General features: G+C 72.7%; 50 protein-coding genes and 1 pseudogene (1 of these 51 running past the window's edge). 34 read left to right on the forward strand and 17 right to left on the reverse strand.

Annotation, left to right across the window (positions count from 1 at the left end; all coding sequences use genetic code 11):
• Positions 1–137 precede the first annotated feature (137 nt).
• Positions 138–2150, reverse strand: a complete 2013-nt coding sequence (locus ACFCZ1_RS01810) for an RICIN domain-containing protein (RefSeq protein ID WP_376676333.1) — start codon at positions 2148–2150, stop codon at positions 138–140.
• A 554-nt stretch (positions 2151–2704) separates the two neighbouring features.
• Here ACFCZ1_RS01810 and ACFCZ1_RS01815 point away from each other — a divergent pair.
• Entirely contained in the window at positions 2705–3829 is a 1125-nt protein-coding gene (locus tag ACFCZ1_RS01815) for a pentapeptide repeat-containing protein (protein ID WP_376676334.1), read from the forward strand.
• A gap of 89 nt (positions 3830–3918) precedes the next feature.
• On the opposite strand, the gene ACFCZ1_RS01820 is transcribed toward ACFCZ1_RS01815, so the two are convergent.
• On the reverse strand, positions 3919–4539 hold the full coding sequence (locus ACFCZ1_RS01820) for an MBL fold metallo-hydrolase (RefSeq protein WP_376676335.1): 621 nt from the start codon (positions 4537–4539) through the stop codon (positions 3919–3921).
• A gap of 129 nt (positions 4540–4668) precedes the next feature.
• Between ACFCZ1_RS01820 and ACFCZ1_RS01825 the strand changes: the two genes are divergently transcribed.
• The gene (locus ACFCZ1_RS01825) at positions 4669–5007 is read left to right on the forward strand and encodes a MazG-like family protein (protein WP_376676336.1); all 339 of its coding nucleotides are present in this window, start codon (positions 4669–4671) and stop codon (positions 5005–5007) included.
• On the opposite strand, the gene ACFCZ1_RS01830 is transcribed toward ACFCZ1_RS01825, so the two are convergent.
• The 3 genes from ACFCZ1_RS01830 to ACFCZ1_RS01840 form a co-directional block, all read right to left on the reverse strand.
• Positions 4895–5176 (reverse strand): sigma factor, encoded by a 282-nt coding sequence (locus ACFCZ1_RS01830; RefSeq protein WP_376676337.1) that lies wholly within the window; start codon positions 5174–5176, stop codon positions 4895–4897. The two genes, ACFCZ1_RS01825 and ACFCZ1_RS01830, sit on opposite strands and share 113 nt — an antisense overlap.
• Before the next feature lie 69 nt (positions 5177–5245).
• Positions 5246–6019, reverse strand: coding sequence for an SGNH/GDSL hydrolase family protein (locus ACFCZ1_RS01835; RefSeq protein WP_376676338.1), 774 nt, complete (start codon positions 6017–6019; stop codon positions 5246–5248).
• Positions 6006–6575 carry a PadR family transcriptional regulator gene (locus tag ACFCZ1_RS01840; protein WP_376676339.1) on the reverse strand — a complete coding sequence of 190 codons (570 nt, stop codon included), beginning with the start codon at positions 6573–6575 and terminating at the stop codon, positions 6006–6008. Before ACFCZ1_RS01840 ends, ACFCZ1_RS01835 begins: the two co-directional genes overlap by 14 nt.
• A gap of 86 nt (positions 6576–6661) precedes the next feature.
• On the opposite strand from ACFCZ1_RS01840, the gene ACFCZ1_RS01845 reads away from it, so the two are divergent.
• The gene (locus ACFCZ1_RS01845) at positions 6662–7087 is read left to right on the forward strand and encodes a nuclear transport factor 2 family protein (RefSeq protein ID WP_376676340.1); all 426 of its coding nucleotides are present in this window, start codon (positions 6662–6664) and stop codon (positions 7085–7087) included.
• A 114-nt stretch (positions 7088–7201) separates the two neighbouring features.
• On the opposite strand, the gene ACFCZ1_RS01850 is transcribed toward ACFCZ1_RS01845, so the two are convergent.
• From ACFCZ1_RS01850 to ACFCZ1_RS01860, 3 genes are all read right to left on the reverse strand, one after another.
• Positions 7202–7963 (reverse strand): hypothetical protein, encoded by a 762-nt coding sequence (locus tag ACFCZ1_RS01850; RefSeq protein ID WP_376676341.1) that lies wholly within the window; start codon positions 7961–7963, stop codon positions 7202–7204.
• 619 nt (positions 7964–8582) lie between these two features.
• On the reverse strand, positions 8583–8771 hold the full coding sequence (locus ACFCZ1_RS01855; protein ID WP_376676342.1) for a hypothetical protein: 189 nt from the start codon (positions 8769–8771) through the stop codon (positions 8583–8585).
• Positions 8772–10427: 1656 nt separating this feature from the next.
• Positions 10428–12014 carry an alpha/beta hydrolase gene (locus ACFCZ1_RS01860; RefSeq protein WP_376676343.1) on the reverse strand — a complete coding sequence of 529 codons (1587 nt, stop codon included), beginning with the start codon at positions 12012–12014 and terminating at the stop codon, positions 10428–10430.
• Positions 12015–12277: 263 nt separating this feature from the next.
• On the opposite strand from ACFCZ1_RS01860, the gene ACFCZ1_RS01865 reads away from it, so the two are divergent.
• A complete protein-coding gene (locus ACFCZ1_RS01865; protein WP_376676344.1) occupies positions 12278–12691 on the forward strand; it encodes a hypothetical protein in 414 nt (137 codons plus the stop codon).
• Positions 12692–12701: 10 nt separating this feature from the next.
• On the opposite strand, the gene ACFCZ1_RS01870 is transcribed toward ACFCZ1_RS01865, so the two are convergent.
• Positions 12702–13463, reverse strand: a complete 762-nt coding sequence (locus tag ACFCZ1_RS01870) for a class I SAM-dependent methyltransferase (protein ID WP_376676345.1) — start codon at positions 13461–13463, stop codon at positions 12702–12704.
• A 175-nt stretch (positions 13464–13638) separates the two neighbouring features.
• Here ACFCZ1_RS01870 and ACFCZ1_RS01875 point away from each other — a divergent pair, with 175 nt between their 5' ends.
• The 10 genes from ACFCZ1_RS01875 to ACFCZ1_RS01920 all read left to right on the forward strand — a co-directional run bounded on the left by ACFCZ1_RS01875 (position 13639) and on the right by ACFCZ1_RS01920 (position 23363).
• Complete coding sequence (locus ACFCZ1_RS01875) at positions 13639–14424, forward strand: 3-hydroxybutyrate dehydrogenase (protein ID WP_376676346.1); 786 nt, start codon at positions 13639–13641, stop codon at positions 14422–14424.
• A gap of 337 nt (positions 14425–14761) precedes the next feature.
• Entirely contained in the window at positions 14762–15607 is an 846-nt protein-coding gene (locus ACFCZ1_RS01880) for a CAP domain-containing protein (protein ID WP_376676347.1), read from the forward strand.
• A gap of 202 nt (positions 15608–15809) precedes the next feature.
• The gene (locus ACFCZ1_RS01885) at positions 15810–16373 is read left to right on the forward strand and encodes a hypothetical protein (protein WP_376676348.1); all 564 of its coding nucleotides are present in this window, start codon (positions 15810–15812) and stop codon (positions 16371–16373) included.
• A 434-nt stretch (positions 16374–16807) separates the two neighbouring features.
• Positions 16808–17449: a thioredoxin family protein gene (locus ACFCZ1_RS01890; protein WP_376676349.1), complete on the forward strand. Its 642-nt coding sequence runs from the start codon at positions 16808–16810 to the stop codon at positions 17447–17449.
• Complete coding sequence (locus ACFCZ1_RS01895; RefSeq protein ID WP_376676350.1) at positions 17446–17811, forward strand: TlpA disulfide reductase family protein; 366 nt, start codon at positions 17446–17448, stop codon at positions 17809–17811. Before ACFCZ1_RS01890 ends, ACFCZ1_RS01895 begins: the two co-directional genes overlap by 4 nt.
• 40 nt (positions 17812–17851) lie before the next feature.
• On the forward strand, positions 17852–18418 hold the full coding sequence (locus ACFCZ1_RS01900; protein WP_376676351.1) for a hypothetical protein: 567 nt from the start codon (positions 17852–17854) through the stop codon (positions 18416–18418).
• Positions 18419–18461: 43 nt separating this feature from the next.
• Complete coding sequence (locus ACFCZ1_RS01905; RefSeq protein ID WP_376676352.1) at positions 18462–19193, forward strand: response regulator transcription factor; 732 nt, start codon at positions 18462–18464, stop codon at positions 19191–19193.
• A complete protein-coding gene (locus ACFCZ1_RS01910) occupies positions 19190–20593 on the forward strand; it encodes an ATP-binding protein (protein ID WP_376676353.1) in 1404 nt (467 codons plus the stop codon). Before ACFCZ1_RS01905 ends, ACFCZ1_RS01910 begins: the two co-directional genes overlap by 4 nt.
• 944 nt (positions 20594–21537) lie before the next feature.
• Complete coding sequence (locus ACFCZ1_RS01915) at positions 21538–22398, forward strand: papain-like cysteine protease family protein (protein ID WP_376676354.1); 861 nt, start codon at positions 21538–21540, stop codon at positions 22396–22398.
• Between the two features lie 23 nt (positions 22399–22421).
• Positions 22422–23363: a hypothetical protein gene (locus ACFCZ1_RS01920; RefSeq protein ID WP_376676355.1), complete on the forward strand. Its 942-nt coding sequence runs from the start codon at positions 22422–22424 to the stop codon at positions 23361–23363.
• Between the two features lie 446 nt (positions 23364–23809).
• On the opposite strand, the gene ACFCZ1_RS01925 is transcribed toward ACFCZ1_RS01920, so the two are convergent.
• From ACFCZ1_RS01925 to ACFCZ1_RS01935, 3 genes are all read right to left on the reverse strand, one after another.
• The gene (locus tag ACFCZ1_RS01925; protein WP_376676356.1) at positions 23810–25288 is read right to left on the reverse strand and encodes a branched-chain amino acid ABC transporter substrate-binding protein; all 1479 of its coding nucleotides are present in this window, start codon (positions 25286–25288) and stop codon (positions 23810–23812) included.
• A gap of 4 nt (positions 25289–25292) precedes the next feature.
• On the reverse strand, positions 25293–27293 hold the full coding sequence (locus ACFCZ1_RS01930; RefSeq protein WP_376676357.1) for a hypothetical protein: 2001 nt from the start codon (positions 27291–27293) through the stop codon (positions 25293–25295).
• A 301-nt stretch (positions 27294–27594) separates the two neighbouring features.
• Complete coding sequence (locus ACFCZ1_RS01935) at positions 27595–28248, reverse strand: CBS domain-containing protein (protein ID WP_376676358.1); 654 nt, start codon at positions 28246–28248, stop codon at positions 27595–27597.
• Positions 28249–28871: 623 nt separating this feature from the next.
• On the opposite strand from ACFCZ1_RS01935, the pseudogene ACFCZ1_RS01940 reads away from it, so the two are divergent.
• The 3 genes and pseudogenes from ACFCZ1_RS01940 to ACFCZ1_RS01950 all read left to right on the forward strand — a co-directional run.
• Positions 28872–29235 (forward strand): annotated as a pseudogene (locus tag ACFCZ1_RS01940) (alcohol dehydrogenase catalytic domain-containing protein); the annotation flags it as partial.
• Between the two features lie 90 nt (positions 29236–29325).
• Positions 29326–30006, forward strand: a complete 681-nt coding sequence (locus ACFCZ1_RS01945) for a helix-turn-helix domain-containing protein (protein ID WP_376676762.1) — start codon at positions 29326–29328, stop codon at positions 30004–30006.
• Positions 30003–30761 carry an HAD family hydrolase gene (locus tag ACFCZ1_RS01950; RefSeq protein ID WP_376676359.1) on the forward strand — a complete coding sequence of 253 codons (759 nt, stop codon included), beginning with the start codon at positions 30003–30005 and terminating at the stop codon, positions 30759–30761. Before ACFCZ1_RS01945 ends, ACFCZ1_RS01950 begins: the two co-directional genes overlap by 4 nt.
• Before the next feature lie 408 nt (positions 30762–31169).
• Here the strand turns inward: ACFCZ1_RS01950 and ACFCZ1_RS01955 are convergent, their stop codons facing one another.
• Positions 31170–31853: a CBS domain-containing protein gene (locus ACFCZ1_RS01955; protein ID WP_376676360.1), complete on the reverse strand. Its 684-nt coding sequence runs from the start codon at positions 31851–31853 to the stop codon at positions 31170–31172.
• Between the two features lie 279 nt (positions 31854–32132).
• On the opposite strand from ACFCZ1_RS01955, the gene ACFCZ1_RS01960 reads away from it, so the two are divergent.
• The 3 genes from ACFCZ1_RS01960 to ACFCZ1_RS01970 all read left to right on the forward strand — a co-directional run bounded on the left by ACFCZ1_RS01960 (position 32133) and on the right by ACFCZ1_RS01970 (position 35798).
• On the forward strand, positions 32133–33038 hold the full coding sequence (locus tag ACFCZ1_RS01960) for a universal stress protein (protein ID WP_376676361.1): 906 nt from the start codon (positions 32133–32135) through the stop codon (positions 33036–33038).
• A complete protein-coding gene (locus ACFCZ1_RS01965) occupies positions 33035–33910 on the forward strand; it encodes a universal stress protein (protein ID WP_376676362.1) in 876 nt (291 codons plus the stop codon). Before ACFCZ1_RS01960 ends, ACFCZ1_RS01965 begins: the two co-directional genes overlap by 4 nt.
• Before the next feature lie 151 nt (positions 33911–34061).
• Positions 34062–35798, forward strand: coding sequence for a GAF domain-containing protein (locus tag ACFCZ1_RS01970; RefSeq protein ID WP_376676763.1), 1737 nt, complete (start codon positions 34062–34064; stop codon positions 35796–35798).
• On the opposite strand, the gene ACFCZ1_RS01975 is transcribed toward ACFCZ1_RS01970, so the two are convergent.
• Together ACFCZ1_RS01975 and ACFCZ1_RS01980 are read right to left on the reverse strand one after the other, a co-directional pair.
• A complete protein-coding gene (locus tag ACFCZ1_RS01975) occupies positions 35789–36499 on the reverse strand; it encodes a response regulator (protein ID WP_376676764.1) in 711 nt (236 codons plus the stop codon). The two genes, ACFCZ1_RS01970 and ACFCZ1_RS01975, sit on opposite strands and share 10 nt — an antisense overlap.
• 115 nt (positions 36500–36614) lie before the next feature.
• Positions 36615–37259 carry a CBS domain-containing protein gene (locus ACFCZ1_RS01980; protein WP_376676363.1) on the reverse strand — a complete coding sequence of 215 codons (645 nt, stop codon included), beginning with the start codon at positions 37257–37259 and terminating at the stop codon, positions 36615–36617.
• 437 nt (positions 37260–37696) lie between these two features.
• On the opposite strand from ACFCZ1_RS01980, the gene ACFCZ1_RS01985 reads away from it, so the two are divergent.
• The gene (locus tag ACFCZ1_RS01985; protein WP_376676364.1) at positions 37697–38605 is read left to right on the forward strand and encodes a potassium channel family protein; all 909 of its coding nucleotides are present in this window, start codon (positions 37697–37699) and stop codon (positions 38603–38605) included.
• Here ACFCZ1_RS01985 and ACFCZ1_RS01990 read toward each other — a convergent pair.
• Positions 38599–40959, reverse strand: a complete 2361-nt coding sequence (locus tag ACFCZ1_RS01990) for a phosphoketolase (protein ID WP_376676365.1) — start codon at positions 40957–40959, stop codon at positions 38599–38601. The genes ACFCZ1_RS01985 and ACFCZ1_RS01990 overlap by 7 nt on opposite strands.
• Positions 40960–41196: 237 nt before the next feature.
• Between ACFCZ1_RS01990 and ACFCZ1_RS01995 the strand changes: the two genes are divergently transcribed.
• From ACFCZ1_RS01995 to ACFCZ1_RS02040, 10 genes are all read left to right on the forward strand, one after another.
• The gene (locus ACFCZ1_RS01995) at positions 41197–42075 is read left to right on the forward strand and encodes a universal stress protein (RefSeq protein WP_376676366.1); all 879 of its coding nucleotides are present in this window, start codon (positions 41197–41199) and stop codon (positions 42073–42075) included.
• 265 nt (positions 42076–42340) lie between these two features.
• Positions 42341–42667, forward strand: coding sequence for an STAS domain-containing protein (locus ACFCZ1_RS02000; RefSeq protein WP_376676367.1), 327 nt, complete (start codon positions 42341–42343; stop codon positions 42665–42667).
• A 199-nt stretch (positions 42668–42866) separates the two neighbouring features.
• Positions 42867–43298 carry a pyridoxamine 5'-phosphate oxidase family protein gene (locus ACFCZ1_RS02005; RefSeq protein WP_376676765.1) on the forward strand — a complete coding sequence of 144 codons (432 nt, stop codon included), beginning with the start codon at positions 42867–42869 and terminating at the stop codon, positions 43296–43298.
• A gap of 123 nt (positions 43299–43421) precedes the next feature.
• Positions 43422–44216 (forward strand): polyphosphate kinase 2, encoded by a 795-nt coding sequence (gene ppk2 / locus ACFCZ1_RS02010; protein WP_376676766.1) that lies wholly within the window; start codon positions 43422–43424, stop codon positions 44214–44216.
• Between the two features lie 219 nt (positions 44217–44435).
• The gene (locus tag ACFCZ1_RS02015; protein WP_376676368.1) at positions 44436–45692 is read left to right on the forward strand and encodes an NAD(P)/FAD-dependent oxidoreductase; all 1257 of its coding nucleotides are present in this window, start codon (positions 44436–44438) and stop codon (positions 45690–45692) included.
• A 35-nt stretch (positions 45693–45727) separates the two neighbouring features.
• Complete coding sequence (locus tag ACFCZ1_RS02020) at positions 45728–46489, forward strand: DUF1365 domain-containing protein (protein ID WP_376676767.1); 762 nt, start codon at positions 45728–45730, stop codon at positions 46487–46489.
• Positions 46486–47877, forward strand: coding sequence for a class I SAM-dependent methyltransferase (locus ACFCZ1_RS02025; protein ID WP_376676369.1), 1392 nt, complete (start codon positions 46486–46488; stop codon positions 47875–47877). Before ACFCZ1_RS02020 ends, ACFCZ1_RS02025 begins: the two co-directional genes overlap by 4 nt.
• Positions 47874–48698 (forward strand): DUF1295 domain-containing protein, encoded by an 825-nt coding sequence (locus ACFCZ1_RS02030; protein WP_376676370.1) that lies wholly within the window; start codon positions 47874–47876, stop codon positions 48696–48698. Before ACFCZ1_RS02025 ends, ACFCZ1_RS02030 begins: the two co-directional genes overlap by 4 nt.
• Positions 48695–49399, forward strand: coding sequence for an alpha/beta hydrolase (locus tag ACFCZ1_RS02035; protein WP_376676371.1), 705 nt, complete (start codon positions 48695–48697; stop codon positions 49397–49399). The genes ACFCZ1_RS02030 and ACFCZ1_RS02035 overlap by 4 nt, the downstream gene beginning before the upstream one ends.
• A 123-nt stretch (positions 49400–49522) precedes the next feature.
• Positions 49523–50770: an NAD(P)/FAD-dependent oxidoreductase gene (locus ACFCZ1_RS02040; protein ID WP_376676372.1), complete on the forward strand. Its 1248-nt coding sequence runs from the start codon at positions 49523–49525 to the stop codon at positions 50768–50770.
• 86 nt (positions 50771–50856) lie between these two features.
• On the opposite strand, the gene ACFCZ1_RS02045 is transcribed toward ACFCZ1_RS02040, so the two are convergent.
• Positions 50857–53643: a tetratricopeptide repeat protein gene (locus ACFCZ1_RS02045; protein ID WP_376676373.1), complete on the reverse strand. Its 2787-nt coding sequence runs from the start codon at positions 53641–53643 to the stop codon at positions 50857–50859.
• Positions 53644–53826: 183 nt separating this feature from the next.
• On the opposite strand from ACFCZ1_RS02045, the gene ACFCZ1_RS02050 reads away from it, so the two are divergent.
• The 3 genes in view from ACFCZ1_RS02050 to ACFCZ1_RS02060 are tightly spaced (each overlapping or abutting the next) and all read left to right on the forward strand, a layout consistent with a single transcriptional unit that may run on beyond the window.
• Positions 53827–54825: a pyridoxal phosphate-dependent aminotransferase gene (locus tag ACFCZ1_RS02050; protein ID WP_376676374.1), complete on the forward strand. Its 999-nt coding sequence runs from the start codon at positions 53827–53829 to the stop codon at positions 54823–54825.
• Positions 54822–55823 (forward strand): class I SAM-dependent methyltransferase, encoded by a 1002-nt coding sequence (locus ACFCZ1_RS02055; protein WP_376676375.1) that lies wholly within the window; start codon positions 54822–54824, stop codon positions 55821–55823. The genes ACFCZ1_RS02050 and ACFCZ1_RS02055 overlap by 4 nt, the downstream gene beginning before the upstream one ends.
• A protein-coding gene (locus tag ACFCZ1_RS02060) for an acetyl-CoA carboxylase biotin carboxylase subunit family protein (RefSeq protein ID WP_376676376.1) crosses the window boundary here: on the forward strand, positions 55820–56650 show its 5' portion. 474 nt of this gene lie beyond the right edge of the window; the window shows 831 of its 1305 coding nt (coding positions 1–831); its start codon is at positions 55820–55822; the stop codon falls past the right edge of the window. The genes ACFCZ1_RS02055 and ACFCZ1_RS02060 overlap by 4 nt, the downstream gene beginning before the upstream one ends.

The following is a 56650-nucleotide window of genomic DNA, read 5'->3' on the forward strand; positions in this document are numbered from 1 at the left end:
CGTTCGGGGGGGGGGGGGGGGGGGGGGGGGGGGGGGGGGGGGGGGGGGGGGGGGGGGGGGGGGGGGGGGGCGCCCCCCCCCCCGGGGTGGGCTCAGGACGTCGGGGCTGCACGCCCGTCCGTCGTTCGACCGGTAGGTCAGCCGGACTTCTGGACCGTCCAGGCCTGCGTCGCGCGGCCGTCGGCCCGCTGCAGGTCGAGCAGCCAGTTCCCGTAGTAGGGGCGGTTGCTCACGGTCAGGGCGAAGCCGCCGCTGGGGTCCGTGACGGCCACCGCGCCACCGCGGGACGTCAGCTTCCAGGCCTGCGCACCGCCCGAGCCGCAGGGCTGCTGCGCGACCCACATGCCCGCGGCCGGGGTACCGCCCGGCTGCAGGCACTTGCCGGAGACGGCGGACCGGATGCGGACCTGACCGTTGCCCGCGTCGTCGAAGTACCACTGCTGCTGGGCGTACCCGTTGGCACGCGCACCGACGAGCACGGTGCCGTCGGCGCCGCGGCCGCCCCACACCTCTGCGTTCATGCCGGTGCTGCCGTTGCCGAGCAAGTAGCGCGCGCCGGGCGTGGTCGTACCGCCGCCCGCGCCGGTCGTACGGAAGGACGCGGCCTTGCCGGGTCCGGTGTCACGGCCGGAGCCGTCGCGGACCGAGACGGCGACCGTGTACGCCGTACCGGGCTGCAGGTTGTAGATGCGCAGCGCCTGGGACTGGACCCAGGCCAGGTGCTTGCCGTTCAGCAGGACCTGGTACCACGCGGCGCCCTCGACCTTGGGCCAGCTCACCACGACGGAGTTGGACTGGATCTGGGCCGCGGTCACGGCCGGTCCGCCGGTGGGCTTCTTCGTCGGCGTCGGCGTGGGCTTCTTGGTCGGCGTCGGGTTCGGGTTCGGGTTCGGACCGGGGTCGGTGCCGCCGCCCTTGGTCTTCATCAGGAACTGGTTGTCCGCGATGTTCCAGTGCGTGGCCAGGTAGCTGCCGGCCTTCGGGCTGGTGTGGAAGTAGTCGTCGTGGTTGCAGTCCAGGATGTTCTCGGACGCCTGGTTGGTGCAGACGTTGCGCATCTGCGGGTAGTACGGGGTGTCCGAGTAGCACATGACGTCCCACTCGTCCGTGCAGTGCGCGCCCCGGCTGGTGTTCGGGGCGCTGTTGTTGACCGCGCCCAGGTTGTGGCCGAGTTCGTGCGCGGCGGTGTGACCGCCCCAGCAGCCGGAGTCCGTACGTCCGTACGAGGGACCGAAGTTGCTCAGGTTGGCCTGGCCGGGCCGCTCGTCGCCGTTGAAGGTGCCGATGCCGCAGTAGACCTGGGTGTCCGCGAAGATCATGTACTTGCGGTCGCGCCGGTCGAGTCCCTTGCCGGCGAGCGCGGAGTTGGTCGCGCTGAACTCGGACAGCGCCGAGTCCGGGAGCTCGATGTTGAGCACGGTCGGGGTGCAGTCGGCGGCCGTCACGTACCGGATGTGGCGGATGCCGCCGGTCTCCTGGGCGCTCGTCGAGTAGATGAGGTCGGCGTCGGCCGCCCACTTGCGGAACGAGGCGACGTACTCGGAGTAGCGGTCACGGCCGGGACCGTGGACGTACACGACCTGGACGCGGTTGCCGGTGCTGCCGTCGCCGTCGCACTGGACGGTCTGGCCCGCGGGCCCGGCGGCGACGGTCTGACCGCCCGTCGTGGCGGCGGGCGGGGGCGCGTCGGCCTTGGCCTTGGCGGACCCGGCATCGGCCGCGGGCGCGTCCTGAGGACGCCCGCCGCCCTCGGTGGTCGCCGGGTCGTCGCTCGCGGGGCTGGCCGGATCGGCCGCGGGAGCCTTCGCCTGGACGGCCGGAGCGATGTCCTTCTTGATGTCCACGCCCTTGGGCGGGGCGTCGGGGCCGTGGCTGCACTGTCCGGCGCCGGTGCGGTACACGCCGACGCACCGGTCGCCCTTCGGCGCGACCTCAAGGCCGTCGTACACCATGCCGCGGTCGCCCTCGTTGGCGGGCGCGCTCGCGATCGGGTCCGGGTCCTGGTCGCGGGCGGGTGCGGCGGCCGGCGAGACCGGCTCTGCGGCGGCCTCCACCGGAGCCGCCGCCTGGGCTCCGTCGCCGAGTCCGGAGTAGGCGATGCCGGCGGCTATCACCGCCGCCGCGGCCGTGGCGGCGGTGAGGAGTATCAACCGCCGGGGTTTGCGTCGGTGTTCGCGCCGTCTGCGTTGTCCTGTCATGGGCACCTCAAATCGGATCGGGATCACTGGGTGCGCGGAAGCCTGCCAGACGAATGCGCCGGAGAATTCGGACAAACGGGAGGGGGCTTCGAGAAATCGTTCCGTTACCTGTAGGTCAGATTTGACGAACCATCAATAAGCAATAGATTCAAGGAAGTTACGCGCGTCGAGGGTGATTGGTCCAGGCCATTTCGGGGGAGTCGTTATCAAATCGAGATATGCGGCATTGGCTTGTTGACGGGAATTCAGTCAGGGATTCATCTAATTACTACGTGTCGAATTGCCTTCGTCACGACCCGTGAGGAACCATCCGCATCCCGCAGGTAGCCGCCGACATCGGGACAATCACCGCCTCTGCGGGCTGTCGGGGCACCGGCCGGGGGCCGGTGGCCGGTCCCGCAGTGCCGGGCGGTGCCGGCTCGCGCAGGCTCAGGGGCATCCGCCGATGCCGGTGCGCTGACCGGACGGGCACACCCGGTTCCGCCCCGCCTTGCGATCAGGTGCGCATGGATACAGGGGGATCTCCTCATCACCGCCGTACGCCCGTTGCCCCGCGGGGGCGTCGGGTCGGGGTCGTTCTCATCACGGCGGCGGCGGTACTGGCCGCGCTCGCCGCGCTGACCGTCGTGGTCGTCGTGCTGCCGGGGCCGGTGGTCGACCGCGATCTCGCGGGTGCCCGGATCGGGGCCGCCGAACGGCTCGCCGCTGTGAACAACGTGCGCACGACGCTCCTGCAGGCCGTCGGTGGCGCCGTCGTCCTCTTCGGGGCGTACGCCACCTGGCGGCAACTGAGGTTGAGCCAGGAGGGGTTGAACGCCACCCGGGAGGGACACATCACCGACCGCTTCAGCCGGGCGGTCGACCAGCTCGGCAGCGAGAAGCTGGACGTGCGGATCGGTGGTCTGTACGCGTTGTGGCGGATCGCGGACCATTCGGCGCACGACCGTGAGGCGGTCGTCTCGATCATGGCGGCGTTCCTGCGGACTCATCTGCCATGGCCCCCACAAGGGCCGGAGTCCCCGGCGGCGCAGACCTCCGTCAACTCCGTGCCTCCTCTGGAGACCCGTGCCGCGGATGCCCAGGTGGCGCTCACCGGCCTCGGCATGCTGTTCCAGGACCGTCGGCCCGACTGGCTCAACCTCAGCTACACCGACCTGCGGCGGGCCGACTGCGACGGACTGTGGCTGCACCACATGAACTTCGACGGAGAGGCATCGCTGACCGCGGCCAACATGCGGCACGTGGAGCTCGGGACGTCGATTCTCCACCGGAGCCGCTGCATCGAAGCCGACCTGCGCGGCGCCCGCATGGTCAGGGCCGACCTCCGTGACGCCGACTTCTGCGACGCCGACCTGCGGGAGGCGAACCTGCGCAAGGCTCGGTGCCGTGGCACCAAGTTCACCGGTGCGGATCTGAGCCTGGCCGACCTGCGGGGAGCCGACCTCACTGGTGCCGACCTGACAGGCGCCGCGTTGCAGGGCGCGTCGGCGAGCGACCTCACCCTCTGGCCCGCGGGCTTCGCCATTCAGGCGGCCGGCGTCGTGATGGCCGAGGACCCCGGCGGCGAGCCGAGCATTCTGCTGCCGGCCGCCGCGCTCACGAGGAACGTCCCGCCCCTGCAATCGGCCTGACGCCGCGACCGCGGTGGTCCGTCAGGCGACCGCCCCGAGGGGGCCGCCCGCCGCAGTGGATCCGGCGGGCGTCCGTACGCGACCACGGGCTAAGGCAGATCGACCGAACCGCCCAGCGGGACGCGGGAGTAGTCGGTCCCGCCCTTCCCGTCCAGCCACCGGTCGAAGTTGTCCCTGCCGAGTTCGTTCACGAGGGCGTCGTGGATGGGGAAGGCGCGGGCCGGTTTCACCGCACGCACGAACCCGATGGCCTCGCCCGTCTTCAGCCAGGGTCCGGACGCCGGCACCAGCAGCGTCTCGACCGTCTCGGAGGGCACGAACAGCGAATCGCCCGGGTGGTAGACGCCGTCGACGATGTAACCGAGGTTGGGGCAGCCGGGCAGGCCGTCGACGATCTCTGCGTGTGCGCCGCCGACGGCGCGCACGGCGAAGCCGGCCGCGGTGAAGGCGTCGCCCGCCTCGACCGCGGTCACGCCGTCGCCGAGCTCCGCGGCCAGCGCGGCGTGGGTGTGCACGGTCAGCGCGGGGTTGAGTTCGCGCGCCGCCTTGAGCGCGGCGACGTCGATGTGGTCCTCGTGCTCATGGGTGATGAGTACGGCGGTCGCTCCGAGGAGGCATTCCGCTTCGGACAGCGTTCCCGGGTCGATCACGAGGACGCGGTCCCCGACTTCGAGGCGGATACAGGCGTGGCCGTACTTCGTCAGACGCATACGATCAACCTACCGGCAGCTGTGGAGAGTTCTCCAGCGAGACGGGACGGCCGCCGCGCCGCCGGTAGGGTGCTGCCCCTGCCCGACGCCGCCGCGTGCGGGCACGGGAACAGGGAGGTACCGCACGCCGTGACCGCCACATGGGACACCATCACCGCCCTCGCCGACCGCTTCGACGCGTCCGACGCCGAGTTGGGGCTGAAGCCGGAGGAGAGCCACCTGCTCCAAGTGCTCAAGATCGGCGAGGAGTTCGGCGAGGCCGCACAGGCCGTGATCGGAGCCAAGGGCACCAACCCGCGCAAGGGGCACTCGCACAGCTGGGAGGACGTCCACGACGAGGTCTGCGACGTCGTCATCACGGGCATGGTCGCCCTGGCCCGCATGCGACCCGACGCGGCGGCCTACTTCGCCCGGCAGCTCGCTCTGAAAGCGGGCAAGTTCCTGCCCGTCCCCGAGGGCGGCCCTTAAGCACGCCCAGATTGTCCACGGCGTCGGCGTCGGAGCGGCTCGGCTTGAGCCAGACCTCCTGAGCGCCGTCCTCCGTTTCAGCCGGCGAGCCCAGCATGCGGTAGGCCACGGCCCGCAGGCGGGCGCGCTGCGCCTCGAAACGCTGCGCCGGAACGTCTTGCCCGGTCACCCGTCACATCCCCCGTGCCCGGCTCTTGCGGTGCGGTGCGGTGACGGACGATAGCCGACGGGACAGCCCTTAACCCAGGGGCCGGAGTTCGGGGCGCTTCGCGGTCCGGCCGTCGCCGGAGGAGCGGCCGCGCAGGCGGCGTCCGATCCAGGGACCGAGGAACCCGGCCACCCAGCGCAGTTCGGCCCCTGCGGCCTGTCGGCGGCCCGGGACCGGCCGGGGCGGCAGGGGGAGCGTCCAGCTGTCGTCGCTTCCGGGCAGCCGGATGGCCCGGGCGAGGGCGGCGGCGATCCGCTCGTGGCCGACGGGGCTCGCGTGGAGGCGGTCCGCGGTCCACAGCCGCGGGTCGGTGGCTACCGCGTGCCGCCCGACGTCGGCGACGGTGACCCCGTGGCGCGCGGCAGCCGCGCGGATGCGGGTGTTGAGGTCGCGGACGCGGGATCCGAGCGGACGCGCCAGTGGCACCATCGCCCCCACGTCGGGGAACGTCACGGTCACCACGTGGCTGCCGGCGGCCGTCAGCGCGGCGAACATCTCCTCCAGGTGCCCGGCCACTTCAGCGGCGTCGAACCGGGGCCGGAGCATGTCGTTGACCCCGGCGACGACGGTGGTCAGATCGGGGCGCAGGTCCAGGGCGGGCCCCAGCTGCTCGGCGCGGACCTGACCGGCCTTGCGTCCCCGTACGGCCAGGTTGGCGTAGCGGACCTCGGGGTTGACGGCCGCGAGGTGCTCGGCGAGCCGGTCGGCGAAGCCCCGCAGACCGACGGTGTCGTCCCCGTCGCCCATCCCTTCGGTCTGGCTGTCACCGAGGGCCACGTAGCGCAGGTACTCACCGTCCGGCACGGGTGACCTGCCTTTCCCTCAGGACGGCCGCGGCCCGCAGGCACCACTCCCGGTTGCCCTGCTCGAAGGCCACGCCGCGCAGGCATGTCAGGTACCCGCCGATCCGCTCGCCGCGCAGCAGGAACTCCGCCTCGTCCATGTCCCCCCGCATCTGCCGCAGCAGTTCGCCGAGCAGCTCGATCTTCGCCCCGGCGGCGGCGGCCCGTTCTTCGAGCTGTTCGATCACCGCCGCCGTACCGATGCGGTCCGCGCTCTGCACCTTGACGAGCAGGTCGTCGCGGATGACCGACGGCTTCGACGACGCCGCGGCGAACTCCTCCAGCGCGGCGCGGCCGGCGTCGGTGACCTTGAACAGTCGCTTGTTGGGCCGTGTCTCCTGGATCACCTGCCGACCCGCGACCAGGCCTTCCTTCTCCAGTTTGGCCAGCTCGGCGTACAGCTGCTGGGGGAGCGCGTGCCAGAAGTTCGCGACGCTGACGTCGAACACCTTCGCCAGCTGGTACCCGCTGTACTCACCGTCCAGCAGCGCCGCCAGCACGGCATGTCTCAAAGCCATCGCCGCAGCACCTTCCCCGTCTCGTCCGTCCGGTGCATGATACTCAAGAAAGCGACTAGTCATATCCTTGAGTATCAGGAGGGGTCATGGAGACTGCCGAACGCTTCCGCGCCGCCGTGGAGAAGCGCGATCTCGCCGCGATGGGCGACCTGTTCGCCGAGGACATCCGGCTCTACAGCCCGGTGAAGTTCACACCGTTCGAGGGCAAGCCGATGGTGCTGGGACTCTTCGGCGTCCTGCTCCGCGTGTTCGAGGACCTCCGCTACGTCGGACACCTGGAGGGCGTGGCCGAGACCAGCGCGGACGGCGCGGAGGCACCGTCGGCGATCCTGCCCTTCCGGGCCCTCGTGAACGGCAAGCAGATCCACGGAATCGACCTGCTCCAGCTCGACGAGACGGGCCGGGTCAGGGAGTTCACCGTGATGGTCCGTCCCCAGTCCGCCGTGCACGCCCTGGGCGAGGCGGTACTCGCCGGCCTGGTGGCCGACGGCCTCGCCCCCGGCCCGGCCTAGGCCGTTTCGACTCGACCGGCCACCGGGGCAGCGGCATCGCCGTCGGGATCGGCAGCCCGGCCCCCACCCCGTGCCCGGTGGCCGAGGGCCGCCCGAACGGCTCTGAGCGCCCGCTCACTGTTTCGTCAGAAGCAGCCCGGGAAGCGTGATGACCGGAGCCGCCCGGTTGCCGTCGACAATGTGTACCTGGGTCTGCGGTCCGCCCGGGATGCACGCGAGCGCGCCCTCACGGTGTAGCCACATCTGGACCGAAGTCGACATCTGCGGGTAGTGGAAGACCCAACTGCCCTGTTCCGTGCACGTCCCGACCCGCAGGGTGTACTGGCCACCCTGCCCGGAGTTCGTCTGCCCGGTCAGGGTCAGGGACGCAGCGTCCTCCGAGGCGGTCCAGACTCCCGGATAGTCCGTGTACGGCCCGGAGTAGGAGCCGCAGGCCGCCGCCGCCAGCGCGACGACGGCGATTGCGACTGCGGCGCGGGGCGGCTGGATCGACAGCCCCGTCGGGCTGCCGGCGCACAGGACGGTGGCCGCGCACGAGGCGGCCATCGCGACGGCGCACCAGACGACCCAGGGCCCCGTGCCCGCCCTGACCAGCATGACCAGGAGTGCGAGCGCGAGGATCCACGAGGCGGCTGCCCGCCAGACGGCAGTGGTGTTCCGGTCATCGCGCAGCGTCAGCACCACGACCACGATCGGCAGGACCGCCAGGGTCATGGCGAGGAGCATCGCGCACGCCAGGACGAGATTCCCGTGGAATTCCGGCACCAGCATGGTGGTGTCCGCCAACGCGAACGTCCCCACCAGTCCCGCGACCTCCACCGCGAGCGCCGACCACAGCACGACGGCGAGCCGGCGGCCCTTCGTTGCTTCCCCCACCAAAGCCCCCAGGATTTGAGCACGTTCAATTAGTGGGGTGCATGCTACTGGAACCGGCCACCCCGTCGAGCAGCCGGTACCGGGAGGGGAGCTGCCCACCGTGCGGAGCAGTGGCACCGCGCCGGAGCGGACAGCCGCCATCGCCGGGACTACCGTGGACGGAGGTGGCTCCACCGTTCCGTCGGCCGGAGGTGGGACACGAGCGCGGACGGCCGGCCCGCTTCCGGTGGCGCATCGACAAGCTCAAGCAGTGGCGCGGCCCGGCCACCCGATACGACTGACCGCCCTGACCGATCCAGCGATGGCCGCCCCACTTCCCGTAGCTGCATAGCTGCATAGCTGCAGGAGACGGGTGACCGTGACCAGGATGACCCGGCCCGCCCCGCTGGACCGGGGCAACCCCGACGTCGTGCTGGGTGTCGACACGCACAAGGACGTCCACGTTGCCGGCGTGGTCACGGCCGCTGGCGCCTTCGTCGAGAGCCGGAGCTTTCCGACGACCGCCGAGGGCGGGCTACGAACAGTTACCGGCCTGGGCCCGGACACTGGGCCACCTCCGCCTCGCGGTGTTCCGTATCCGACGCCGTGCGCCGACCCGCCGGGGACTGCGGGACGGCCCTCAGGTCTGCAGGTGTTCGCGGGCGGCGTCGGCGAGGATCAGGTCGGCGGCGTAGTGCGGGCAGGCCGCGGTGTGCCAGGTCACCGACAGCGCGCCCGCCACGGCCGACAGGGTCCGCGCGACGCCTTCCTTGTCGCTGGCCTGGCAATACGGGCAGACGACGTTTTTGGGGCGCAGGGAATCGAGCACGGTCACGTCCTTCCTGCGGACAGCGCGCACACCGGAGCTGTCCAGAAGTATCAAATCCCGGCCCCATCAGGTCGCGATACCCGCGAGTACGTACAAACCGTTCTCGGGCGACGTGTCTACGGGCGGCGCCGGACGGCCCGCCACCCGGTGGCGCTCGCGTCGTGCCCGGTGCCGATGCCGATGCCCGGTACCCGGTCGCCTGGGTCAAAGGTGGCGGAGGAGACGCTGGCCGGCACCGCAACCGGGCACCAGGCCCGTTGGCCGTACGCGCCCGCACCCCGCGCGACCTGGCGACCTCTGTCACCGGCTCGGCGACGCCGGGCGGCGGGCGGTGCTCGCGGCAGGGGTCCCCGAGGACCCGGCCGAACTGTGGGCGCAGGGCGGGATGACCGCGGCGGCGGAGCGGATGGCCGCCGTCTGGGCGGAGCTGCTCGGCACCACCCCGTACGTGGACGAGGGGCTGGCCGGGGCGCTCGAAGCCGACCTGGGGCTGGGTGACGGCTGGGCCCGCGCCCTCGCGGCCGGCCGGGCGCCCGCGGAGGCCGCCCTCCCCGGCTCCGGGTTCGTCCTCGTCGGCCACCGGGGCGGCGGGCTCAGCCTGCACCACGGGGAGGCGGACGGCAGCGCCGGCCGCTGGGTGATCACCGGCCGGTCCCTCCACCGCGAACCCGCGTCCGTCGTGGCCTGGGCGCTGACGGAGCGTCCGGTCGGTGATCCGGCCGCCGCGGGAGCCGTGCGCCTGTACGGCGCGCTGCGGGAGCTGCTGGACGACCCCGGGACGCTGATCCCGCTGGGCTGGTACTTCGAGCTGGGCCGCGCGGTGGCCGGTGACCCGGCCTTCACCCCGTACGCGGGAACCGTGCTGCCCTGCCCCGAGCCCCTGTACCGGGAGGACACGGAGGTGTCCACCGCCCATGACGACGGCCTGTTCGTGGTCTCCGTACCCGGTCGTGACGTGTTCCTGCGGCCGGCCGCACTGGCCGATCCGGAGCGCGTGGAGCGGGCCGTGCGGCTGTGCGGCGAACTGGGCCTGCCCGGCCTGCTGGAGGCCGTCCGGCGGATTCAGGCGGTGTGCGGCGAGGGGCTCGCCCGGATGGTCGACCGCGCGGCCTCGACCCCGGTGCCGCCGGGCGGTCACGAGCTGAACCCGGCCCTGAGCACTCCCGGTCTGGTCGCCGAGGTCACGGGCGTCCTCGGGGTCGGCGCGGACGCGGCCGCCCTGTACCTCCAGCTCCTGGCCCTGGCCCGGCCCACGGACCAGAACGTCCGCCGCTGGAATGGCTGGACTCCCGCTTGCCACAAGGCGGCTCAGGCCGACCTGGCGGCGGCATGCGCCGTCCAGACCGGCAGGCGTGCCCGGGCCCGGCCGGACGGCCTTCGTCCCCGGCGCGTGGACGGAGTTCAAGGCACCCCACCTGCCGGTGGAGACCGCCAAACTCCCGGCCCACCTGGTGTCCGCCGGGACGTCGGAGCCCCAGGGCCCGTTCATCCGCTTCCTGTGCCCGGTCCCGCCGCACGAACTGTTCGCCCGTGCCTGGGGGCGGGCGCGCGCGGCAGCGCAGGGGTAGCCGCCGGGCCCGCGACCACGGGTCCACCCGGAGCCGCGAGCGCTCTCGACGTCATGGAGGGAGCGGGGGAGCGCGACCCCGCCGTCGATCACGGGGTGCGGCGGTGGTCCGAGGTTCCTGCGCCCCCCGGACGGGGCCCCGCCGCAGGATCGGGCAGCGGTTTCCCCGCACAGGCGGAGTCCTGGGCCGGCAGCCGGCCTTCGAGGAGGAAGTCCTCGACGTAGGTGTCCACGCAGGCGTTGTGCGCCTGGTAGAGGCCGTGGTCGCCGCCGCTCACCGTGATCAGGCGTGATCCCGCGAGCCCTCGGTGGGCCCGCAGGGCGCCCTCGTAATGGGTCGCCGGGTCGTTGACCGAATTGAGCATCAGGACGGGCGGCAGCCCCTTGCCCGTGACCTCGACGTGCGGCGCCGTGGAGCGCGGCCAGGCCGCGCAGACCGACGCGAACGTCAACTCCCTCGCCCCGGCCAGGGGATGGCTGAGGGTGTCCGCTTCGCTCTTCCTCACCCAGTAGCCGGTGCTGCGGGTCCACGGCGTGTCCGAGCAGACGACGGAGAAGAAGTCGGCGGCGAACCCGGCCGCCAGCGGGTGTTCGAGTTTCCGGGCGAGGGCCTGCCGGGCGGCCGGCGGGGCGCTGTCCGGGTGTTCCAGCACACCGAGGGCGGCCGCGAGGTCCGGGAAGGTGCCACCGCTGTAGACGGAGCCGGTCGCCGCCGCGTCGAGGTGGTTGGACGTGATGACGGCCCCGTCGAGGTCCAGCGGGTGCTCGCGCAGCGCCGTCCGGAGCCCTTCGTAGCGTGCTTTCGCCTCCCCAGGGGTCCGGCCCAGGTGGTAGGTGGCGTCGTTCTTCGCCAGCCAGGGCAGGAAGTCCTCCTCGAAGCGGCGCTGGAAGCTGAGCGGCTGACCCGTCATGAAGGTCTGCCAGCTGCCGGTGAAGCCGATGTTGCTGTCGAGCACCACCCGGTCGACGCGGCGGGGGAACTCGGTCGCGTAGTAGGCGCCCAGCATGGTGGCGTAGGACGGGCCGTAGTAGGAGACCTTGTCGGCGCCGAGGAGCGCGCGGTAGAGGTCCATGTCGTGCACGGCCTGGTCGGTGGTGATGTACGGCAGCAGGTCCCCGGAGTTGCGCCGGCAGTCCCGTACGAAGGCGCGGGTGCGCTCCAGGGTGGCGCGGACGGCCTGCTCGCCGCGGTCGCGCAGATCGCCGCTGCCGAACAGGGCGTCGACGGTGTCCTGGTCCGAGCAGACCACGTTGGTACTGGCCCCGACACCGCGCTGGTCGAAGCCGACGATGTCGTAGGCGGCCGCCAGCTTCGGCGCGTACGAGGCCAGTCCGGCGGGCCGGCCCAGGCCCGAGGCGCCCGGCCCGCCGGCCGCCATCATCAGGACGCCCCGGCGCGCGGCGGGGTCCGCGGCCCGGTGCCGGGACACCGCCACCGTGAGGCTCGGTCCCGCGTCCGGGTGGTACCAGTCGCGCGGTACCGACATGGCCGCGCACTCCAGCGAACCGTCCTTGCACGGCTGCCAGTCGAGCCGCTGATGGGCGTACCGCTCCGGTACGGGAGGTGCGCCGGCCGGGTTCGCGCCGTGCGCGGTGGACAGGGGCAGGGCGGTCGCGGCGAGGATCCCGCAAACGGCGGCCAGGGCCCAGCGCGCCGGTTTCCTGGGCAAGTGCATGTGCTGTTCTTCCCGTTGAGGTCGATCGGTGGTACTCAGCCTCGTCGAACGGGCGGGCCCGGGGCGATATCGCTACTACCCGTACCCGTGGTGGTGCTAGTGCCATCCCGTCGGCGCCCTAGCAGAGGCGGAGCACAACCGTCCCCGGGCGCGGTGGAGTTCACCCCTTCGGGGGCGGGGGGTTCATGGGGTGCCGTCCGTGCCGCCGGATCCTGCTGTCATGGGCGCTATGGCAGGGGCGCACGGGAGGGGAGGAGGAAGCATTGGGGTATGCGGGGCTCGGCTTCTGGATCCTCACCGCTGTCATCGGCGCGTACCTGCTGACGGTCTGGCTCCGCGAGGGCGGCTGGCGGCAGCGCGCCGCGGCCGTCACCCGCCTTCCGGTGTCCGTCATCCTCGCGCACATCCTGCTCGCGGTCGCCGGGCTGTGCTGCTGGGCGCTGTTCACCTTCTCCCGGGTGGCCTCCGCGGGGCGGGCGGCTTCCGCGCTCGTCCTGATCGTCGCGTCCCTCGGAGCGGTCCTGCTCTTCCGCTGGCTGCCGAGCAGTGGCCGCCACTCCCGTGACGAGGACGCCGCGGCCGAGCGCAACTTCCCCGTCGCCGCGGTCGTCACCCACGGAGTCAGCGCCGTGTTCACCGTGATCGTCGTGGTGACCACCGTGATCTACGCGACCTGACCCCCGCAGGTCAGCGGGGTGCCGAGACCCGGCGGACCCCCCTGCGCACGCGCAGCACGTCCGCCGTCAGCTCGCCCTCCCAGGCGAGGCCGTACCGCGCGAGCTCCTCGCGCAGCGCCCGTACGGTCATCGGCCGGAGCAGGAAGGACTCCTGCGACCGCCGCAGGATCCGGCCCTGACGGCACACCAGGTAGGCGTAGTCACAGCGGATCAGGCCGTCCTCGGCGCGTGCGGTGACCTGACCGCGGTAGGTGTCGGTGCCCAGGCGGACCTCGCCGAGCGAGCGCCGGGTCGGACGGACCGGGAGCCGGGCCGGAGGGCGGTCCAGGAAGAGCAGGCCGCCCGGCACGAGCAGGTCGGCCACCGCCTGCCAGAGCATGCGCCGCTCCTCGGGCGGCAGGCACGGGACCAGCCGCAGGCAGACGGCCAGATCGGCCTGCCCCGTCAGTGACAGGTCGAGCGCGGAACAGGCGTGCACGGTGACCCGGTCGGCGGCCGACCGGCCGACCGGGGGGTGCAGGCGGGAGAGCAGCAACGACCGCATGGTGGCGGCGGGTTCGACCGCGTGCACCGGCACGATCGACGCGTCGATCAGCACCTCGGTGACCAGACCGGTCCCCGCGCCGATCTCGACGATGCCGATGCGGGCCGCCGCCGCCGGACCGGCGAGCGCCTGGGCGTGCCGGTGGTACGAGCGGGCGTGCAGCAGGTCGTAGAACTCCGCCGACACGGCATACGCCTCGGCCGGTCGTGTCTCCACCCCTATGTCCATCGGGCCATCATCGCCGGACCGGGCCCGGCCCACGAGCGCACGATCCGGCCACCGGCCCGGTCGGGGCCGGACGTTCCCCGTGCCGTCGCACTGGCGATGTCCGACACACGGCCCGGACCGACTATGGGGGCCACACCCATGGGAGCGGCACACGGAAGTCGCGATGATTCCGGCCATGACAAGCGCAACCACTTCCGCGTCCGGCCGGTCGGCAGGTGTCGGCCTGGCGGGCCGCAGCGCCCTGGTGACCGGCGCCGGCAGCGGCATCGGGCGCTCCTGCGCCACAGCCCTCGCCGCTGCCGGGGCCCTCGTCCACGTCGTGGACATCGACGCCCGGGCCGCCGCGTCCGTCGCCGAGGAGATCGGCGGCCGACCGCACGTGGTGGACCTGGCCCGCCGGGAGCTCGTCGAGGAACTGCCCGCCGACATCGACATCCTGGTCAACAATGCCGGCCTCCAGCACGTGGCCCCCCTGACCGAGTTCCCGCCGGAGCGGTTCGAACACCTCCAGAAGGTGATGGTCCACGCCCCGTTCCTCCTGCTCCGCCGGACCCTGCCCCACATGCGGGCGCGCGGCTGGGGCCGGATCGTCAACATCTCCAGCGTCCACGGTCTGCGGGCCAGCGCGTTCAAGGCGGGCTACGTGACCGCGAAGCACGCCCTCGAAGGGCTGAGCAAGGTCGCGGCCCTGGAAGGCGCCCCCCACGGCATCACCAGCAATTGCGTCAACCCCGGCTACGTGCGCACTCCCCTGGTGGAACAGCAGATCGCGGCCCAGGCCGCCGCCCACGGCATCGCCCCCGAGCAGGTCGTCGGCGAGGTGCTGCTCAGCCGCTCCGCGATCAAGCGGCTGATCGAACCGGAGGAGGTCGCCGCCGTCGCCGTCTGGCTCTGCGGACCGCACGCCGGCTACCTCACCGGCGCCTCGATCCCCTTGGACGGCGGCTGGACGGCCGCCTGAACGCCGCCCGCCCACCTCCCGGGGTCCTTCCGGGATCCCGGGGAGCGGCGGCGTACGGCTCGGGGGCGGGCTCGGGCGCGCGCCTCAGTGCGGCGCTCCGGCCGGTCGCCTTCCACAGCTCCGGACCCCGGGCCGGTGCGTGCCACACCTGGACCCCTCCATGCGGCCGCCTGCCCCGGCTCGTTCCTGCGCCGATCCTGCGGGCTTCCTTAAGGGACCTTGAAGAACGCCTCCCGGCAGCTCTTTTCGCTGGTCACGGCTCTAGGCTCGGTCGAACCCTCCCCGAGCTACCGCGGGGAGGCGCCCCGATCCCTTCTCTCTGTGAGGTGCTACAGGCATGAGCCGCAGCCGAACTCCCGCAACGCCGACCCGCGTCGAGGCGCGACGGAAGAAGACGGTGCGCACGCGCATCGTGCTGTCCCTCACCGCGGCGGCCGCGGCGGTGGCGGTCGGGGTCGCGGTGGCCGATTCCGGCGGCGGTGCGCGCGGGGAACAGCGGGCGGACGGCCCCACCGGAGCGAAGTCCGGGAAGGGTGCCCCCGGCGGCGAGCAGGCGACGGCAACCCCCTCTGCCCCGCTCCCGACGCTCACCGCGGACGCCGCGTCCGCGACGGGCGCGATGCCGTCCACCACGCCCGGCTCCGACGCCTCGGAATCCGCCGATCCCACGAAGTCCGCGGCGCAGGAGGCCGCTCCGGCCGCTTCGGAGCCGCCCCGGAGCAGCAAGCCCGCGCGTACGCGCGCCGCGACCACCGGCGGCGGCTCCGGGGGAGCGGGCGGCTCCTCCGGCGGTGGATCCAGCGAGTCCGAGTCCGCGGTCCTCGCCCTGGTCAACAAGGAGCGGGCGGCGGCGGGGTGCGGTCCCCTGACCGCGAACGCCAAGCTGAGCGCCGCGGCACGGTCGTACAGCGACACCATGGCCCGCAGCGGCGTCATGTCCCACACCGGACCCGACGGGTCCACCATGACCACCCGCGTGGAAGCCGCCGGATACGGCTGGTCCGGCCTGGGCGAGAACATAGCCCGCGGCCAGGCGGACGCCGACGCGGTCATGAACGCCTGGATGAACAGCCCCGGCCACAAGGCCAACATCCTCAACTGCGCCTTCCGGGAGATCGGCATAGGCGTCCACAAGGGCGACGGCGGTCCCTGGTGGACGCAGGACTTCGGCACGCCGAGGTAGCCCCCACCCACCGGCCGTAGCCCCCCACCGGCCGAAGCACCCCCCACCGGCCCTCCCGCCCCGGCCGCCGAGCCGCCCACATCCTCCGACCCGTACGCGGGCCAGGAGGATGTCGGCGTTCGCCCGCGGATCCGAGGCGGGCCGCGCCGCTGTCCGGGGGAGGCGGTGACGGGCGGCCCGCAGCGTCGGCCACTATGGGGCCGTGCCTCGAATTCCGCGCTACCTGCTCATATGGCTGTCGTGCACGGCCACCAGCGTGACCGCCGTGCTCGTCACGGTCCAGTTCGTGGTCGGCTCGACCCGGCATACGCCTCCGGTCGCCCGCTCCGCCCCGATGGTTTTCGACTCGCCGCCGGCCTGGCTGGCGGGGCAGGGCCAGTCCCCGAGCCCGCAGTCCCCGAGCGCGTCCGCCGGCGGCTCGCCCACCGCGACCGAGCGGCCGTCCCCCTCGGCTTCCACCCCCGTACCCGTGAAGGCCTCGGCGGCAACGCCCCGGACGACCGCGCCGAAACCCGCCGTCGACTGCGAGGAGGGCGGACCGGGCCTGCACACCGTTCCTTCGCAGGGCGGCAAGGTCACCGTGCGGTACGGGAGCCGCGGCGTGTGCCTGATCTCCGCGATACCCGGCCGCGGATTCAAGGCCACCACGTCACAGACCGCGGACGACACCCTGACGGTCACGTTCACCAGCGCGGACCACCGCTCGGAGGTCACGGCGACGATCGAACCGGTGGCGAAGGCCAGCGTCCGCGAGACGTCGTTCTGACAAGGGCCCGCCGGCGGGGCGATCCGCACCACTTGACCCCCTGATCCCTTTTGCTGGTTTCATCTCTTTATGTGCGCTCATCGCCCGGGTTCCGGCGAAGCGGAAGGTGAGCTGTTCCTTAGGGGAACCTCAAGATCACGCCCACGCGGTCCGGGCGGCCCGGAGCGGTCCTATGCTCGCGTCAGCCGAGCGGCCTTCGGCGTCCGGGCGTGATGTCCCGGCGACCGGTCCGGCCGTCGGCTTCACCGATCCGGGAGGCGTTCCGCCCGTCCCGTAGTCCGAACCGTGCCTTGGGGTGTCCTCGCCATGAGTCCTCGCATGCTCCGACCCGTCCGCGCCGGCCGCAGCACGTCCCGGCCCGGCTCCTTCGCGGCCCGTGGAGTGCGGCTGCCGCTGGTGGCCGCCGCCGTGGTCGCCGCGGGGCTGACCGCCGCGTGCGGGCCGTCCTCCCAGCCCGTCGGTGCCGCATCGCCGTCGGTGGCCGGACAGTCGTCGCAGGCCCTCCCACCGGGACGGAGTCCGCTGCCGCCGTCTCCTCCGCCGATGCGTCCCCGACCGCCTCGGCCTCGCCGTCGGCGACCGCCGGCAGCCCCTCCGCCTCCGCGCCGACCCCGTCGCGCACCCAGGCCGCCTCGGCCGCCCCCAAACCGTCCCGTACGTCCGCCGCTCCCGCGCCCGCACGGATACCCGGGCCCGGCTACGACGGTTCGGCCGATGCGCAGAAGCTGATCGACGCGGCTCTGAGAGCGGCCAAGGCAGACGGCAGGATGGTGCTGCTCGACTTCGGCGCCAACTGGTGCGGCAACTGCAAGGCGGCCGACAAGGTGTTCGCCCAGCCGGGGACCGCGGCGATCCTCGGGGCCTCGTACCACCTGGTCAAGGTCGACATCGGCGGCGACAGCTCCGCCAACTCCGCGCTCCTGCGCAAGTACAGCCCCTCGGGCGGCACCTACAAGATGCCCGTCCTGGTCGTCGTCACGCCGTCCGGCACGGTGCGCACCGATACCCACGCCACGGGCAACCCCGCCCTGACCGCGGAGGGGATCAACTCCTTCCTGCGTCAGTGGGCGTCATGAAACGACCCGTTCTGCGGCCCGCAGCCCTGGCCGGAATCGGCCTCGTGGTGGCGGCCGCCACGGTCGTGGAGTCCGCCGCCCGGCCGACCGCGCCCGTGCTGGCGGGCGAGGACCTGGACGGAAAGCCGGTCGGCCTCACCGGGTTCCGTGGCCAGGTCGTCGTGCTCAACGTCTGGGGCTCGTGGTGCGGACCCTGTCGGGCGGAGGCCGACGACCTCGAAAGGCTCAGCGAGCAGACCCGGGCCGAAGGGGTCCGGTTCCTCGGGATCAACGTCCGCGACCGGGACCGCGCGGCGGCGCAGGCCTTCGTACGCGCGCACGGCCTCGGGTTGTGGAGCGCGGACTTCACCGCAGCCGTCTAGTTCTCCGTCCCCCCACCCGTCCCCTGACGCAGAGGCACAGATGAAGGTCTCCCCGTACGTCCGGCATTCCCGCAAGGCCCGCATCGCGGCCGCCCTCCTCTCCCTGGCCGCGCTCGCGGCATGCGGCGAGCAGCCCGCCGGGGCCGACGGCGCCGCGCCCACGATGCGTTTCACCGAGAACGGCGTCACCGTCACGCTCTCGGTTTCCGACTGGCATGCCGAGAAGGGCACCCTGACGGCGGTCTTCACCCCCGAGGAGAAGGGGTTCCACCTCTACAGCACCGATCTGCCACCCACCGGAATCGAGGGCGTGGGCAGACCCACCGCGGTGGACGTCACCGGGGTCCTGCGGGCGGACGGCAAACTGACGGCCGCCGCGGACGTGCGCACGATCAGCGTGCCCGGCGTCGACGCCCCGGTCCCCGTCTACCCCGACGGCCCCGTCACCACCACGCTGCCCGTCCGCGCGGACGGCAACGGAGACGCGACGGTCCTGCTCGGCTACGCGAGCTGCAGCTCGCAGGAGGGCTGCACCATCCCGGTCTCCGACCGCCCCGTGCGCCTCCGCATCACCGACGACGGCCCGGCCTTCGGTGTCCACCAGTAATGAGCATGTCCACGAGGAATGAGCGTTCACCTAAGGTGTGCCCATGCCCAGCGTCCTGGTCGTGGAAGACGACCCCAGCATCCGCCAGTCACTGATCGAGGTCCTGACGGAGCACGGGTATGCCGTACGCAGCGTGGGCGACGGGTTCGGCGCCCTGCGCGAGGTCACCCAGATGCCCGTCGACGCCGTGGTCCTCGACCTGGGGCTGCCCGATCTGGACGGAGGAGACGCACTGCGCATGATCCGCGGCATCTCCTCCGTGCCCGTACTCGTGGCCACCGCCCGCGACGACGAGACGGAGATCATCAAGCTCCTCAACGCGGGCGCCGACGACTACCTGGTCAAGCCCTTCTCCGGGGGACAGCTCATCGCCCGCCTCTCCGCGGTCCTGAGGCGCACCAGCCACCTTCCCCCCGCCCACGCCGCGCACGCCGCTCAGGCGTCGGGGCCGGCACCGGCAGCCGAACCGCTGCGCGCCACCACCGTGGGCGAGCTGGCGGTGGACCCTGGCGCGCGCACCGCGTACCTGGCCGGCCGGGAGCTCCGGCTCACCCGCCGGGAGTTCGACCTCCTGGCCTTCCTCGCCCACCACACCGGCCAGGTCGTCTCCAAACGGCGGCTGCTGACCGAGGTCTGGCGCGAGCCGTACGTGGACGACCAGACCGTCGACGTGCACCTGTCGTCCCTGCGCCGCAAGCTCGGCGAACGGGCAGCGGCGCCGCGCTACCTGCTGACCGTCCGAGGCGTCGGCATCAAGCTGGTGGCGCCGCGGTGAGACGCTCACTGGCAGGAGTGGCGCTCGCCGTGACCTCCATGGTCGCCCTCTCCTTCCTCATACCCCTGGCCGCACTGGTGATGTCGCTGGTCAAGGAGCAGAGCGTCACCGCGGCCGAGCAGCGGGCGGCTGCCCTGGCCCCCGTACTGACGCTGACCACGGACCCGTCCGCCCTGCGGGAGTCCGCCGCCAGCCTGGACGTGGCCGAGTACCTGGTCGTCCACCTGCCGGACGCCCCCGCCCTCGGCAGTTCACGGGCCCCCGCGTCGCTCCTCGAACGGTCACAGCACGGGCGCGAGTCCATCTCCCAGCGGATTCCCAGCGGCTGGATATGCCTGCAGCCGGTGGTGCTGCCCGGCGACCGGGTCGCCGTCATCGAGAACTTCGTCCCCGAGCAGGAGCTGACCCGTGGGGTCCGGGCCTCCTGGGCCGTCATGCTCCTCCTCGCCGTGGGGCTGATCGGCGGTTCCGTGCTGGTCGCCGACCGCCTCGGCGCGAAGGTCGTCAGATCCTCCAAGCGGCTCGCACACGCTTCCCAGGCGCTGGGCGAAGGCAATCTGGACGCCCGGGTGGAGCCCATGGGGCCCAAGGAACTCCGCGACGCGGGGCTGGCCTTCAACGCCATGGCCCACCGGATGACCGAGCTGCTCGCCGTCGAACGCGAACTGGTCGCCGACCTGTCCCACCGGCTGCGCACCCCGCTGACCGCCCTGCACCTGGCATCGGAGCGGATGGCGGGCTCACCGGAGTCGGCCAGGGTCGAGGCGGCGGTGGGCGCACTGGAGGCGGAACTCCAGGCCATCATCACCGCGGCGCGCACCCCGCTCGCCGTGGGCCCGATGGGCCAGGGAATGCTCGGCACGGACGGGGGCACGGGCCACCACGCCACGAGCACGGGACCGTCCGGACCCCGCTGCGAGGCGGCCGACGTCGTCCGCCGCCGGACCGCCTTCTGGGCGGTCCTGGCGGAGCAGCAGAACAGGCCCTGCTCCCTGGAACTCACCCAGGAGCCCGCACCCGTCAGCCTTTCCGACGACGACATCGCCGCCGTGGTGGACGCGCTCATCGGCAACGTCTTCCGGCACACTCCACCCGGAACTCCGTTCGCCGTCCGCGTCCTGCGCACCGCGCAGGCCGTGGAACTGGTCGTGGAGGACGCGGGTCCGGGCATCCCGGAACCGGACCGGGCCCTCTCCCGCGGGAGCAGCACCGGCTCCTCGGGACTCGGCCTCGACATCGCCCGCAGGGCCGCGTCCGTCACCGGCGGCTCGATGGACATCGCGCGGGGTCCTCTCGGAGGCGCCCACATCACCGTGGTGTTCGCACTCGCCCCGTCCCTGCTGTCCGGGCGCAGGCAACGCACCTCCCGACGGCGTACGGGATGGCCGCGCGGCCGCTGAGACGGTGGCAGGCCACCGGGAGGGCAGTGGCGACCCGAGGGCCTGCGCGATCCCGGGCCCCCGCGGCGGCCGAGTGCACCGGGGGCCGCACGTCCCCGCTGCCCCGTGAACCGGTCCTCGTCTGCGCTCCGGGCCGAACACGTCATGGTGTGAATCCGCCGAGTCATCGGCTTGCCGGGGTCCGGTGTGACGTCATCATCCTTTCCACGCAAAACCCGGGGTCGATTCTTCCTTTTGGAATGATGGAGAGTCACGCGGCGTGCACTCTGGGCGATTTCGCTATTTGACGGGTCGTCCAACAAAGACATGCGATGTACCAAGTTTACGTAAAGACGCACGCCATTGAGGCGGTTGGGAATGGCCTGGACCAAAGGTGGCGCGTCGGTCAACTGGCCATATCTGCCGCCTAGTTGACGTCATGTCATATCGCTCCTTTCGGGTGATTGAACAGGGGACATCTTCGCGCATAGAGCAACGTCGTTCAGAACCCTCCTTCTCTCTGGCAGGATTCCCGGCACCCAAAGCACTCAAGGAAAGAGGTGTGGTCGTGCCTGGTTGTGGAGGACCTGAACCTCAGCTTCACCGGCGGCGCAAGGCCCGCGGTCTCACCGGATATGACGCTGGGTCATCCGGCATCGCCCGGCTGTAGCAGCCTCTGCGGAGAACACGGCTGACGGAGCCGTACTCTCCGGCCAGGCCGACCTTCGGCGGTATTCCGAAGGCAACAGACAACAGCCGCGTGCGGATTCGGTCCGCACGTCCGGCTCGGCGGCCCCCGCGGCGGGGTGGTGGGTCGCCCGGCATTCCGGTAAGGCCTCGCGTCCTCGACGGCCGGCCCCTGCACCGTTCGGTCCGGGTCCTGACGGGCGAGCCGACCCGCTGACCTTTCACCACACACCGGAGTGCCGCCGGCAGGCAAGTCCCCGCATCTCAGATCAAGGAGCATGATGCACAAACGTCGCGCGTCCCGCCGCAAGAAGGCGCTGATAGCCGCGCTCACCGCCGCGCTCTCCGGCGGTCTGCTGTTCGGCTTCGGCGCCCTCGCCCAGGCCGATGTGGTCAGCGGCACGGTCATCGGCGGGCAGGGCAACTACCGGACCGTCAACCACCGGGCCAAGCCGTCCCTCTCGGCCCAGGTGAACGGCTCCTCGAAGGTGGGCGAGAGGATCCAGATGTCCTGCCGGACCACCGGGGACACCGTGGAGAACAACCCGCGGTGGATCTACACCGGCTCGTACTACATCGCAGACGCCTTCATCAAGGAGAACACCACCCCCCTGCCGGTCTGCGGTTCCAACCCCAACCCGAAACCCCCCACCCCCACGACCGCGAAGACGCTCAAGATCGACATGCAGAAGCAGGTCAGGACCCAGTGGTGCTGGGACGCCTCCGGCGTGACCATCGCCAAACACTGGGGCCGCTCGGTCAGCCAGGAGCAGTTCTGCCAACTCGCCGCCCAGGGAACCTGGGTGGACTGCAACAACCAGCCCGCGACGCTGGAAGACATGGCCAACGGCCTGGCCAGGCTGGGCCTGCGCGACAGCGGCCGCAGCCTGTACCGCAACGCCTCGTTCAGCGAGTCCGTCACCGAGATCGCCGCAGGTCGGCCGTTCGCCGTCCGGTTCGGCTGGCGCACCGGCGGCGGTCACATGAACGTCATCTACGGCTACGACAGCACCACCAACATGATCGCGGTCGGCGACCCGTGGCAGACCACCCAGACCTACACCTGGTGGAACCACGCCACGTACGTGAACAACAACTCGTTCCAGTGGACCCACTCCCGCATCGGGATCCAGGGCTGAGGGGAAGACCGACCATGCAGACCATGCAGACCATGCGACACACCAAGCGCGCGGCGATCCGGGCCGCCGTTCTCGCCACGGCCGCGCTCGCCTCGGCCCTGAGCGCAATCGTTCCCGCACAGGCCGCGGAGGGCGACGGCATCGCGGGCTACCCGTCCGCCCAGCAGGCTCTGCGGAGCGACCAACTCCGCGACACCGTCTCCCGCTTCCTGGTGTCGGCCCGCCAGCACGGTGCCGCCGCCCCCGCCGCGGACGGCGGCACCGTCGGCGCCCCGGGGAACGCACCCGCCGCGGTCGCCGCACCGCCCGGGTTCGACCTCAAGGACCCGGTGCCGATGTTCGAGATCAGCCCCGAGTTCGTGAGCGGCAAGACCCAGGCGGACCCGCAGACCGCGATCCGTCTCTCCTACCTGGCCTCCCGGGTGACCGCCTCCGACGGCAAGAACGCCGCCGTGCTGCTCGCGCCCAAGGTGAACGCCCCCGCGACGGGAAGCGGCCCGCAGAACGTCGGCGCCGAGGGCTGGCAGCTGGCCGGCATCCGGGACGGGGACGCCGAGGTCGGCTTCGCCGAGCGCGGCACTCCGCAGGCCCGTACCTTCACCGAGCCGCAGATCCACGCCTGGTACCGGCTCACCGCCGAAGGCACGGTCGAGCCGCTCAACGAGGAGGCGACCACCGGCCTCGGCGGCAAGCGGGGCGTCACCCTCGCCGCCTACCAGAAGCTGGTCACCGCCCGCTACGGCGACAAGATGCCCGGCTCGGAGTACGACCGCAAGGGCCTGGCCGGAGGGTACGCGGGGCTCGGGGAGGACCAGCCGGAACAGGTCGCGGCCGCGTCCGCGATACCGGAGGCCGAGACGTCCTGGCAGGCGGCCTCCGTCACCGCCACCGGGGCCGCGGCCCTGGCGGCGGTCGGCGGTGCGGTGGTGTACACGCGTCGCCGGAGGACCGCCACCACCGGCTGATCCGGCCCGCGAGACCGGGCCCCTTCCCCGCGTCCGGCCCGGCAACGTCCATCGCCGGACAGGCGCGAGCGCGGGGAAGGAGTCGCCCGGGAGCGTATGCCCTGGCGGTTCTGCCACGGTCCCGCTCCAGACCGACACCCCCATCGGTTCCGCGTCCGGGCGCCGGCCACCGCCACTCACGCCCGCCGGCCCGGACGTGTTCCCGGACGGCGGGCCGGCCCGTCTGCGGCTGTGCGGAGCCCTGACCGGGCGGGCGGGCGGGCCGGGACTCGCGGATCGCGCCCGCTCGCTCGCCCGACCCGGGCCCGACCCCGGCCGGGGCGCCCGGGGCCCGCGCCGTCACGTGCCGCCCCGGCGACGGGAAGGGCGCAACAGACGTGCGGGCAGGTCCCCTTGCGCCCCGCCCCGCCGCGTCCCCCGGCGGCCGCACCCCCGGGCCGGCCGCTTCACTGTTCCTGGGGTGGTTTGCCCTCCGCCGCGGACACCTCGACGAACTCGACCTGGCCCTTGCCGTTGAGGCGCAGGATCGGGACGGCCTTGTTGCGCGGATTGCCGTTGTTCTGGAAGGAGATGAACCCGCTGGCTCCGGCCACCTGCTGGGTGCCGTCCATCTGGTGGAACATCCGGGCCACCGCGTCGCCGACGACCTGCCCCTGCCAGCGGGCGGCCATCTGGATGCCGTGGGCCGCGGCCAGGACCGCGTCGTGGCCCATCAGGGCCCCGCCGTCCTCACGGGGGTCGTGCGGGAACCACCGGTCCAGCAGCCCGCCCGGCTGGAAGTTCTTCGCCGACGGTGCGGACACCGACTGCGGCGCCGCGCGGTACATGTCGGGGTGGGAGAGGCCGGTGTAGAGCACCTCGATGCCCGTCTCGGCGGCGTGGGCGAGCTGTTCGGGACTCAGGTTCGTCGTGTCGTCCCCGGCGAACACGGTGAACTGCTGGTCGGTGCAGCTGCGGTTGGAGAGTGCGTCGAGGAAGTGGGTGAGGTGCCGCCCGCGGCCCGCGAAGTACACGAGCTGAGGGCGCTGCTGGCACAACTGGCCGGGCATGTAGCGCAGTTCGTTCTGCCAGGCACTGCTGACGGACGAGTCGTAGGTCATGCGCTCGGCGACGAGCCGGTGCTTGTCGCCGTCCTGGAACGCCTTGGTGAAGGCGGTGCCGAGGGTGGCGGCGTAGAGATTCCCCTCCGCCACGTCCTGGATGACGACGCCGGTCGCGACGCCGCGCCGTTTGAGGTATCCGGCGGCCGCGTAGGCCTCGTCCTCATTGGTCGGGGCGATCCGGACGAAACCGTTGATGCCCTGGATGTTCGTGGCGGTCATGGTGGCGCCCACCATGGCGATGCCGTGTTCGGAGAGGAGCTTTATGGCGGCGAGGTTCTCGTTCGTGCTGGGGCCGAGGCCCGTCACCGCGACGAGCCGGTCCGGGGAGTCCTTGCGGGCGATCAGCTCGTCGACGGTGTGCTTCCACTGCGTGGACCTGCTGCCCGGGTTGGCGATCAGCAGACGGATCTTGGGGGTGGCGGCGAGGTCGCCCTGATTGTGCCGGTACTGGGCGAGGTAGGCGCCCTGGAGTTCGTGGCGGACGCCCTCTGCGGAGTTGCTGTCCTCGGCGGTGGTGGTGAAGGAGGTGAAGTAGGCGACGCTGACGTACGGTTCCTTGTCCGCGTTGGCGAGGACCCGGCGGTTCTCCTCCTCGATCTTCTTGCTGACGGCGTCGAGGTTCGGCGCGAACACGTATGAGCCGTCGGTCACTCCGACGCACTCGTCGTCCGGGCCCTGCTCGACGACCCCCTCGGCGCATCTGGCCTGACGTTCCTGTAACCAGCCGACACCCATCCACAGCGCCGCGGCCAGGGCGACGGCGGCAGCGGTGGCGAGGGCGACGCGGCGCACGACGTGCAGGGGCCATTCGAGTCTGGGCATGCGCTCAGCCCTCCCAGCCGGCGGTCTGGGGATCGCGCCAATGACGGTACCGCTCCGACTCGTTGAACAGGGCCACGATGTCGTTCCTCCGCAGTTGGGACAGCTGGGTGTAGCCGTCGGCGATGATGTCGCCCAGCCGCATGGCGGGGTCGGCGAGCGGATCGCTCCACACCCAGCGGGTGGTCACCAGGGCGTGGATCACGGACTCGGTGTCCCTCACGTGCCCGGATTGGCGCGGGACGAGCCCGGCGAGCAGTTCCAGCGGTCCGCTGTCGGCGGGGAGGCGGTTCGGCGCGGCGGTGATCGCGTCGAACTCGGAGATCCACTGCGCGGCCGGTACGGCGGTGAAGCGTCGCGTCAGGTGGGCGGTGACCTCCTCGGCCCGCCCGCGGGCCAGCTGGTGGTACATCTCCTGCACCGGCTTGCCCTCCCCGCGGTAGTACTCCGCGAGGAGTTCGTGCACGGCGTCCCACCCGTCGGGGCGTGCGGCCAGCCGCCACAGGAGGAGCCGGCGCAGCCACGGGTGGAGTACGGGCACGACGGCGACGGGTCCGGTCAGCAGCCAGCGGGAGCGGATCTCGCCGAACAGGGAATCGGTGGGGCTGAGCAGCCGGGTGGCGACCGAGAAGTCCCGGGCGGCGGCGCATTCGGCCAGGGTGGCGCGCTGGGCGTCGTCGAAGTCGCGCAGGAGGTGGCCGAGGGCGGTGTCGGCGAGCGTGGCGGAGAATTCCCCGGCGCGCAGCGGCCGGTCGGGCAGGGTACGCAGCCAGCGGTCCTGCTGGGGACCCGAGTCCGGGGGCGGCCCGGCCTGGCGCAGGACGTCGAGCACCTGGTGGACGGCGCGCGGCAGCCCTCCGGTGAGCCGGTGCACGAACGGGGTGAGGCGGGTCAGCGGGGCCAGGTCGCTGTTGCCGCCCAGCTGGAGCTCGATCCGGATCCGCACCTCGTCCAGGTTGAGGTCGCGCAGGCGTAACGGGTACCACCAGGTGTCCTCGCTGTCACGGGTCGGGCGATGGGCGTTCCAGTCGGCCAGGGAAGCCCGGTCGGGGCCGCGCAGCTGCCAGGGCCAGGAGTCCCCGGTGGCCGGGCCCCAGCGGGGCAGCCAGCGGTTGGAGCTGGCGACGGCGGTCAGCGGGTCGCTGGCGTGCCCGGCCACGACCGTCTCGTCGTGCCGGGAGCGCAGCAGCAGGTCGAGGAAGCGGCGTCCGTACTCGGTGTGGGCGTTGTCGAGGAGCAACAGGTAGGAGCGGGGCATGAAGTTCCGGGCGGTGTTGCGTCTGAGGTCCTCGAGGAAGGCCGAGAAGAGGACGAGGTCGAGCCGCTCCTGCTGGTTCTCGTCGCCCTCGTGGCGCCAGAGGTTGAGCTCCACCAGGGCTTCCATGGGGTCCGCGCTGCGGGTCATGGGGTGGCGTCCGTACCAGTGGGCCCCCGCGGTGAGCCGGTTGCCCAGCCGGCCGCCGAACATGCCGGGCACGGTGCGGCGGCCGCGCCGCAGGGCGTCCTGGAAGAGGGCGAGTGCGGCGGTGGAGGCGCCTTCGGGCATGCCGACCGCGCCCATGCCCACTTCGAAGAACGCGGCCAGGTAGTCGCCGTGCCGGGCCTCGTTCTCCTCCTGGAACCGGTCGAGCTGCCGCTGCACCGCGCGCCGGCCCTCGGCGAGGCTCCGCATCCGCAGCTCCTGGTCGGAGGCGAGCAGGCCGAGGCTGAGCAGCGGGAAGTGGGAGCGGCCGTAGCGGGGCAGTTTGCGTTCGAGCTGGCGGGCCAGGAGCCCGAGGGCGTAGCGCGGCAGCAGGGACTGGGCGCCGCCGAAGTTGACGAAGGCGAAGGGGTAGTCGGGCCCGAAGTGCTCCATGAGCGCGCTGTGCGCCTCGCTGGCACCGCTGCCCGCCGGGCCGAGGAGCATGGTCACGGGCCGCTCCGCCGCCGGGGGCTCCTTCAGGCACGCGTCGACCAGCGACAGGATGCCGCTGCGGCCCCGCAGGCCCATGCCCGTACCCGTCTCCATCACGTGTGATCCCCCCCCAGGACGACGCTTCCGAGGAGTAGAGACTGCCATCCGCAGCCGCAGTCAGACAGGGGTTTCCGCTCCTTGATTCGTTTCGGTCTGCTCCGCGGGAGTGCCGCTTGCGCCGTCCGCGGCCGACCGGGCGGCTCCCCCGCAACCGGGCCGACGGGAGTGCGGGGGCGCGCCGCCCGGCCGGGCGCCGGGCCCGGCCACCTCGGCCCGGAGGCGCCGGCGCGGCTGCACGGTCGTTGCGACGAGCGCGATCGGTGCGGTCGGCTTCGCGGCGAACTGCCGTCGGAGGTCAGCCGGTCGCGGGGCCTTCGAGCCGGCAGTGCACGCCGACCACGCCTTCGACGGCCCGGGCGAGGCGGGCGGCCACGGGGATGAGGTGCGGATCGCGGACCGGGCCCGTCAGGGTGACGACTCCCTGGGCGACGTCGACCGTGACGTCGCCGTGCGAGAGCGGGAAGACGCGCTCGACGACCTCGCACCGGACTTCTGCGGCCAGGTCGTCGTCGGTGCGCAGGAAGACCTTGAGGAGGTCGGCGCGGCTGACGATGCCCTTCAGCGCGCCGTCGGCGTCGACGACCGGGAGGCGCTTGATGCGGCGGTCGGCCATCATGCGGGCGGCCTGGGGGAGCGTGGCGTCGGCGCGGATGGTGACGGCGGGGGTCGTCATCAGCTCCTCGGCGCGGACCGATCCGGCCTTCGCGGTGTCGCCCAGTCGGCGCATCTGCTCGATGAGCCCCGGGCGGTGGGCGTGGAACTCCTCCTTGGTGAGGAGGTCGGCTTCGGAGACGACGCCGACGACGCGGCCCTCCCCTTCGACGACGGGGACCGCGGTGACCTTCCAGCGCTCCATCGCGGTGGCGATCTCCTTGAACCCGGCAGCGGGGGTGACGGCGACGACGGTCGTCGTCATGACGTCGCCGACGGTGTACGGGGTGGAGGTCATGGCTGCTCCTCAGCGGGCGTGGGCGGGGTGACGGCGTCCCGGTGCCGGGAGGTCCTCATGGCGGTCATGGTGTGTGCCTCCAGCCCTCCCCCCTCACCCTCGCGCCGGGTCCAGGGCCTGCGGGAGGGCCGCGCGGTGCATACGCGGGGGCCGTCCGGCCCCCGTCGGCGGACCAGGACGGCCTTCCCGGCTCGGGTACGAAGGCCATCCCGGCTCGGGTACGACGGCCGACCCGGTCGCGGGCCCGGGCGACGGCGGCACCGACGACGGCTCCGTTGCGGGGGTCGGTCAGACGCCACTGACGGCCGTGGCGCGGCCGTTTTCCGGGTCACGCGGGGCCCCGGCCGGAGCCGAGGCCCGGCTCCTTCCGGTTGCGGCGGCGCAGGTCCGCGAAACCCTGGAAGAGTCCGCAGCCGGCCAGGGCGCGGGGTGGCCCCGGCGAGCTGTCCGTCGGCGCGGGTCCACCGGGCTCCCGCTCACACCCCGGACGGGTCCGAGAGGGGGCCGACAGGCCCTCCCCGGACCCGACCGGCCCATGCGCGGGAGGTCGCCGCCGGGGCAGGCTGGCGGTGAACCCCACCGGCCGCGAGCACGCCGCGAGCACGAGGAAGAAGGGCGATGTCATGAAGGCACTCGTCTTCCGGGGCCCCGGGCGGACCGCCTGGCAGGACGTGCCGGACCTGATCATCCCGGACCTGATCATCAAGGACGCCGCCGACATGGTCGTCCGCGTCGACGGGGTGACCGTCTGCGGTACCGACCCGCACGTCATCAAGGGCGACGTGCCCGAGGTGACCCCGGGACGGATCCCCGGCCACGGGGCCGTGGGCACCGTGGTGGAGACCGGCCGCGACGTCCGGGTCCGCCCCGGTGACCGCGTGCTGATCCGCCGCATCCCGCGGGGGCGGGTGGGTACCGGTGCACACCGTCGACAGCGCCCGGGCCGAGTACGTCCGGGTCCCCTCCGCCGGCCCCTCCGCCCACCCCGGCGCCTCGAGGTGGCGCCCGGAGGGCCCCAGCACGACGTCGTCCCGGTCGCGGCCGCGCAGCCGTGACGCCGAGAGGAGATGGGAAGCCATGAACAAGGGCAGCTCCGGACCGGCCGCCGCGCAAGCGCCGACCGGACGCACAGACCTCGGCCGGCGCCTCGCCGGCCGACGCGAGGAACTCGGCCTCAGCCGGGAGGAAGTGGGCGAGCGCTGCGGGGCCGACGCCACGTACGTCGCCTACCTGGAGGAACGCGCCGCCGCGCCGGCGATCGGCTCCCTCGTACGCATCGCCGCCGCCCTCGACACGACCGTCGCGGAACTGACCGGCGCCATGACCGACCGTCCGCCCGGCAGGGGCAAGGCGGTGCTGGACGCCGAGCTGGTCGAGCTGCCCGTCGGCGAGTGCCGGCGGCTGCTCTCCACGCACGGCGTCGGCAGGATCGCCGTCTCCGCCCCGCACGGTCCGGGGATCTTCCCGGTCAACTATGTCGTGGCGGGCCGGGACATCGCCTTCCGGACCTCCGCGGACGCCGTGCTCGCGCGGGCCGCCGGCACGGAGGTGGCCTTCGAGGTCGACCACATCGACGACGTCACCAGGCTCGGCTGGAGCGTCCTGGCCGTGGGCGGGATGGACGGCGTCACCGATGCCGCGGAGCTCGTCCGGCTCGATGCCGTCGCGTACTCCCTGCCGTGGGCCGGCGGCGGGCGCACGCACTGGATGAAGATCACCCTGAGCCGGATCAGCGGCCGGCGGGTGGTGCGGCGGTGAATCCGCTGCACGCCGTCGTCCTGGACACCGACGGTGTCCTGCTCGACTCCGCCGTGCTGCACGCCGCCGCGTGGAAGACCGCTTTCGACGGCTGCCTCGACGCCTGGGCGGCCGACGCACGCACGGACCGGCAGCTCCCCTTCGACGTGGCGGGGGAGTACCGGGAACTGGTCGACGGCAAACCCCGCCTCGACGGCGCGCTCGCCTTCCTGACCGCCCGGGGCATCGAGCTGCCGCCGGGCACCGCGGCGGATCCACCGGGCTGCGACACGGTGTGGGCGGTCGCCGCCCGCAAGGAGCAGGCGTTCACGGCCGCGCTCCAAGGGGGAGGCGTACCGGCGTTCCCCGAGGTCCGGCCGGTCCTGGAGGCGCTGCGGGCCATGGGGGTGCGGTGCGCCGCCGCATCGGCGTCCCGGCACGCCGGCCTTTTGCTGGAAGCCACCGGATTGGCCGGGCTGGTCGAGGTACTGGTGGACGGCACGGACGCCGCACGGCTCGCCCTGGCGGGCAAGCCGGACCCCTCCCTGTTCCTGGAAGCGGCGCGGCGGCTGCGTGCCGACCCCGCGGAGGCGGCGCTGGTCGAAGACGCCCTGGCCGGGGTGGAAGCAGGCCGGCGCGGCCGTTTCGGCCTCGTGGTCGGCCTCGACCGGACGCGCGACAGCGCTGCCGCGGCGGCCCTGCGGGTCCACGGCGCGGATGTCGTACTGCCGGACCTGACCGCCCTCGTCGGCGCCGTCACCGGCGGGCGGCCGTGACCGGGGCCCGCTGGAGCTCGGCACGGGTACGAGCAGTACGAGCTGGAACGCACCACGGGTACGGGCAAGTCGACCGGCCACGGCGCGGCACGCTGCGCACCTCGAACACCGGACGCCGACGTCCCGGAGATCGGTGAGCGCATCGTCGGCCCACCGGTCGCCCGGCTCACGGGTGGGCCCCGGAACGGCGCGGCCCGTGGGCCGGGCGTGGTCCGTGGGCTGGCCGGCGTGGTCCGTGGTCCGTGGGCCGGGCGACGGCACGGACGAGCCGCAGCGGCACCGGCGGCAAGACCGCTTCCCGGGCGGCCGGCGGGCAGCGCCCGCCCTCGGGGGAGCCGTCGGCGCGGACGGCTCCCCGGGTGCCTCACCGAGGTTCCTCTCCGCAGCGGTCACCAGGGCGGGCAGCGGTCACCAGGGCATGCCGTGCGCGGTGCGCTCGGGCGGCGTGAGCAGGGTGTCGTCGAAGCGGGCGGTCAGACGGGCCGCGACCGCGACGACTCCGTCGAGCTGTTCGGTGAGGCGGATCAGCACCGGGACCTGACTCTGCCGCTCGAGCGTCCCTTGCAGCGTGACGATGCCGTCCACGACGTGCAGCTCCACCGCCTCCGGGCTCAGCCCCATCGTGTCCACGAGTACGTCCTCGACCAGGCGGCGGCGTATTTCGGCGTCGGGCCGCAGGAAGAGCCTCAGCAGATCGCGGCGTGTCACGATGCCGACGAGCCGGTCCTCCTCGTCCACGACGGGGAGCCGTTCCACGCCGCGTCGGGTCATCAGCCGGGCCGCCTCCGCGGCGGTCTCGTCGGCACGGGCGGTCACCGCCGGCGCCGACATGATGCCGCCGGCGGTGGTGGCCGCCGCTCCGGGCACGGCGGCTCCCTCCCCGGCGTCACTCGCTGCCGGGACCGGCGCGGCCTGTCTGCTCAGCAGGTCGCTCTCGGAGATGACGCCGAGCACCCGGTCCTCGTCGTCGAGGACGGGCAGTCCGCTGATGTCGTGCTGTGCGAGCAGTTTCGCGACGTCCTTGAACGGGGTGGCCGAGACGACGGAGACGACCTCGCCGGTCATCAGGTCTCCCACCTTGATGTGCTTCATCGGGGTACCTCCTGCCGCCCTGTGCGATGCATGTGATGCACACGGGTGGTCCGTTGAAAGCCGTTCCTGGTCATCCATGATCCGTCGGCCGGGGTGGGCCGAGCAGGGCCGAACGGGTCCCGGCGGGGGCCGGTCGGACCCTCTCCGGCGTGCGTGTCCTGCCCCGGTGCCCGCGACCGGGACCTTTGGCCCCCGTGCGGTCCTGAGCGGCCCTCTTCGCGCAGGGCCCGCGGTGCCAGCGTGGGAGGTGACCCGAGCGGCACCGGGCGAGGAGGCATCATGAACGACACCGTCGGCAGCCCCGAACTCGGCACCGTCGTCGTCGGCGTCGACGGCTCACAGACCGCGCGTCGGGCGGCTCTGTGGGCAGCGGCCGAGGCCGCGTGCCGCGAGCGCCCCCTGCACATCGTCCACGCGGCCGGCACCGACGGCCGGGCCCCGTACGTGACGGCGGAGACCGTCGAACACGTCCGCGGCACCGGGCGCGCACTGCTCGACGACACGGCCGCCGCGGTCACGCGGCTGCATCCCGGCCTGAGGGTCATCACGGACCTCAGCCGCGGCGCACCCGTTCCCAGCCTGTACCGGTCCGCCGCCGAGCACGGCACGATCGTGGTCGGCAACCGGGGTCTGGGCGGGTTCACGTCCCTCATGCTCGGCTCCGTCGGACTGAAGGTCGTGGCGGGAGCGAAGAACCCCGTCATCGTGGTCAGGGGAACCGACGACGAGGCCGAGACCGGTGTGGTGCTCGCCGCCGTACGCGACGAGCACGACCTGGGCTGCGCTCGGTACGCGGCGCGCGAAGCCGTGATCCACAAGGCCCAGCTGCGCCTGCTGCACGTGTGGAACGTCCTGGAGTCTGCCGGCAGTGTCGTGACCATGCTCGACGACGTCGGCGCGATCGCCGGGGAGCACGTCCGGCAGCTGACCGCCGTGACCCGGCAGATCCGCGACGAGTACCCGGACCTCACCGTGGAGGCCGAGGCCGACAAGAGCGTCTCCGTGTCCGGAGCCCTGGTCGACGCGTCGCACCACGCCGACCTGCTGGTCATGGGCGGCCGGCGCTCGCCCGGCACGATGGGGCCCACCCTCGGATGGCACACCCACAGCCTCCTGCACCACGCCCACTGCCCCGTCCAGCTCATCCCCCGCCACGCCGACCTGCCCGGGAGCGGGTCCGGATGACCGCCGCCGCGGCCCGGGAGGTCGTCGTCGGGATCGACCCGGCGACGGACTGGCACCTGCCCCTGGCCTGGGCCGCCGACGAAGCCCACCGTCGCAGGCTCGGGCTCCGGCTGGTGGTGGCCGTACCCCCGCCGCACGACACGCACGACACGCACGACACGCTGCGCGCCGGCGGCGGGACCCGCACCGCGGCCCTGCGCCAGGCCGCCGACGCGGCCCTGCGGGCCGGTGCCGCCTGGGCCCGGCAGCGGCATCCGGACGTCGACGTGACCGCCGCGCCGACCGACGGGCCGCCCGTCCGGGCGATCGGTCGGCTGGCCCGGAGCGCGCACATGATCGTGCTCGGATCCCGCCGCCTGGGCCGGACCGCGCAATACCCCGGCGCCGGCTCCACGGTGGTCCCGGTCACGGCGCAGGCGCCCTGTCCGGTCGTGGTGGTCGGGGACGCCGAGCACGTCCCCCGGCAGCCGCCCTACCTCGTCGTCGGCGTCGACGGCAGCGAATCCTCCAGGGCGGCCCTCGCCCTCGCGTTCGAGGAGGCGGACCTGCGAGGGGCCGAGCTCCGCGCCCTCGCGGTGTGGCAGCCGCCGTACTTCCCCCGCCACGACGAGGAGGCCGCCCTGCAGGCCCACGGACGGATGCTCTCCGAGATCACCGCCGGCCGGTCGCAGAGGTATCCGGACGTCGCGCTCACCCGCGAGGTGCCGACCGGGCACCCCGTGGAGGAGCTGGCGACGGCGGCCGAGCACGCCCTCGCCGTGGTGGTGGGCCGCCGTGGCCGCGGCGGCTACTCCGGGATGCGCCTGGGGTCCGTCGTCCAGGGACTGCTGCACCGGGCGCACTGCCCCGTGATCACGGTTCCCGCGGTCTGAGCCCGCAGTGCCCCGGCCGCGCCGCGCAGCTCCTCGGGGCGACCGCGGCCGTGCCGAGGCCTCCCGCCCATCCTGAGCGGGTACGGCGGCCCGGGGCTACGGTGGTACCCGAGGCATGGTGCACTCCCCCTGGGCGCCGCTGGAGGTACGCATGGGCGGGGAAGACCAGGCCGCCGCAGGTCCGAGGGCTCCGCGGCTGAGGCTGGACGAACTGCTCGACGAGCTCCAGGTCCGCATCGACGAGGTGCGCGGCACCCGGGACCGGCTCAACGGGCTCCTCGAAGCCGTGATGTCCGTCGGCCGGGAGCTCGACCTCCCGCAGGTGCTGCGGGGCATCGTCGAAGCGGCCGTGGTCCTGGTCGACGCGGAGTACGGGGCCCTGGGCGTCATCGGCGACGACCAGAAGCTCGCCCAGTTCCTCCCCGTCGGCATCAGCGACGAGCTGCGTGCCCGGATCGGCGACCTGCCCTCCGGCCACGGCATCCTCGGCGAACTCATCCGGCACCCCGAACCGCTCCGGCTCCCGGAACTGTGCCAGCACCCCGCCTCCTACGGCTTCCCGGCCCACCACCCCCCGATGCACTCGTTCCTCGGCGTCCCCATCCGGGTCCGCGAGGAGGTGTTCGGCAACCTGTACATGACCGAGAAGCGGGGCGGCGCGCACTTCGACGAGGAGGACGAGTCGGTCCTGTCCACGCTCGCGGTCGCGGCCGGCATCGCCATCGAGAACGCACGTCTCTTCGAAGAGGTGCGCCTCCGGGAGCGCTGGCTCGCCGCCAGTTCCGAAATCACCCGCGCGCTGCTCTCCGGCTCGTCCGAGAGGCAGGTGCTCGAAGGCATGCTGGAGCGGGCCAGGGACATCACCGGCGCCGACATCGGGGTGTTCCACCTCGTGGGCCGCGGCGGGGAGCTGCGCGGCTCGCTGGCGCTGGGGGAGGGCGCCGAGACACATCGCGACCTCGTGCTGCCGAGCAGCGACGGCACCCTGGCCGCCGCCGCCCTCGGCGAGGAGGACGGCCTGATCGTCGTCGCCGACGTCGGGACCGACGAGCGGATCACCGTGCGACCGGAGCGGTGGAAGGGCTTCGGCCCTGCCGTGGCCGTCACCGTCGGCACCAAGGAGAAGCTGAGCGGCGTCCTCATCCTGGCCCGCAGACGCGGCCGCGCGGCCTTCGTGGGCATCGAGGTCGCAGCCCTGCCCGGCTTCGCCGGCCAGGCCGCCCTGGCGCTGGAACTCGCCGACCGGCGCCGCGACGCTGAGCAGACGAGCCTGTCGGAGGACCACGACCGCATCGCCCGCGACCTGCACGACCTCGCGATCCAGCGGCTCTTCGCCACCGGCATGACCCTGCAGAGCGCCCAGCGCTTCGTCGAGCACCCGGAGGCCTCCGAACGGCTGGGCCGGGCCATCGACGACCTGGACGAGACCATCAAGATCATCCGATCCACGATCTTCGGTCTCCGCGAACGCGAGGTGTCCGCGCCGGCCCCGAAGCTCAGGCTCCGCCTGGTCCGGACGCTGGACGAGGCCGCCACGGCGCTGGGCTTCGCCCCGGCCCTGCGCATGGAGGGCCTGATCGACACCGACGTACCGCCGCATGTCGCGGACGAGGTGCTCGCCGTGATCCGGGAGGCACTGACCAACGTGGCCCGGCATGCCCGGGCCACGCGGGCAGAGGTCTCCATCGCGGTCGGCGAAGGCGTCCTGACGGTGGTGGTCGGCGACAACGGGGCCGGCATCCCGGAAGGCGGCCGGCGCAGCGGCCTGCGCAACCTCGCCGAGCGTGCCGGGCTACTGGGCGGAGAACTGACCGTGGCCCGCGGACCGGCCGGCCGGGGGACGGAACTGAAGTGGCGGGTCCCGCTGCCGCAGGCCCCTCAGCGCTGACCCTTCCCGCGCTCGCCCTCGTGCTCGTGCTCGTGGACCTGGGCGGCGATGACGGCGGCTTGCACGCGGCGCTCCACACCCAGCTTGCCGAGCAGCCGGGAGATGTGGTTCTTGACCGTCTTCTCGGACAGGTACAGCCGCTTGGCGATCTGGGCGTTCGTGAGGCCTTCGCCGATCAGTTCGAGCACGGAACGCTCCCGCTCCGAGAGGGCGGCCAGCCGGGCGTCCTCCGGGGCCTTCGCGGTCTCCGGGTCCCTCAGGGAGTGCATCAGGCGGGCGGTCGTCGCCGGGTCCAGCATCGACTGCCCCGTCGCGACCGTCCGTACGGCGGACACCAGATCGGACCCCTTGATCTGCTTCAGGACGTAGCCGGCCGCACCGGCCATGATCGCGTCGAGCAGCGCGTCCTCGTCGTCGAACGAGGTCAGCATCAGGCAGGCCAGTTCCGGCATGCGCGAGCGCAGCTCACGGCACACGGTGATGCCGTCGCCGTCGGGCAGCCGGACGTCCAGCACGGCGACGTCCGGGCGCACCGCCGGCCCGCGGGCCAGCGCCTGCCCGGCGGTGGCCGCCTCTCCGACGACCACGATGCCGGGCTCCGCGTCCAGCAGGTCGTGCAGGCCGCGGCGTACGACCTCGTGGTCGTCCAGGAGGAAGACCTTGATGGGCCCCTCGGCCGCAGCCGCCGGTGCGTCGGACATGTACGCCCCCTGGTCGATCGGCTCTGCGTACGTCTCACGTGTCGTACGCATTGTCGCAGGCAGTGGGCGGACGCACCGTGCGGCGCACCTGGGATCCGGGGCCTGAAAGACGGGCTCAGGCCGCCTCGGCCGTGCCCGCCCCCAGTTCCATCCGTACGTCCACGACACCCTCGACGGCGCGGATGGCGCGGGCCATCAGCGGCACCAGGGCGCGGTCACGCAGCGATCCGCGCAGGGTGACGACGCCGTCGTGCACCGATGCCTCCAGGCGTGCCGGGGGAGCGAGTTCGGCGAGGACCGCGTCGCGGATCTCCTCTTCGATCTCCTGGTCCGGACGCAGGAACACCTTGAGCAGGTCGCTCCTGCTCACGACCCCTTCCAGCATTCCCACACCGTTCACGACGGGAAGGCGCTTCACGTGCCTGCGGGCCATGATCCGCGCCGCCTCGGCGAGGGTGGCGTCGGGGTGCACGGTCACGGCCGGGCTCGACATCAGCTCCTCGGCCAGCACGCCCCCCGCCTTGGAGGCCTCCTCCAACTGGTCGGGAAGCCGGGGGTCGTCCCGCCGGAACTCCTCCTTCGGCAGCAGGTCGGCCTCGGAGACCACCCCGACGACGCGGCCCTCGCCCTCCAGGACGGGGACGGCGCTGACCTTCCACTGGTGCATGAGCTCGACGATCTCCTTGTAGGAGGCCTCGCGGCCGATGGCCACGGCCGTATGGGTCATGACGTCGCTGACGGTGTACCGGGAGGCGGGCATCGCGTGCTCCTCATACTCTTCGGGGTGTCGTGGACCTGCGGGGCGAGGCACCCACAGGTGGGTGCCGCTGTCGTACGGGGCGTACAGGTCGAGCGGTCGGACACGGGCGGCTCGGAGCCGACGGCCGAGCACCTCGGCGGCTCAGGGCCCGATCGCCGCGCCGGAAGCGGGGTCGGCTCCCCCTCATCGCCGGGACGGTGCGCCGGCGATCCGCGAGGGGGATCGCGTGGTCATGGTGGCCTCCTCGTGCGAGTCCGGTTTCAGTATCGGAGGCCGCAGCGCGTCCCGGGATGGGCCGACCGGCCCTCAACGCGCCGCCACGGGGCCCCATCGGTCCCGTGCCCGCCCCGCCGACGGCGACGTACGGCGCGGGCTCCGGCGGACGGAAGGGGTCCTACGGGAGCCTGAGAGGGGTACGACGGGACGAGGGGTGCCTGATGGAGTGGCTGGTGTCGGTCGCGGGCGCGGCCTTGGTGCTGTTCATCCTGCGGGATGTGTTCCACACCCTGTGGCATCCGACGCGCCACGGGGGGCTGAGCCGCCTGGTCATGACCGCGCTGTGGCGGCTCTCCCCCGTCTTCACCTCCCGGGGGGCGGCTTCCGGTCTCGCCGGCCCGCTCGCCATGGTGACGGTCGTCGCGCTGTGGGCCGTGACGGTGGTCGCGGGCTGGGCGCTGGTCTACTGGCCCCACGTGCCCGACGCGTTCGTGTACGCGGGCGGGATGCGCCCCGCCGAGTACGGGAGGCTGCTGGACGCGGTGTACGTCTCCCTGGTCACCGCCTCGACGCTGGGCCTCGGGGACGTCGCACCGGCCGCGGGGTGGCTGCGCATCCTCGCCCCCCTGGAAGCCCTGGTCGGCTTCGTCCTGCTGACCGCGACGGTTTCCTGGATCCTCGGCATCTATCCGGCGCTGGCACGGCGCCGGGCCCTGGCGCTGCGGCTCTCCCACCTCAGCCGTACCCATCCGTCGCGGGAGCAGGTGGACTCACCGGCCGGGGCGACCATGCTGGACAGCCTCGCCGCGCAGTTCTCGGTCGTCGCGGTCGATTTCCTCCAGTACGCGGAGTCCTACTACTTCCACGACGTCGACGACCGGACCTCCCTCGCCCAGCAGATCGGCTACGCGCTGGACATCGCCGATGAGGCGGCGGGCGCCCGCCACCCGGATGCCCGGCTCGCCGCCGCCGTGCTGCACACCGCGCTCGAAGACCTCGCCGGCATCCTGGACCAGCGTTTCCTGAAGACCCACGCCCCGTTCCGGCAGACGCTCGAAGCCTTCGCACGCGATCACGGGCGTCGGTCCGGCGCGGCCGGACCGGACGCCGGACCGCACGCCGGTCAGTAGGGCCAGGACCAGTCGGCGACCTCCGGGAGGTCGGTGCCGTGGGCGCGGATCCAGTCGTGGTGGCGACCGCGCTGATCGGCCATGGCCCGGCGCAGCCCCTCCGCGCGGCCCGGGAGGCCGGGGACGCGGTCGATGACGTCCATGACGAGCCGGTACCGGTCGAGGTCGTTGCGGACGACCATGTCGAAGGGGGTGGTCGTGGTCCCCGACTCCTTGTAGCCGCGCACGTGCAGGTGCGGGTGGCCGGTGCGGCGGTAGGCGAGCCGGTGGATCAGCCAGGGATAGCCGTGGTAGGCGAAGATCACCGGCTTGTCCGTTGTGAACAGGGCGTCGTACTCGGCGTCCGTCATCCCGTGCGGATGCTCCTCCCGGGGCATCAGCCGTGCGATGTCGACGACGTTCACCACCCGGACCGCGAGCGCGGGCAGGTGCTCGCGGAGCAGGGCCGCGGCGGCGAGGACCTCCATGGTGGGGACGTCACCGGCGCAGGCGAGCACCACGTCCGGATCGTGGGAGCCGTGGTCCGTGCCCGCCCACTCCCAGACGCCGGCACCCCGCGCGACGTGGACGCGGGCCTCTTCGACGGACAGCCAGTCGAAGGAGGGCTGCTTCCCGGCGACGATCACATTGACCTGGTCACGGCTGCGCAGGGCGTGATCGGCCACGGCGAGCAGGGTGTTGGCGTCCGGCGGCAGATAGACCCGCACGACCTCCGGACTCTTGTTGAGGACGTGGTCCACGAAACCGGGGTCCTGATGGGAGAAGCCGTTGTTGTCCTGGCGCCAGACGTGTGAGGTGAGCAGGTAGTTCAAGGAGGCGATCGGGGCCCGCCAGGGCAGGGCGCGGGCGGCCTTCAGCCACTTGATGTGCTGGCCGACCATGGAGTCGACGATGTGGGCGAAGGCCTCGTACGTGGAGAAGAGCCCGTGGCGGCCGGTCAGGAGGTAGCCCTCCAGCCAGCCCTGGCAGACGTGTTCGGAGAGGATCTCCATGACCCGTCCGTCCCGCGCCAGGTTCCGGTCCGTGGCTTCCGTGATGCCCTGCCAGGCCTTGCCGGTGACGTCGTAGAGGCCGTCCAGCCGGTTGGAGGCGGTCTCGTCCGGTCCGACGACCCTGAAGTCCCGCCGCTCGGCGGTGTCGCGCATGATCCCGGCGAGGAAGTTCCCCAGGACGCGCGTCGGTTCGTGGAGGGAGCCGCCCGGCTTGTCGACGGGGACGGCGTACGCGTCGAGCGGCGGCAGCGGCAGCGGGCGCAGGAGCCGGCCCCCGTTCGCGTACGGGACGGCGCCCAGACGGCGCTCGCCCTGCGGAACACAGGCCAGGACCCGAGCCGTCGGCCGCCCCTCGGCGTCGAAGAGCTCCTGCGGCCGGTACGAGCGCAGCCACTCCTCCAGCTGCCTCAGGTGCTCCGGGTTCTCCCGCACCCCGGCGAGCGGCACCTGGTGGGACCGCCAGGTGCCCTCGACCGGCTCCCCGTCGACGATCGCTGGGCCGGTCCAGCCCTTGGGGGTGCGCAGGACGATCATCGGCCAGCGCGCGTACTCCCGCCCCGGATCCGTGCCCGTCGTCCGCGCCTCCCGCTGGATGAGCGCGATGCGGTCGAGCGCGTGGTCCATCGCCCGGGCCATGGCCTGGTGGACGAGTGCCGGGTCGCTGCCGGTGACGTACAGCGGGTCGTGGCCGTAGCCGCGCAGCAGGGCGTCGAGCTCACCTTCGGGGATCCGGGACAGCACCGTCGGGTTGGCGATCTTGTACCCGTTCAGGTGGAGGACCGGCAGCACGGCGCCGTCGTGGACCGGGTCGAGGAACTTGTTCGCGTGCCAGGACGCGGCCAGCGGCCCGGTCTCGGCCTCGCCGTCGCCGATGACGCAGGCGACCAGCAGGCCGGGGTGGTCGAAGGCGGCTCCGTACGCGTGGGAAAGGGCGTATCCGAGCTCGCCGCCCTCGTGGATGGAGCCGGGGGTCTCGGGCGCGACGTGGCTCGGCACCCCGCCGGGGAAGGAGAACTGCCGGAACAGCCGGCCCATGCCGGCCGCGTCCCGGGTCACGTCCGGGTAGGTCTCGGTGTACGTGCCCTCCAGCCAGGAGTTGGCGAGGACCGCGGGTCCGCCGTGGCCGGGCCCCCAGACGCACAGGGCGTCCAGCGAACGGTCCTTGACGACGCGGTTCAGGTGGGTGTGCACGAAGTTCAGGCCGGGCGAGGTGCCCCAGTGCCCGAGCAGCCGGGGTTTGATGTGTTCCGGCCGCAGGGGTTCGGTCAGGAGCGGGTTGTCCATGAGGTAGATCTGACCGGCGGCGAGGTAGTTGGCGGCGCGCCAGTGGGCGTCGAGTTCCGAGATGGGGTACGCGGTCATGTCCGCTCCTCCGTGCCGCGGTCCGGGACGTTCGTCGACTGAGCCGATGCTGACACTCTGCCCCGGCCCTGTTCTTTCCGCGAGGGGCGGACCGGCCCTCGGCGAGGGACCGTCGGCCCCTGTGTGACGAGGCCCGCCGCGGCGACAGTGGTTCAGCGGCGCCGGTTCCCCCGGCCGGTGCCGCTCCCCCCGGCCGGCCGACCCCGATGCCCTGGCATCAGTACGGAGGACAGACCTGTGAAGCCCACCCTCGTTGCCGGAGTGGACGGATCCCCGGAGAGCCGGGCCGCGGCGGACTGGGCCGCGCGCGAAGCCGTCCGGCGTGACCTGCGCCTGAACGTGGTCCACGCCTGGTTCTGGCAGCCGCTCGAACTCCCGCTGGTTCAGGACCGCGAGGCCGAGGCCCGGCGCGCGGATGACATCCTGAAGGAGGCCGAGGACGAGCTCGTCCAGCGCCACCCGGGGCTCACCCTCACCGCGGAAGTGCTCTCCGACGCGCCCGTGCCGGCCCTGCTGCGCGCCGCCGAGGGCGCGGAGATGCTGGTCCTCGGCACGCGCGGGCACGGCGCCCTGGCCGACTTCCTACTGGGCTCCTACGGCCGGCAGGTGATCGCCGCCGCCGGATGCCCCGTCGTCTCCGTCCGCTCCGCGCACGGGAGGCACGTGGCGCTGCCGGAGGAAGGGGACGTCGTCGTCGGCCAGCAAGGCGGTGTCGAGGAGTCCGCCGAAGTGCTGCGCGTCGCCTTCGAGGCGGCCGCCGCCCGCAACGCCCCGCTCCGCGCCGTCCGCGCCTGGAGCCTGCCCCCGGTCTACAGCTACAGCCCCGGATCGAAGTGGATCGCGGACGACTTCGGCGGCCTGGAGCCGTACGAGAGGGCAGCGCTGGAGCAGGCGCTGGAGCCGTGGCGCCTGAAGTACCCCGAGGTGGAGGTCGTCGCGCACGTGGAGCAGGGCAGCGCAGGCCACGTACTGCTGTCGGCCGCCTCGGACGCCCAGCTCCTCGTCGTCGGACGCCGGGTCCGCGCGTCCTCGCCGCTGGGAGTGCGCATCGGATCCGTGACGCATGCCGTCCTGCACCACTCGGCCTGCCCGGTCGCGGTGGTCCCGCACCCCTGAAGGGTCCGGGGGAGGCAGGAGGGCGGGGCACGCGACTGTACGGCGCGCCCCGCCCGCCCCGGGGCTCCGCCCGCCCCGCTTCACCGGCCGCGCTCAGGCCGGGTCCGGCGCCCGGCAGGTCGTGCGCCCCGCGGGGGAGAGGGACCTTCGGCCCTGCGCGAGGGGCGTGAGGTCCTTCCCGCGAACGGCCCGCGTCCGATGGGATGGTGCGGCACGGGGAACGGCGCGACTCGAACGCAGGGCCGCACGCAGCAGGGAGGGCTCCATGACGACCACCTTGATCGACCTGAAGACCGTGGCGCGCGAGGGCGCGGACCTGAGAATCCGCATGACCGGAGAGCTCGACCTCCACACGGCCGGGCGGGTGGAGCCGCGTCTCTCCGAACTCGCCGCGTCCGGCTACCGGAACCTGACCCTCGATCTGTCCGGCCTCGCCTTCTGCGACAGCGCGGGCATCGAGCTCTTCCTCCGTGTGCACCTCCGCTGCCGCGCGACGGGAACGCGGCTCCAGCTCCGCGACGTGCCGCCGCTGATGGTCAAGTCGATGCGCGTACTCGGTGTCGACCGTGTACTGCGGCTCGTCGTGTCGTGATCACGGCCGTGTCCGGAACCCGTCCCCGCACGGGGGCCGTTCAGTCCTGGTTGCCGTGGTTGCCGTGGTGACCGCGGGGCAGGCCGGTGACCCGGAAGCCGCGAGGACCGGTCGGGACCGGACGAACGCGCGCGTCGTGGACCAGGACGGCACACGGTCCGCCGACGGTGGGGCGAGTGGCGCGACGGCCGCCCGGCGGATGCGGGTGCTGGACCGGGCCGAGGCCCTCCGGCTGGTGGCGACGGTCTCGCTGGGGCGCATCGTCTTCACGCAGCACGCACTGCCGGCCGTCCGCCCGGTGAACCATCTCGTCGAGGGCGGGGACATCATCGTACGGATCCACGACGACGGAGCGCTCGCCTCCCTCGTGGCACCCGCGGGCGTCCCGGGTCTCGTCGTCGCCTACGAAGCGGACGCCATCGACCACGACACGCATCTCGGGTGGAGCGTGGTCGTCACCGGCTACGCCCACCGGTTGACCGACGCCGGCGAGGTGGCCCGGTACGCGGCGCTGCTGCGGCCCTGGGTGGACCACCCCATGACCGGCGCCCTGCGGATCCGCCCCGATCTCGTCACCGGATTCCGGCTGGAGGCGGCCCCGGCGCGGCTCGTGCCGACCGTCCCGGGATGACCGTGCCGCGCCGGCCGGGGCCCGCGTAGCGACACGCCGTGGCCCGACGGGCATCGTTGCCCGAGGACGGCGGCCGTGACTGACTTGACCGCAGCACAGGACGACGAGCGGGAGGAGACGGCCGTGGGTCTCAAGAAGGCGGTCTACGACAACGAGCTGCTGCGGCTCCAGACGGAGCTGGTCAAGCTCCAGGAATGGACGCGAGCGGAAGGCGCCCGTCTCGTCGTCGTCTTCGAGGGCCGCGACGCGGCGGGCAAGGGAGGCACGATCAAACGCGTCGCCGAACACCTCAACCCCCGCGTGGCGCGCATCGCGGCCCTGCCCAAGCCGACGGAGCGGGAGCGCACCCAGTGGTACTTCCAGCGCTACGTCGAGCACCTGCCCGCCGCCGGCGAGATCGTCCTCTTCGACCGCAGCTGGTACAACCGCGCCGGAGTGGAACGTGTCATGGGCTTCTGCACGGCCGCCGAGCACCAGCTTTTCCTGCGCCAGTGCCCGGCGTTCGAACGCATGCTGGTGGAGGAGGGGATCCTGCTCCGCAAGTACTGGTTCTCCGTGAGCGACGCGGTCCAGGAGGAGCGTTTCCGCAGCCGTGCGGAAGACCCGTTGCGGCGCTGGAAGCTCTCTCCGATGGATCTGGAGTCCCTGACGCGCTGGGAGGCCTACTCCCGGGCCAAGGACGAGATGTTCGTCCACACGGACACGGTGGACGCCCCGTGGTACGTGGTCGAGAGCGACGACAAGCGCAGTGCCAGACTCAACATGATCGCCCACCTGCTGGCCTCGGTCCCCTACGAGGACGTGGCGCTGCCGCCCCTCCCCTTGCCGCCCCGCCCCCCTTCCACGGGCTACGAGCGTCCGTCCAGGGAACTCCAGACCGTCGTACCCGACCATGCGGCAACCCTGGGGAAACCCTGAGACCGCGGGCCCGGCAGGCGCCGGCACGCAAGGCCCGGAACTCCGCTGGGTACTCGTCCCGGCACGGTCGGTAGACGCCGGGGGCGGGCGCGCCCCGCCACGCACCGGTACACATATTTTTTTACATCCTCCACCCATCCGAAACGGCAGTGGCCCCCGAAGTAGGGGTGTACGGGCCGCCGCCTGGCGGCGTGTCGACTTGCCTGGGGATGAGGAACTGTGGATCGGCGCAGAGTGGCCGTGATCGGTGGCGGGGTGGCGGGCCTGACCGCAGCGTACGTGCTGAGCAGGCAGTGCGACGTGGTCCTGTACGAGGCGGACGGCCGCCTCGGCGGGCACGCGCACACGCACGAGCTGCCCGCGCGAGGTGGCGGAACCATCCACGTCGACTCCGGGTTCATCGTCCACAACGAGCGCACCTACCCCACCCTGCTGCGGCTGCTGCGTGAACTCGGCGTCACCACCCAGGACTCCGAGATGAGCATGTCCGTCCACTGCGAGGGCTGCGGGCTGGAGTACGCGGGTGCGCGCGGTCCGGCCGGGCTGTTCACCGGCCGGGCGGCTCTGCGCGGCCGGTACCTGCGACTGCTGGCGGAGGTACCCGTCTTCCACCGCGGTGCCCGCCGCCTGCTCGCGGGCGGCGGACCCGATCACCACACGCTCGGCCGGTTCCTGGCCGACGGCGGGTACTCGGACTACTTCGTCGCCCACTTCGTCCTGCCGCTCGTCTCCGCCGTGTGGTCCTGTCCGGCGGAGACGGCGCTGGAGTACCCGGCCGCCTACCTCTTCCGGTTCCTCGACCACCACGGCCTGCTCTCCGTGACGGGCTCCCCGCAGTGGAAGACGGTGACCGGCGGCTCCGCCGCGTACGTGGCCGAGATCGAGAAGGAGATCGGCACCACCCGGACCGGCAGCGCGGTGACGCAGGTGCGGCGCGTCCCCGCAGGCGCCCTCGTGGTCACCGACGGCGGCACGGACGCCCACGACGCGGTGGTCGTCGCCACCCACCCCGACCAGGCACTGCGCCTGCTCGCGGACCCGACCGAGGACGAGCGGCGGATCCTCGGAGCGTTCCGCTACTCGCGCAACCCGACGGTCCTGCACACCGACACCTCGGTGCTGCCGCGATCAGCCGCGGCGCGCGCGTCCTGGAACTGCCGCCTGTCCGACTGCCGTCCCTCGGCCGACGGCATCCGGATCAGCTACGACATGAACCGGCTGCAGCGCCTGCCGGACGGCCCGCGCTACGTGGTCAGCCTCAACGCGGGGGAGGACATCGCCCCGGACCGGGTGGTGGCCCGCATGGTGTACGACCACCCCGTCTACACGCCGCAGTCCGTCGCGGCGCAGCGGCAGCTGCCGCGCCTGAACACCGCCGTCACGGCGTACGCCGGCGCCTGGCACGGCTGGGGGTTCCACGAGGACGGCTGCCTCTCCGGCGTGCGGGCGGCCGCCGCTCTGGGGGTGACCTGGTGACCGCCGACCGCCGCCCCCCTCACCACCGGACCCGGATCCCGGCCGGTTTCGCGGCCGCGCCGACGACGGCGGCGCCGGCCCTGTACGACTGCGTCGTCTCCCACGCGCGGACACAGCCCGTCCGGTACTCCTTCCGCCACCGCACGTACATGTGGCTGGTCGACCTCGACGCCCTGCCCGGGCTGCCGCGTCCGCTCAGGCCGCTGGCCCGCTTCGAGAGCCGGGACCACTTCGACGGGACGCGGCCGACCCTGCGCGCCGGCCTCGACGCCTATCTCGCCTCCCAGGGCGTGACGCCGTCGGACGGAAAGGTGCTGATGCTGGCACACGCCAGGGTCCTCGGCTACGTCTTCAACCCCCTCACCCTGTTCTGGTGCTTTGACCGGTCAGGGGCGCTGCGGTGCGTGGTGGCCGAGGTGCACAACACCTACGGTCAACGCCACTGCTATCTGCTGCGGACCGACGGCGCGGCCCGCGCCGAGACCGCCAAGGCCTTCTACGTCTCGCCCTTCTTCCCCGTCGACGGCCGCTACCTGATGCGGCTGCCCGTCCCCGGCGACCGCCTGGACATCACGGTGCAGCTGGCCCGGGAGGGCGGGCGCCCCTTCACCGCCACCCTGCGTGGTGCGCACCGCCCGGCAACCCCGTGTGCCCTGCTCAGGGCCGCCGTCCGCCGCCCATGGTCCACAGCCGCGGTCTGGGCGGGTATCCGCCGCCACGGCGTCCGTCTGTACCTGCGCGGCCTGCCCGTGCACCCCCGGCCCACCCACAGCCCCCAGGAAGGCATCGCACCGTGACCCTCTCGATCCCCCGCGCGACCGAACCGGCCGACCCCGAGGGCGCCACGTACCACGTACCGGCACCGGCGGCCACCGTACGGCCGGCCACCGTACGGGCAGCTGACGTACGGGCAACCCGCCACGTGCCCGACGCCGACGCCTGGCCGGACGTGGCCCGCCCGCCCCGTGCCCGGCCCGGTCACACGGCCGCGGCCCGGCTCCTCATCGGCCGGGCCCTCGCCCGGCTGCCGCTGCGCGTACGGCTGGGTGACGGCCCCGCCACCGGCAGCGGCCCCGGCCTGCAGGTGCACCGGCCCGACGCCTTCTTCGAGCGGGTCGGCTCCCAGGGACTCATCGGCTTCGGCGAGTCCTACATGGCAGGCGATTGGGACAGCGACGACCTGCCCGGCCTGCTGACGGTCCTGGCCCTGCACGTCGACGACCTCGTCCCCGCCCCCCTGCGGCGCCTGCGCGGTGCGTGGACGCGCCACAGGCCGCAGACCCACCGCAACTCCGTCGCCGGGTCCCGGGAGAACGTCCGGCGGCACTACGACCTGTCGAACGAACTGTTCGAACTGTTCCTCGACGAGACGATGACGTACTCCTCGGCGGTCTTCACCTCGTTCCCCGCACGCCAGGAGGGCCTGGCAACCGCCCAGCACCGCAAGATCGACCGCCTCCTCGACCTCGCCGCCGTCGGCTCCGCCACCCGACTGCTGGAGATCGGCACCGGCTGGGGCGAACTCGCGCTGCGGGCGGCCGCACGGGGCGCCGACGTGGTGACCGTCACGCTCTCCACCGAGCAACGCGACCTGGCCGTGCGCCGGGTGGCCGAGGCCGGGCTCACCCACCGCGTGGACGTGCGGCTGTGCGACTACCGGGAAGTGACGGGCACGTACGACGCCGTCGTCAGCGTCGAAATGATCGAAGCGGTCGGCGCGGACTTCTGGCCCGGATACTTCCGTGCCCTGCGCGCGGCGCTCGCCCCCGGCGGGCGGATCGCCCTGCAGGCGATCACCATGCCGCACGAGCGGATGCTGAACACCAGCCGTACGCACACCTGGATCAGCAAGTACGTCTTCCCCGGCGGGCTCATCCCCTCCCGGGAAGCCATCGAGGCGAACGCGGCCGGGGCCGGCCTGCGCACCGTCTCCGACCACGGGTACGGCGACCACTACGCCGAGACCCTGCGCCTGTGGCGGGAACGCTTCACCGCACACGCCCAACAGGTCGGGGAACTCGGCTTCGACGCGACGTTCCGGCGCATGTGGGAGCTGTACCTCGCCTATTCCGAGGCCGGATTCCGGTCGCACTACCTCGACGTCCGTCAGATCCTCATGTGCGCGTCCGCCTCGGGCACGTCACCGACCCCACGGGGTTCCCGCGGCCAGGAGCACACGCCATGAACAGCACGTTCTGGGCCGCCCTCGCCGTCAACCTGGCGGCGGCCGCCGGCGCCTCCCTGGCCGTTCTGCTGGTCGCCTTCGCGGTCGGCTCCGCCCGTCGTCTGCACCGGGTCGTGGACGTGGCCTGGGGAGTCGCCTTCAGCGCCGTCGCCGCGGTCGGCTACTTCCTGTCCGCGGGCCAGGGAGACGACACCCGCCGGCTCGTCGTCACCCTCGCCACCTGCGTGTGGGGACTGCGTCTGGCCGCCCACATCGCCCGGCGCGGGCGCGGCCACGGCGAGGACCCCCGCTACGAGAAGATGCTGGCCAAAGCCTCCGGCAACCGCACCCTGTACGCCCTGCGCACGGTCTACCTCCTCCAGGCGGCCCTGGTCTGGCTGATCTCGCTGCCCGTCCAGGCCGCCCAGTACGTCCCCACCCCGGCCGGCGTCCTGACCTGGGCCGGGCTGGGCGTATGGGCCACGGGTCTGGCCTTCGAGGCGATCGGCGACCACCAGCTCGCACGGTTCAAGGCCGACCCGGCCCACCACGGCCGGATCATGGACCGCGGGCTGTGGAGCTGGACCCGGCACCCGAACTACTTCGGCGACTTCCTCGTCTGGTGGGGCCTGTACCTGATGGCCTGCGCAACCTGGCAGACCGCGCTCCTGTGCCTGATCTCGCCGGTCGTCATGAGCCTGCTGCTCATCCGGGGCAGCGGCAAGCGGCTCCTGGAACGGCACATGGCCGGCCGGCCCGGCTACGCCGCCTATACGGCACGCACCAGTGGATTCGTCCCCCGGCCACCACGTCGGCAGACCGCGCGGACAGAACGTCCATGACCGTCGACCCACGGGGTGCGCACCGCGTGCCCGCAAGCGGCTCCCGGCTCGTGGTCCGCCGGGTCCCGCCACGCGCCCGAGGAGCCGTGCTCCTCCTGCACGGCGGACGCTCGGAGGCCCTGGAACCCCCGCCGCTCCTGGACCTCCCCGCCGCTCGCATGCGCCTGTTCGCCCCACCGCTCCTGCGGGCCGGCCGGCGCGACCTCATCGCCGTCGCCCAGGTGCGCTACGGCCACCGCGGCTGGAACGGCGAACGCGAGGACGCCCTGCACGACGCCCGTGAGGCGCTCCGCGATCTCACGGAGCGGGTGGGCGATGTTCCGGTCGTGCTGGTGGGCCACTCCATGGGAGGGCGCGCCGCCCTCCGGCTCGCCGGCCACCCACAGGTACGCGGAGTCGTGGCCCTCGCTCCTTGGTGTCCACCCGGAGAACCGGTCGGCCACCTGCGCGGCCGCCAGGTCGCCGTCCTCCACGACCAGCACGACAGGGTCACCGCAGCGCGGGAAGCCTGGGAGTTCCTGGCCCGTGCCGAGCGGGCGGGCGCCACCACCGTGGCCGTCCGCATGCGCAAGGGCGGCCACACGATGCTGCGGGACGCCCGGACCTGGCACCGCACCACCGCGTCGCTGGCCGTCGGCATGCTCGGGCTCGTCCCCCTTCCCGACGGGGCCGACGGCGACCCGCCACAAGGGTTCGGCTGAAGGCCCGGCTCCCCGGCGGGCCCACCCCGGCGTGGCCCGGCAGGCCGACCTCCCCCGCGGCGTAGCGTGGCCCGGGGGAGCAGGACCGAGTAACCCAGGAACCCGAACGGAAGGCGACCGGCGATGGAGCGGGACCGCGGAGGCAGCCGGGACGTGATCGTGATCGGCGCGGGCGCCGCCGGACTCGCCTGCGCCGCGGACCTGCTCGCCGGCGGCCTCGACGTCGGCCTGCTGGAGGCCGCCGACCAGCCGGGCGGGCGCATGCGCACCGACCGCGTCTCCGGGTTCGTCGTCGACCGCGGGTTCCAGGTCCTCAACACCGCGTACCCGCAAGTCAAACGACGCCTCGCGCTCCGCCCCCTGCGGCTCAGAGCCTTCACCCCCGGAGTGCTCGTGCACAGCGGAGGCGGGCGTCTGCTCCGGTTCACCGACCCCACCCGGCGGCCCCGGGAAAGCCGCGACCTGCTCCCCGGCCGGCTGGCCTCGGCCCGTGACCTGACCGCGCTCGGACTGCTGAGCGCGCAGGACATGCTCCTCCCACCCCGGTGGCTGCGCGCGCGACCCGACCGGACGACCCTCACGGCGCTGGCGGAGGCCGGCCTGTCCGCCCAGCTGGTCGAGACCTTCTTCCGGCCGTTCCTGTCAGGCGTGTTCCTCGAGGACCGCCTGGAGACCTCTTCCCGGGTCTTCCACTTCGTCTGGCGCAGTATGCTCCGCGGCACCCTGTGCCTGCCCGCCGACGGCATCGGAGCCGTACCCGCCCAGCTCGCCGGCCGGCTCCCTCCCGGCGTCCTGAGCACCGGCACCCCGGTCGCCCGCCTCACCGACGAAGGGGTGGCACTGGCCGACGGGACCCACCGCCGGGCCCGCGCCGTCGTCGTCGCGACCAATCAGACGGCGGCGGTCCGCTTGCTGCCCGCACTCGCCGTACCCGCCGGCCGTACCGTCACCACCCTCTACCACGCCGCCGACCGCTCCCCGCTGCGGGAACCCACGCTCCTCATCGACACCCGACGCCGGTTCCTCAACACCTGCGTGCTCAGCGAGGTGCACTCCGGCTACGCCCCCGACGGCCGCGCACTGATCTCCACCTCGGTCCTCGGAGCACCCGACCCCACGGAGGAAGCGGTGGTCCGGGCGGCGCTCGCCGAAGCGTACGGCTCCGACACCGACGCCTGGGAGCTGGTGCACCGGCACACCGTCCGCGACGCGCTTCCGGCCATGGCGCCGCCCCTTCCGCTGATCCGGACGACCCGGATCGGCCCCGGCCGCTACGTCTGCGGTGACCACCGTGCCACCGGCTCCCTCCAGGGGGCACTGGCCTCCGGCACCAGGGCCGCCCGGGAGGTCCTGGCAGACCTCCGCCGCTGAACCCCGCGGCACGTGCCGGGTCGGTGGCGGGCGGCCCGGGCGCGCGGGCAGGCCCGGGGCGGGATCGGCGGGAGCGGCGGTTCATCTCACCGCATGCCGTCCGGCTCGCCGGAGAGGCCGCCGAGCTTGACGTCGAGCTGATCCGCGGCGGCGGTGTCGCCGAGCTCGACGAAGATGTCGCGGGCGTTCTGCCATGCCTCCCCGGCGGTGTCGGGGTCGCTCGCGGCGTGTGCGGTGTCGCCGAGGTGGGTGAGCAGGGAAGCCTCGTTGAACCGGTCGCCGAACTCGCGGTAGATGTCGCGGGCCCGTTCGTAGCACGCGATGGCCTGCTGGTGTCTGCCGACGTTGTGGTGCACGAAGCCCAAGGTGTCCAGGGTGGCGCTCTCGCCGCTGCGGTCGCCGATCTCCCGCTGGCGGGCGAGCGCGCTCTCGCAGCAGCTGACCGCTGCGGCGTACCGGCCGAGCTTGGTGTTGCACCAGCCCATGTTGTTGAGCGCCCTGGCCTCGCCGACCCGGTTGTCCGCGACCCGGTACTTCGTCAGCGCCAGGGCGGCCTGCTCCAGGGCCAGGAGGAAGTCGTGCTGACGCTCGAACACCAGAGTCAGGTTGTTGTGGCAGTGCGCCTGGCCGAGTGGATCGCCGAGCTCCTCGAACAGTGAGACCGCCCGGCGCAGAAGGCGACCGGCCTCGTCGTAGCGGCCCATCCTGGCATTGGCCCGGCCCAGTTCGCGGTGCGCCTCCGCGATGCCCGGCCGGTCGCCGAGCCGGTGCGCGGCGTCGAGGGCGGCGTGCTGGGTGGCGACCCAGTCGGGCCAGTGGCCGCGTTGTTCGAGGTACGTCGACATGGACCGGGCCAGGTGTCCCACGTGGGTGTCGCGGGCCGAGTCGACCGCGGCCAGCAGGGTCTGGTGTTCGGAGGCGAACCACGCCAGCGCGCTGTCGCGGCCGGCGAAGTCCACCAGCGGCACACCCGGCGCGGGCGCGGGGAGCTCGATCGGGTCGCGATGGTCCAGCATCGCGCCGGCGGCGTGTGCGGTGTGGAGGTAGTAGTCGACGAGCCGTTGCTGTGCGCCGGCCTGGTCCACGGGCGAGACGTCGTCGTGGGCGAGCTCGGTGGCGTAGGCCCGGAGCAGATCGTGCATGCCGTACCGGTCCGGACCGGTCATGTGGACCAGATGTGCGCGGGTGAGCATGGTCAGGGCCGCGCGGGTGTCCTGCGGACTGCGCCCGGCGAGGGCGGCGGAGGCACTCAGCGAGATGTGGGGACCCAACTGGAGGCCCAGCAGCCGGAAGACGCGCGCCGCGGACGCGGGCAGGTGCTGGTAGGACCAGGAGAAGACCGCGCTGATCGGGCTGCCGACCGAGTCCAGCATGCCCAGCCGCCTGCGGCGGTCCGCCAGCTCCGTCACCAGGTACGGCAGGGGAGTGGTCCGCAGCATGGCGGCGAGTTCCGCTGCCACGCGCAGCGCCAGCGGCAGCCCGACGCACTGCGCGGCCAGCGCCTCGCCGACCTCCGGTTCGCTGTCGACGCGATCGCCGATCAGCCTGCGCAGCAGGTCCAGTGAATCGCTCATCGGGAGGAGGTCGAGGCTCAGCCGCCGGGCGCCGTGCCGCGCGACGAGCTCGCCCAGGGTGTCGCGGCTGGTCACCACGACCGCACAGGACCCGGTGCCGGGCAGCAGCGGCCGAACCTGGTCCACCGATGACGCGTTGTCCACGACGATGAGGATCCGGCGTCCGCTGATCTCGGTCCGGTACCGGGTCACCCGGTCGGCCATCTCGAGCGGGATCTCGTGGGCGGGCAGGCCCAGCGCGGACAGGAGCCTGGACAGCGCGTCCGCGCCGGACAGGGGCTGCTGCGGATCGTAGCCCCGCAGGTCGACATAGAGCTGGCCGTCCGGGAAACGGGCCCGGGCCAGGTGCGACCAGTGCAGTGCCAGCGCCGTCTTGCCGACTCCTGCCGTCCCGGAGACCACGGCGATGGGCACCGCGGTGCCGCCGGCCCCGACCAGGACCTGGTCGAGGTCGGCGAGTTCCCGCTGCCTGCCGACGAAGTCGGTGACGTCGCCGGGCAGGGTCGCCGGTACCCGCCGCCGCTGCGCCCCCGGGGAGCGGAGTCCGGTGTCCTCCGCCAGGAGCGCGTTGTAGGCGGAGACCAGCTCCGGGCCCGGCCTGATGCCGAGTTCGTCGGCCAGTCGGCGGCGGACCTCGTGATAGGTGCTGACGGCCGCGGCCCGCCTCCCCGCGGCCTCGTAGCCGCGGATGAGCCGCGCCAGGGCCGCTTCGTCCAGCGGACGGGCGTGTGCGGCCTGCTCGAACAGGGCGACCGCCTCGTCGGCCGCCCCGGCGGCCAGGAAGGTCTCCCCCTTGGCCGCCAGCGCCGCGAACCGCTCCTCGACCAGCGCGAGGGTCGAGGGGTGGGTCGCCAGCGCCGGGACATCGGACAGCGGAGAAGCCGCACGCCACAGGCCCAGCGCGGTATCGAACAGCGTGAGGGCCCTCGCATGGTCTCCCAGCTGCCGCGCCGCCGCGGCCTGGCTGACCCCCGCGCGGAACGAGAGGACGTCGATGTCGCAGCCCTGCGTGCGGAGCCCGTAGCCGTCACCGACCGAGGGAAGCAGCGAACTCGGCGCGCGGTGCGGCCGTTCGGGTTCGAGCAGCTTCCGTAAGTGCTTGACGTGGGTCTGGATGATGTTCACCGCGGTGTGGGGCGGGTCGTCGTGCCACAGCGCGTCGATCAGCTCCGCCCTGGACACCGGTCTGCCCGACGCCAGCCCGAGCAACCCGAGGACGGCCCGTCGGCCCGCCGTCGGTATGTCGATCTGGGCACCGCCCTGCATGACCCGCACCGGGCCGAGCAGCTGGATCTGCATGCGTGGTTCCCCCCCCGCAGTCTTCCCGCACCCCCTCGCCCGTCTGGCCGATGACCTGCCGTCCAGTCGCCGTCCAGTGGCGGTTTCTAGGTTAGGCGAAGTCGAATCGAAGGGGGGACGTGACGTGGTCGGGATTGACGCATATCCGGGGCCTGGCGCACGAAAATGGCTGGTGGACGCCTCGTGACGCTACGCCTTCACGCCAACGAACACCCGCAGGGGCCACCCGCCGGCGTCGCCGACGCCCTGCACGCGCTGATCCCGGAGCTGCACCGGTACCCGGCCGCGTCGAGCGCCCTGGAGACCGCGATCGCGGAGCTGTACGACGTCCCGCTGAACCGGGTCCTGGTCGGGGCGGGCAGCGCCGAGATCATCAGCCTCGCCTGGCGGGCGTTCACCGGTCCGGACCGGGCCGCCTTCTTCCACGAACCCGAGTTCGAGTTCTATCCGATGCTGGCCGCCCAGTGCGGGACGCCGGCGCTCACCCGGCCGTGGCCACTGGACGGGGACCTGGCGACGCATCTGGCGGACGCGTCCGTCGGGCTCGTGGCCCTGTCCAACCCGCACAATCCCACGGGGTCCGCACGGCCCAGGCGGGAGATCGCCGACCTGGCCGGCCGCCTGCCCGACACGACCGTCGTGCTCAACGACGAGGCCTACCACGACTACGCGGACGTGGACGACGGCGAGCTGTCTCTCGGCGCCCTGTCCGACCTGCCCAACGTACTGACCACCAGGACGTTCTCGAAGATCCACGGGCTGGCCGGCCTCCGGATCGGCTACGGCATCGGCAACGCCTGCCTCATCGGCGCGCTCCGCTCGCTGCAGACGCCGTTCAGCGTGAGCACGGCCGCCTGCACCGCCGCACTCGCCGCTCTGGCCGACCCGTCCGTGCCGGCGGAGCGCCGTGCACACAACCGCCGGCAACGGGATTCACTGGCCGACGCGTTGACCGCGCGCGGCTTCGAAGTGTCACCGAGTCAGGCCAACTTCCTGTACGTCCGGCCTCCGCACGGCCGGTCCACGTGGGCCGCCGACCTGCTCGACCGCGGTGTCCGCGTCCAACCGGTCGGCGCCGACCTGCGCGTGACGGTGGGCTCCGCCACCGACGTCGCCGCTCTCATCACGGCAGTGGACGACCTTCTGTCTGCCGTTCAGACGAACAATCTGGGGGAATCATGACCAATTCCGTTATCGACGACGTCTACAACAACACGCTCACGGCCTACGCGATATCGGCCGCGTGGGAGCTGGGCCTGCTGGAGCGGCTGGACGTGTCGGACCAGCCGGTCGACCTGGCCGACTTCGCCCGGGAACACGACCTCCACGCACCCTCGGTGGAGGCCATCGCCCGCGGCCTGGCGATCGCCGGGATCGTCGTGCTCGGCCCCGGACACGCCTTCGCCACGCCTGGCCCGCTCTTCGCCGACACCTGGGCCAAGAAGGGCTTCTTCTACTGGCTCACCAGGGGTTGCGGCGACCTGTTCAGGACCATGCCGCAGCTCGTCAGGAACTCCAGCCGTACCGGGGACTTCGTGGTGCGCGACTACAAGGCGATCGGCCTGGCCGCACGCGACGCGGGCTTCTCCTACGTGGACCCGACGTTCTACAAGATCATCGCGGACCGCGGGCTCACCTACGGCGCCGACCTCGGCTGCGGCAGCGGCGAGCGGCTGATCAAGCTCGCCGGGCGGGACCCGGAGTTCCGCGGGATCGGTGTGGACTTCGCGCCGGGCGCGGTGGCCCTGGCCACGGAGTCGGTCGCGAACGCCGGGCTCGACCAGCGCATCTCGGTGGTCCACGGCGACGCGACGCGCATGGAGTACCGGCCGGAGTTCAGCCAGGTCGACTTCGTGTGCTGCTTCATGATGGGACACGACCTGTGGCCGCGCGAGGAGTGCCTGGCGAGCCTGAAGCTCATCGGCGAGGCGTTCCCCTCGGCCACCGACCTGATCATCTGCGACACCTACCGCTCCGACCTCCCGCCCACCGAGCCGCACCCGGTCTTCACGCTGGGGTTCGAGACCGCGCACGCCGTCATGGGTCAGATGATCCCTTCGCTGGGCGAATGGAACGAGGTGCTCTCCGAGGCCGGCTGGCAGCGTGCGGACGTCGTCGACTTCGACCTCCCGCCCTACACCGCGCTGATGCACCTCACCCGTGAGCTGCCGGGCGCATGAGCGAACGGACCGCCCCGGGCAGGCACGTCCTCGTCCTCAACCGCTTCAACGAAGAAGTGGGCTGCCGCTACACCGACTACATCGATCACACCGCCGACCGGGTCGCCTACCTCACCGCCGCAGGGGGGCGCACGGGTGTCGACGCCGACCGCGCCGAGACCGTGGCCGTCGTCGACGACCTGGCGGACTGGGCGGCGGTGTCGGAGCTGGCCCTGGACATCGTGCGGCGGTTCGGCCCCCTGGACCACGTCGTCGCCCTGTTCGAACGCGACCTGGAGGTCGCGGCCGCCCTGCGCGAGCTGTTGGGGGTGGAGGGGCCCGGCCCGGCAGAGGTCGAGCGGGTGCGCGACAAGATGTCGATGAAACAGCTCGTCGCCTCCGCGGGCCTGCGCGTGCCGCGCTTCGTCGCCGCCGACTCGCCCGGACAGGTCCGCCGGTTCGCCGAGGAGACCGGATTCCCCGTCGTGATCAAGCCCCGCGACGGCTCGGGGAGCCAGGGCATCTACCTGATCAACTCCCTCGCCTCGCTGGAGGAGACGCTCGCGTCGCCACTGGAGAACTACGAATGCGAGGAGTTCATCACCGGGACGATGTACCAGGTCGACGGCGTGGTGCAGGACGGCACCGTGCGCGTGCTGCGGGCCTTCCGGCTGCTCAACACCTGTCTCGACTACGCCCTGGGCGCCTCGTTCGGCTCTGTCACCAGCGACGATCCCGTACTGGAGAAACAGCTGGTCGGGTACTCGGAGGTGGTGCTGGCCGCCCTCGGCGTGCGCAGCAGCGTCTTCCATCTCGAGGTGTTCGCCGTCGACCCGGCCGGACCGGGT

The organism is Streptomyces sp. NPDC056224 (assembly GCF_042267665.1).
Taxonomy (GTDB): Bacteria; Actinomycetota; Actinomycetes; order Streptomycetales; family Streptomycetaceae; genus Streptomyces.

Coding starts and splice junctions, on each gene's coding strand:
- ACFCZ1_RS01815 (WP_376676334.1), top strand. CDS start 2,705: ATGGATACAGGGGGATCTCCTCATCACCGCCGTACGCCCGTTGCCCCG.
- ACFCZ1_RS01820 (WP_376676335.1), bottom strand. CDS start 4,539: ATGCGTCTGACGAAGTACGGCCACGCCTGTATCCGCCTCGAAGTCGGG.
- ACFCZ1_RS01840 (WP_376676339.1), bottom strand. CDS start 6,575: ATGGCTTTGAGACATGCCGTGCTGGCGGCGCTGCTGGACGGTGAGTAC.
- ACFCZ1_RS01845 (WP_376676340.1), top strand. CDS start 6,662: ATGGAGACTGCCGAACGCTTCCGCGCCGCCGTGGAGAAGCGCGATCTC.
- ACFCZ1_RS01860 (WP_376676343.1), bottom strand. CDS start 12,014: ATGCACTTGCCCAGGAAACCGGCGCGCTGGGCCCTGGCCGCCGTTTGC.
- ACFCZ1_RS01870 (WP_376676345.1), bottom strand. CDS start 13,463: ATGGACATAGGGGTGGAGACACGACCGGCCGAGGCGTATGCCGTGTCG.
- ACFCZ1_RS01875 (WP_376676346.1), top strand. CDS start 13,639: ATGACAAGCGCAACCACTTCCGCGTCCGGCCGGTCGGCAGGTGTCGGC.
- ACFCZ1_RS01880 (WP_376676347.1), top strand. CDS start 14,762: ATGAGCCGCAGCCGAACTCCCGCAACGCCGACCCGCGTCGAGGCGCGA.
- ACFCZ1_RS01895 (WP_376676350.1), top strand. CDS start 17,446: ATGAAACGACCCGTTCTGCGGCCCGCAGCCCTGGCCGGAATCGGCCTC.
- ACFCZ1_RS01900 (WP_376676351.1), top strand. CDS start 17,852: ATGAAGGTCTCCCCGTACGTCCGGCATTCCCGCAAGGCCCGCATCGCG.
- ACFCZ1_RS01905 (WP_376676352.1), top strand. CDS start 18,462: ATGCCCAGCGTCCTGGTCGTGGAAGACGACCCCAGCATCCGCCAGTCA.
- ACFCZ1_RS01915 (WP_376676354.1), top strand. CDS start 21,538: ATGATGCACAAACGTCGCGCGTCCCGCCGCAAGAAGGCGCTGATAGCC.
- ACFCZ1_RS01920 (WP_376676355.1), top strand. CDS start 22,422: ATGCAGACCATGCGACACACCAAGCGCGCGGCGATCCGGGCCGCCGTT.
- ACFCZ1_RS01925 (WP_376676356.1), bottom strand. CDS start 25,288: ATGCCCAGACTCGAATGGCCCCTGCACGTCGTGCGCCGCGTCGCCCTC.
- ACFCZ1_RS01930 (WP_376676357.1), bottom strand. CDS start 27,293: ATGGAGACGGGTACGGGCATGGGCCTGCGGGGCCGCAGCGGCATCCTG.
- ACFCZ1_RS01935 (WP_376676358.1), bottom strand. CDS start 28,248: ATGACCTCCACCCCGTACACCGTCGGCGACGTCATGACGACGACCGTC.
- ACFCZ1_RS01945 (WP_376676762.1), top strand. CDS start 29,326: ATGAACAAGGGCAGCTCCGGACCGGCCGCCGCGCAAGCGCCGACCGGA.
- ACFCZ1_RS01955 (WP_376676360.1), bottom strand. CDS start 31,853: ATGAAGCACATCAAGGTGGGAGACCTGATGACCGGCGAGGTCGTCTCC.
- ACFCZ1_RS01960 (WP_376676361.1), top strand. CDS start 32,133: ATGAACGACACCGTCGGCAGCCCCGAACTCGGCACCGTCGTCGTCGGC.
- ACFCZ1_RS01965 (WP_376676362.1), top strand. CDS start 33,035: ATGACCGCCGCCGCGGCCCGGGAGGTCGTCGTCGGGATCGACCCGGCG.
- ACFCZ1_RS01970 (WP_376676763.1), top strand. CDS start 34,062: ATGGGCGGGGAAGACCAGGCCGCCGCAGGTCCGAGGGCTCCGCGGCTG.
- ACFCZ1_RS01975 (WP_376676764.1), bottom strand. CDS start 36,499: ATGTCCGACGCACCGGCGGCTGCGGCCGAGGGGCCCATCAAGGTCTTC.
- ACFCZ1_RS01980 (WP_376676363.1), bottom strand. CDS start 37,259: ATGCCCGCCTCCCGGTACACCGTCAGCGACGTCATGACCCATACGGCC.
- ACFCZ1_RS01985 (WP_376676364.1), top strand. CDS start 37,697: ATGGAGTGGCTGGTGTCGGTCGCGGGCGCGGCCTTGGTGCTGTTCATC.
- ACFCZ1_RS01990 (WP_376676365.1), bottom strand. CDS start 40,959: ATGACCGCGTACCCCATCTCGGAACTCGACGCCCACTGGCGCGCCGCC.
- ACFCZ1_RS02000 (WP_376676367.1), top strand. CDS start 42,341: ATGACGACCACCTTGATCGACCTGAAGACCGTGGCGCGCGAGGGCGCG.
- ACFCZ1_RS02005 (WP_376676765.1), top strand. CDS start 42,867: ATGCGGGTGCTGGACCGGGCCGAGGCCCTCCGGCTGGTGGCGACGGTC.
- ACFCZ1_RS02030 (WP_376676370.1), top strand. CDS start 47,874: ATGAACAGCACGTTCTGGGCCGCCCTCGCCGTCAACCTGGCGGCGGCC.
- ACFCZ1_RS02035 (WP_376676371.1), top strand. CDS start 48,695: ATGACCGTCGACCCACGGGGTGCGCACCGCGTGCCCGCAAGCGGCTCC.
- ACFCZ1_RS02040 (WP_376676372.1), top strand. CDS start 49,523: ATGGAGCGGGACCGCGGAGGCAGCCGGGACGTGATCGTGATCGGCGCG.
- ACFCZ1_RS02045 (WP_376676373.1), bottom strand. CDS start 53,643: ATGCAGATCCAGCTGCTCGGCCCGGTGCGGGTCATGCAGGGCGGTGCC.
- ACFCZ1_RS02055 (WP_376676375.1), top strand. CDS start 54,822: ATGACCAATTCCGTTATCGACGACGTCTACAACAACACGCTCACGGCC.